The organism is Jannaschia sp. S6380 (assembly GCF_023015695.1).
Classification (GTDB): Bacteria; Pseudomonadota; Alphaproteobacteria; order Rhodobacterales; family Rhodobacteraceae; genus Jannaschia.
Genome location: NZ_JALKAS010000002.1, coordinates 113,351 through 167,320, shown reverse-complemented (window position 1 = coordinate 167,320; position 53,970 = coordinate 113,351). Strand labels below are relative to the sequence as shown.

Genomic DNA, 53,970 nt, shown 5'->3' with positions numbered 1-53,970 from the left:
CAACTCGTGCAGCGTCTCTCCGCCCGGCAGTGCGACGATCAGCGCGCCATCCTCGACCAGGGCGCGGCGGCACTGGATCAGCTGGCCCACGGGGTCGTCGGACCAGTGCAGGCACATCGCGTGCACGATGAGGTCATGCGCATCGGGCGCCAGCGGCAGCGTCTCGCCGTCGGGCACGATCCGCGCGCCGGGCACGACGTCGCGCCACAGTTCCGGATGCGCCGTCACCAGGGCGGGACGTCTAAAGGTTCTGTTAACGTCTTTCAGTCTTTCCTGCACCTCGCCCATCGCCGCCTCGTGCAGGAACCATGCGCTTCCGTCGGCGCGGGCGCGGTGCAGGGCAAGGGCGGACCGGTCGGTCAGGGGCGGTTGCGACATGCGGGGGATCTAGGCCATGGACACGGTGTTGCAAAGGGCCGGCGGGACGCTGCGCCGGGCGCTCTACCCGACCACCTGCATGATGTGCGACGCCCGGGTCGAGGCCGAGGGCGGGCTGTGCCCGACCTGTTGGGCCGACACGCCGTTCCTGTCCGGCGCCTGCTGCACCGGCTGCGGGATCGCCCTGCCCGGGCAGGATGACGGGCCCGCGCGCTGCGACGATTGCCTTGTCTTTGCGCGGCCCTGGGACGAGGCGCGCGCGACGCTGGCCTACGCGGGGACGGGGCGGCGGCTGGTCCTGGCGCTCAAGCATGGCGACCGGACGGAACTGGCGCGCGGCGCCGGGCGCTGGATGCATCGCCGCGCCCGCGACATCGTGACGCCCGAGACGATGTTCGTGCCGGTACCGATCCACCGCTGGCGGCTTCTCGCGCGGCGCTACAACCAGGCCGCGCTGCTGGCGCAACAGATCGCGCGCGAGGCCGGAGGCACGTTCGCGCCGCTCACGCTGACCCGCCACCGCCGCACACCCAGCCAGGACCACCGCGGCGTGGCCGACCGGTTCGCCAACGTGGCCGGCGCGATTTCGCTGTCGGGCCGCGTGTCGGTCGCGGGTCGCGATGTCGCGCTGGTCGACGACGTGATGACCTCGGGCGCCACGCTGGCCGCCTGCGCCGACGTCCTGCGCGCCGGCGGGGCGGCCCGGATCACGGCCCTGATCCTCGCGCGCGTTGCGAAGGATCGCTAGGCGCAATATGTCGGAGGCGACCGCCCGCCCGGAGATCCGCCGATGAAACCCGTCGATGTCTACACCCAGCCGCTCTGCGGGTTCTGCACCGCGGCCCTGCGCCTGCTGGCGACCAAGGGCGCGCAGGTGACCGAGATCGACACCGCCCGTCAGCCGGGCAAGCGCGCCGAGATGATCCAGCGGGCGAACGGCGCGCGGACCACGCCCCAGATCTTCGTGGGCGACACCCATGTGGGCGGCTGCGACGACCTGTTCGCGCTCGAGAACGCGGGCAAGCTCGACGCGCTTTTGCAAGGCTGATGCGGGTCGGCCTGCTGCAGCTGTCGTCGACCGACGACCCGGACGCGAACCTGACGGCGACCCGCGCGCTCCTGTCCGAGGCGGCGGCGGACGGCGCCGAGTTCGTGCTGACGCCGGAGGTGACGAACTGCGTGTCCGGCGACCGCGCCCATCAGCGCGCCGTCCTGCGGCCCGAAGCCGACGATCCGACGCTGGCCGCGCTTTGCGCGGACGCCGCCCGTCTGGGCGTCTGGATCCTGATCGGCAGCCTGGCCTTGCGCACCGCCGACGCCGACGGGCGTTTCGCGAACCGGTCCTTCCTGATCGACCCCGCCGGCCGCGTCGTGGCGCGCTATGACAAGATCCACATGTTCGACGTGGCCGTCAGCGAGACCGAGACCTATCGCGAATCCGCCGGTTATCGTCCCGGAAGCCGCGCGGTGCTGACGCAGACGCCCTGGGGCCGGGTGGGCATGACGATCTGTTACGACCTGCGCTTTCCCGCGCTCTACCGCCGCCTGGCGCAGGCGGGGGCCGACTTCCTGACCGTGCCGTCGGCTTTCTCGACCGTCACCGGGGCGGCGCATTGGCATCCATTGCTGCGCGCCCGCGCGATCGAGACGGGGTGTTTCGTCCTGGCGCCCGCGCAGACGGGGGATCATGCCGCCGCAACGCCCGCGGACGCAGGGCCCGGCACGGCGCCGCGGCGCACCTACGGGCATTCGCTCGTGGTGGCGCCTTGGGGCGAGGTGCTGCTGGACGCGGGCACCGAGCCGGGCGCGCACGTGTTGGCGATAGACCCGCAGGAGGTCGCGGCGGCGCGGGCCCGGATCCCCTCGCTGGGCGCCGACCGTCCCTGGGACGGACCATGAGCGACGACGCCGACAAGCTCGCCGTCGCGCTCTTCTCCGAGATGCTGACCGCCGATCAGCTCGTCCGGGCCCGTCTCAGCCGCGCCCTCCCGAAAGGGATGGCGCTGTCGCATTTCATCGTCCTCAACTATCTCGCCCAACACCGCGAGGAGCGGAGCCCGGCCGAGTTGGCCCGCATCTTCCACCTGACGCGGGGGGCGATGACGAACACGCTGGCGCGCCTGGAATGGGCGGGACACGTCCACGTGCGCCCCGACTGGGACGATGCGCGGCGCAAGCGCGTCGCCATCAGCCGCGCGGGCTTGGCCGCACGCGAATCCGCGCTGGCCGCGATCTTGCCCATCATGTCCGAAGCCGTCCGCGAGATCGGCGAGGCTCGGACGCGTGCCGCGATCCCCGTCCTGCGGGTCATGCGCCAGACCTTCGGCACCCGCGAGGACGAGACCTAGCCGGACCGATCCATGCCGTCAGTCACGGCGGCGCACCATCAGCTGCGTGCCTTCCATCCGCGTCTCCAGCCGCTTGATCTCGCCCACCAGGTCCGAGAGTTTGCGCTTACCGTAGGTGCGCGTATCGAAATCGGGCACTTCGGCCATGATCTGGCTGCCGAGCGCGCCCATGGCGTACCAGTCGTCATCCTGGTCCATCCGCTCCATCGCGCGCAGGATCAGCGGCAGCGCGTCCATCGGCTTGCGCTTGGTCGGGCCGTCCTTGCGGGCGGTCGGGACGTCGTCGGTCAGGTTCTCGATCATGATGAACCGGTTGCAGACGTTGCGCAGGCTTTCGGGCGCCTTGCCCTCGCCGATGCCGACGACCTCCAGCCCCTCCTCGCGGATGCGGCTGGCGAGACGGGTGAAGTCGCTGTCGGACGACACCAGCACGAACCCGTCGAACCGACCCGAATGCAGGATGTCCATCGCGTCGATCACCAGGCCGATGTCGCTGGCGTTCTTGCCCTTGGTGTTCGCCGTCTCCTGATGCGCGACGAGGCCCAGCTCCAGCACCTTGTCGGCCCAGTTCCGCAGATGCCCGCCGGACCAGTCGCCATAGACCCGGCGCAGCGCGGGCTCGCCCAGGCCGGTGATTTCCTTGAGGATGGCCTCGGCATACTTGGCGGGGATGTTGTCGGCGTCGATCAGGACGGCGAGGAGGGGGCGATCGCGTTGCGGCATGACCCGCTCCTAGCGCGGCCGGGGCGCGGGGTCCATCCGTCCGAAGTCCGTCGCCTCCGCCCCCTTCAGCCGCAACATCGCACGCGCGTCGTCAGGCGTGGCGGCGGCGTGGCCCAGCCCCTCGATCAGGGCGCGGACATGGGCGACCTGCTGCGCGTTGCTTTCGGCCAGCTTGCCGGGGCCGAGCCAGAGGCTGTCCTCCAGCCCGACGCGCACATGCCCGCCGAGTGCTATGGATTGCGCGGCGATCGTCATCTGGTTGCGCCCGGCGCCCAGCACCGACCATTCGTAATCGTCCCCGAACAGGCGGTCGGCGGTGCGGCGCATATGGGCCACGTCCTCGGGGTGGGCGCCGATCCCGCCCAGAAGGCCGAACACGGATTGCACGAAGAATGGCGGCGCGATCAGGCCGCGATCGGCGAAATGCGCCAGCGTGTAGAGATGGCCGATATCGTAGCACTCGACCTCGAACCGGGTGCCGTTCTCGGCGCAGGCGCGCAGGATGTGTTCGATATCGGCGAAGGTGTTGCGGAAGATGCGGTCGTCGGAGCCTTCCAGATAGGGCCGTTCCCAATCGTGCCGGAACGTGTCGTAGCGCGTCAGCATCGGGTAGAGGCCGAAATTCATCGACCCCATGTTCAGCGACGCGACCTCGGGCGCGAAATGCAGGGCGGGCTGCATCCGCTCCTCGACCAGCATCGTGGGCGCGCCGCCGGTGGTGATGTTGACCACCGCGTCGCAACCCTGCCGGATCCGGTCGAGGATCGGGGCGAAGGCGTCGGGCGACTGGTCGGGCTTGCCGGTCTCGGGGTCGCGCGCGTGGATGTGGACGAGCGCCGCGCCCGCCTCGGCCGCGCCGATGGCCGCGTCGGCGATCTGGTCCGGCGTCACCGGCAGGTGCGGCGACATGCTGGGCGTGTGGATCGCGCCTGTGACGGCGCAGGTGATCATGACCTTGCGGGGCATCGCGACCTCCGTATCTTCTGGCAGCGTGGGAGGTGGGCGATGGACATGCAACTGAAAGATGCCCGCGTGATCGTGACGGCGGGCGCGGACGGCATCGGGCTGGAGATCGTGCGCGCGTTCCTGGCGGAGGGCGCGCGGGTGGCGATCTGCGACGTGGATGCCGACGCGCTCGACGCCGTGGCGTGCGAGCTGCCCAACCTGCGGGCGGAGGTCTGCGACGTCGCCGATACCGACGCCGTCGAGGGCTTCGTCGCCCGCGCCATCCACCATCTGGGCGGTCTGGACGCGCTCGTGAACAATGCCGGGGTCGCCGGACCCACGGCGGGGGTCGAGGATGTCGATCCGGCCGATTGGGCGCGCACGCTGGATGTCTGCCTGACCGGGCAGTTCAACTGCACCCGCGCGGCGGTGACGACCCTGCGGGCCAGCGACAACGCCTCGATCACCAACATGTCCTCGGCGGCCGGGCGGCTCGGCTTCGCGCGGCGGACGCCTTATGCCGCGGCAAAATGGGGCGTGATCGGGTTCACCAAGTCGCTTGCGCTGGAGCTGGGGCCGGACGGGATCCGGGCCAACGCGATCCTGCCGGGCCTCGTCGCGGGCGACCGGCAGCGCCGGGTGATGGAGGCGCGGGCCCAAGCGCAGGGACGCGGCTTCGCCGACGTGGAGGCGGACGCCTTCGCGCATGCCTCGATCAAGGACTACGTCACGGCGCGGCAGCTGGCCGATCAGGTGCTGTTCCTGGCGTCCCCGCGCGGGTGCACGATCAGCGGTCAGGCCATCGCGGTGGACGGGGATCTGGGAATGCTGGGCTAGCCGTCCCGCGCGCAGGGCCGGGCGGTGCGGATGGCCAAGGCCAGGTCGGCCGCCCCCGCGCCCGCCAGATCGCCGTGGATCTGCAGGTGGCCGCCACGGATCGGGGTCTGGAGCCTCGGGGCGACCAGAACGGTGTCGCAGCGCAGGAGTTCGACGATTTCACCGACATGACGGGTGGTGAACGCCCCGAAGTCCCGCGCCGCCGCCTCCGTCAGGCGGATCGCCACGATGTCGGACCCGTCCCAGCCCTCCGCCACCCGCGCGCCCTCGATGGCCTCCGGGCCGAAGGACAGAACCTCGCCACCCGGGGCGCGAACGGTCAGCGCGTCCTGCGCCGCGGCGGGCGCGGTGATGAGGCCGAGGAGGAAAGCGAGCCGGATCAATAGACGACCACGCTGCGGATCGACTCGCCCGCATGCATCAGGTCGAACCCCTTGTTGATGTCCGAAAGCGGCATCGTGTGGGTAATCATCGGGTCGATCTCGATCTTGCCGTCCATGTACCAGTCGACGATCCGCGGGACGTCGGTGCGGCCGCGGGCGCCGCCGAAGGCCGTGCCGCGCCAGACGCGCCCGGTGACGAGCTGGAAGGGCCGCGTCGCGATCTCGGCCCCGGCGGGCGCGACGCCGATGATGACGCTCTCGCCCCAGCCCTTGTGCGCCGATTCCAGCGCCGTGCGCATGACCTCCACGTTGCCCGTCGCATCGAAAGTATAGTCCGCCCCGCCGCCCGTCAGGGCGACGAGATGCGCGACCAGGTCGCCGTCGACATCCTTCGGGTTGACGAAATCGGTCATTCCGAAGCGGGTGGCCATGTCCACCTTGGACGGATTTATGTCGACGCCCACGATCTGGTGGGCGCCCGCCAGCCGCAGCCCCTGGATCACGTTCAGGCCGATCCCGCCCAGCCCGAACACGATGGCGCGCGATCCGATCTCCACCTTGGCCGTGTTGATGACGGCGCCGATGCCAGTGGTCACGCCGCAGCCGATATAGCAGATCTTGTCGAACGGCGCGTCCGCGCGCACCTTGGCCAGCGCGATCTCGGGCAGGACGGTGTGGTTGGCGAAGGTCGAACAGCCCATGTAGTGCAGGATCGGATCGCCATCGAGCGTGCGGAACCGCGACGTGCCGTCCGGCATCAGGCCCTGGCCCTGCGTCGTGCGGATCGCCTGGCAGAGGTTGGTCTTGGGGTTCAGGCAATAATCGCAGGTCCGGCATTCGGGCGTGTAGAGCGGGATGACGTGATCGCCCTTCTTCAGCGTGGTCACGCCGGGGCCCACATCCACAACGACGCCTGCGCCCTCATGCCCCAGGATCGCGGGGAACAGGCCCTCGGGGTCGGCACCGGACAGGGTGAACTCGTCGGTGTGGCAGATGCCGGTCGCCCTGATCTCCACCAGGACCTCACCCGCCTTGGGGCCTTCGAGTTCGACATCCATGATCTCGAGCGGTTTCCCGGCCTGGACGGCGACGGCGGCCTTGGTGCGCATGTGATCCCTCCCGCGTTATTGCCTGACAGGCTGGGATATCGGCGGATGGATTGCAACGAACGAGTGGAGGCCCCGAGATGAAACGCGCAATTCCCTTTCTGATGCTTCTGGCCGCCTGCCAAGTGGAGGACGCCGCCCCCGATGATCCATGCCGGGCCCGGGAATACGCGGCACTGGTCGGCGCAAATATCGCCGCCGTGAGCCTGCCGGCGGATCTGAACCACCGCATCGTCCCGCCGGATTCGGCGGTCACGCTGGACTTCGTACCGGAGCGCCTGAACGTGCTGGTGGACCGGCAGGGCCGCATCTTCGGCCTGCGCTGCGGCTAGGCCGGGATCGGGCCGCCCGCCTCGGCCATCGCGAGGTGCAGGTCGGCCAGATCGGCATCGCGCCCGGCTGTCAGCGCGGCCATCACCATGCCGTCCTTGACGTAGCGGGCGAGGAACGGGCCGGACGGGTCGCCGTCGAACATGATGTCGTCCCAATCCTCGGCATGGCCGACATAGCGGTACTGCCGGGCGAGTGCGGTCCAGAAGAACGGGATGTCGTCCGTAGGCCCGGCCCGGCCCAGCATGGCGCGAGCGGCGCGGATGCCGTGTTGACGCGCGACGCGCCAATGTTCGATCCGAGCGGGGCCGAAGGGGGTCGGCGCGCGGGCGCAATCGCCTGCGACATGAACCCCCGGCCGGCCAGGGATCGACAGGTCGGAGGCGGTTTCGACCCCGCCACCCTTGCCGGTCGCTATGCCGTCGATATCGACCGTCGCGGGGCGCACCCCGATGGCGAGGAGGACGAGGTCGGCGTCGATGACCGTGCCGTCCGCAAGCGCCACGCCGGTGACCTTGGCGTCGCCCTTCACGCATTCGATCTCCGCGCCGGGGATGAAGATCACGCCGGCGTCTTCGTGTTCGGCCATGATAGTGCGGCCGACCTTTTCGCCGAGGATCCTGGCCAGCGGCACGTCCTCGCGCATCGCCACGGTCACGTCGAGGCCGCGCTTGCTGAGCGACAGGGCCGCCTCCAGCCCGATGAAGCCCCCGCCGATCAGGACGGCCTTCTTCGCCTGCCCCGCGGCATCGGCAATCCGCGCGGCCTCCTCGGCGGAGCGGAGGGTGTGGACGCCGGCAAGATCGGTGCCGGGCAGGTCCGGCACGTTGGCGATGCCGCCCGGCGCCAGCAGCAGCGCGTCGAAGGCATGGGTTCCGCCATCCGCCAGCGTCACGCGGCCCTCGGTCACGGCGGTCACACGGGCCGCGATCCGGGTGATGTCGCGAGTGGCGAGACCGGCGGCATCGGTGGTGGTCAGCTCGTCCACCGTCTTGCCGCCGGCCAGCACGGCCTTCGACAACATGGTCCGGTCGTAGGGCGCGCGGGTCTCGGGCGAGATCATCGCGATCGACCCCTCGAACCCTTCCTCGCGCAGGGTCAGCGCGCAGGCCTCGCCCGCCGCGCCCGATCCCGCGATGAGGATCCGGCGGGGGTCGAGACCCTTCGCTGCGTGATCGGGTATGACATGCGGGTCGGCGTCCTCGGGCACGTCGACCGACACACGCCCGTCCGTCACGGTCACGTCATAACGGCGCAGGTCGCCATGGCCCGGCGGCTGCGTCTGGCGACCGGTGCGGGCGTCGAAGCAGGCGTGGTGGAAGGCGCAGATGATCGTGTCGCCGCGCACCACGCCCTTCGACAGCGGCAAGCCCAGATGCGGGCAGGCATGGGCGAGCGCGGTCACCTCATCGCCCCGGCGGATCAACAGGATCGGCGTGTCGCCCGCCATCGCCTTGTGCGGCGAGCCTTCGGGAATGTCGTCCAGGGCGGCGGTGTCGAAACGGGGCATCGGCGGATCTCCTGGCTATTCACGGGAACAAGTCGCGCGACGGCTTGCATGTTCCGAACCCCTTCCCTATATCCCCGATCAACAGCGGCGCCCACGGGCTCCACCGGGAAAGATCGACGGGCCGCGGGCCCGTTTTTTTGTGCCCGATTCTGAAAGACTGGAAGTTCGATGTCCGACCTCATCGCCAAGACCGCGCTGGACAAGCGCCTGGCCGATATCGTCGCCCCCGTGGTCGAGGATATGGGGTTCGAGCTGGTGCGCTTGCGGCTGATGTCGGGCAAGACGGCGACGCTTCAAATCATGGCCGACAAGCCCGAGGGCGGGATCGAGGTCGACGACCTGGCACGGATCAGCACCGAGCTTTCGGCCGTGCTGGACGTCGAGGACCCGATCGAGAGCGAATACACGCTGGAGGCGTCGAGCCCCGGCATCGACCGCCCGCTGACGCGACTGAAGGATTTCGAGGCCTGGGCCGGGTACGAGGCGCGGGTCGAGACGACCGAGCTGATCGACGGCCAGCGGCGGTTCAAGGGCACCCTTCAGGGGGTCGAGGGCGACGAGGTGCTGATCGAGATCGAGCAGCACGGGCAGACGCCCACGATCGGGCTCAAGTTCGACTGGCTGTCGGATGCCAAGCTGATCCTGACGGACGACCTGATCCGCGAGGTTCTGAACGCGCGCAAGGACAAGGGTCAGATCGACGAGACCCAATTCGACGAAGTGACAACGCTCATGGACGGTGAGGAAGACAAGTAATGGCCATCACATCCGCAAACCAGCTGGAACTGCTGCAGACCGCCGAGGCGGTCGCCCGAGAGAAGATGATCGACCCCGCGCTGGTCATCGAGGCGATGGAGGAGAGCCTCGCCCGCGCGGCCAAGTCGCGCTACGGCAGCGAGATGGACATCCGCGTGTCGATCGACCGCAAGACCGGGCGCGCGACCTTTACCCGGGTGCGCACCGTGGTCGAGCCCGAGGAGCTGGAAAACGAGAAGGCCGAGTTCACGGTCGAGCAAGCCAAGCCCTATATCGACGACCCCAAGGTGGGCGACACCTTTGTCGAGGAGGTCCCCCCCGTCGACATGGGCCGCATCGCCGCGCAATCGGCCAAGCAGGTGATCCTGCAGAAGGTCCGCGAGGCCGAACGCGACCGCCAGTTCGAGGAGTTCAGGGACCGCGCCGGCCAGATCATCAACGGTCTCGTCAAGCGCGAGGAATACGGCAACATCATCGTCGATATCGGCGCGGGCGAGGCGGTGCTGCGCCGCAACGACAAGATCGGCCGCGAGAGCTATCGCCCCGGCGACCGCATCCGCGTCTACATCAAGGACGTGCGCCGCGAGGTCCGGGGGCCGCAGATCTTCCTGTCGCGCACCGCGCCCGAGTTCATGGAAGAGCTGTTCAAGATGGAGGTGCCGGAGATCTATGACGGCGTCATCGAGATCAAGGCCTGCGCCCGCGATCCCGGCAGCCGGGCCAAGATCGCCGTCATCAGCTACGATTCGTCCATCGACCCCGTGGGCGCCTGCGTCGGCATGCGCGGCAGCCGGGTGCAGGCCGTCGTCAACGAGCTGCAGGGCGAGAAGATCGACATCATTCCCTGGACGGACGACGCCGCGACGTTCCTGGTGAACGCGCTGCAGCCCGCCGAGGTCTCCAAGGTCGTGATCGACGAGGAAGCGGAGCGCATCGAGGTCGTGGTGCCCGAAGAGCAGCTTTCGCTTGCCATCGGACGGCGCGGCCAGAACGTGCGGCTGGCGTCGCAGCTGACCGGGCTCGACATCGACATCCTGACCGAGGAGGAGGAATCGAAGCGTCGCCAGGCCGAGTTCGAGGAACGCACCAAGCTGTTCATGGACACGCTCGACCTGGACGAGTTCTTCGCCCAGCTGCTGGTCTCCGAAGGGTTCACCAATCTCGAGGAGGTCGCCTATGTCGAGACCGACGAGCTTCTGGTGATCGACGGCGTGGACGAGGACACCGCCAACGAGTTGCAGGCCCGTGCCCGCGACTTCATCGAGGCGCAGAATGCCAAGTCGATGGAGGCCGCGCGCGCCGCCGGTCTGCAGGACGACCTGGCGAATTTCGAGGGCCTCTCGCCGCAGATGCTGGAGGCATTGACGGCCGACGGCGTCACCAGCCTGGAGGAGTTCGCGACCTGCGCCGACTGGGAGCTTGCCGGCGGCTGGACGGTCGAGAATGGCGAGCGCGTCAAGGATGACGGCCTTCTCGAGCCCTTCGACGTCTCTCTGGAGGAAGCCCAGGACATGATCATGACCGCCCGCGTCATGCTGGGTTGGGTCACGCCCGAGGATGTCGTCGGATCGTCCGAGGACGAGACCGAGGACCAGCCCGAGGAGGCCGGGGCGTGATCGCCCCGGACCGTTACCCTGACCCGCGGCGGCAGAGACAAGACACGCGACGAGCCTGAACGTCGCTGCATCGTGACCGGCGAGACCGGGCCCAGGCAGGGTCTGGTCCGCTTCGTCGTGGGCCCGGAGGACACGATCTTCCCGGATCTGGCGAACAAGCTGCCGGGGCGGGGAATCTACGTCTCCGCCACGCGCGGGGCCTTGGAAAAGGCCGTCGCGAAGCGCATGTTCTCCAAGGGCGCGAAAAGGCAGGTCCGGATCCCCGATGGATTGGTCGACCTGGTGGAGGCCGGCCTTCTCAAGCGCCTGCAGGACGCGATCGCCATCGCCCGGAAGGCCGGGCGCGCGATCGCGGGCTACGAGAAGGTCAAGATCATGCTCGACCGCGGCGAGGCGCAGGTTCTGCTGCAGGCCACCGACGGATCCGAGCGCGGGAAGGGAAAGCTGTCGACGCCGGAAGGCGGCAAGTGGATCGGCTTCCTGACCGCGGACGAGCTGGGCCAGGCTTTCGGACGGGACCGCGTGATACACGCCGCGGTCGCGTCTGGAACCTTGGCGCGGCGTATTGTAGAGGAAGCCGCAAGGCTTCAAGGCATCAGACAAGTTGATGGTGGCACTCCGGCCGCCAAGAAGGATATCGGGAACGCATGAGCGATCAGGACGGCAAGAAACCCCTCGGCCTCGGAGGCGGCGCCCGCAGCGGCACCGTCAAGCAGAGCTTCGCCCGCGGGCGCACCAATAACGTCGTGGTGGAGACCAAGCGCAAGCGCGTGGCGGTGCCCAAGCCGGCCGCGCAGTCGGCCGCCGTGGTCAACGCGCAGGGCGGCAAGAAATCCGGCACCACCGACGCCGAGATGGACCGTCGCCTGAAGGCGCTGCAGATGGCCAAGGCCCGCGAGGCCGAGGACGCCGAACGCCGCGCGCGCGAGGAGAAGGAGCGCGAGGACGAACGCGCCCGCCGTCGCGCCGAGATCGAGAACAAGGAGCGCGAGGAGCGCGAGCGCGCCGAATTGGCCCGCCAGCGCGCCGAGGAGGACGAACGCCGCCAGCGCGAAACGCGCGAGGGCAAGACCGCCCCGATCGAGCCGGCCGCCGCCCCCACCGCCGACAAGCCCGACCGTCAGCGCAACCTGGGCCCCGATGCGCGTCCGGGCCGCAATGACGGCCCGCGCAAGCGCGACGACGATTCCGGCAAGCCGCGCGGCGGCGAGCGGCGCGGCGGCAAGCTGACCGTGAACCAGGCCCTGGCCGGTGGCGAGGGTGGACGCCAGCGCTCGCTGGCCTCGATGCGCCGCAAGCAGGAGCGGCAGCGTCGTGGAGGCCCCAGCACGCCACAGGAGAAGGTGACCCGCACCGTCAAGCTGCCCGAGACGATCGTCGTCTCGGAACTGGCCAACCGCATGACCGAACGCGTCGCCGCCGTCGTCAAGGCGCTGATGCAGAACGGCATGATGGTGACGCAGAACCAGGTGATCGACGCCGACACGGCCGAGCTGATCATCGAGGAGTTCGGCCACAAGGTGCAGCGCGTCTCGGAAGCCGATGTCGAACAGGTCATCGACGTGGTCGAGGACAAGGCGGAGGACCTGGTCGAGCGAGCCCCCGTCATCACCATCATGGGCCATGTCGACCACGGCAAGACCTCGCTTCTGGACGCGATCCGAAAGACCAAGGTCGTCTCGGGCGAGGCCGGCGGCATCACCCAGCATATCGGCGCCTACCAGGTCGAGGCGGGCGGCAAGACGCTTTCGTTCCTCGACACGCCGGGCCACGCGGCCTTCACCTCGATGCGCGCGCGCGGCGCGCAGGTGACCGACATCGTCGTGCTGGTCGTGGCCGCCGACGACGCGGTCATGCCGCAGACGATCGAGGCCATCAACCACGCCAAGGCAGCCGGCGTTCCGATGATCATCGCGATCAACAAGATGGATGTGGCCGGTGCGGATTCGAACCGCGTCCGGACGGAACTGCTCCAGCACGAGGTGATCGTCGAGGAGATGTCGGGCGACGTGCAGGATGTCGAGGTTTCGGCCCACACCGGCAAGGGTCTTGACAAGCTGCTGGAGGCGATCGCGCTGCAGGCGGAGATCCTGGAGCTGAAGGCGAACCCGAAGCGAGCCGCCCAGGGCGCCGTGATCGAGGCGCAGCTGGACGTGGGCCGCGGCCCCGTCGCGACCGTCCTCGTGCAGAACGGCACGCTGCGCCGTGGCGACATCTTCGTCGTGGGCGAGCAGTGGGGCAAGGTCCGCGCGCTGGTCAACGACCAGGGCGCGCGCGTGAACGAAGCCGGGCCGTCGGTGCCGGTCGAGGTTCTGGGCCTGAACGGCACGCCCGAGGCGGGCGATGTCCTGAACGTCGTCGAGACCGAGGCCCAGGCCCGCGAGATCGCCGAGTATCGCGAGCAGGCCGCGAAGGACAAGCGCGCGGCGGCCGGTGCGGCCACGACGCTGGACCAGATGATGGCGAAGGCCAAGGAAGACCAGGGCGTCAGCGAACTGCCGATCCTGGTCAAGGCCGATGTGCAGGGCTCGGCCGAGGCGATCGTGCAGGCGATGGAGAAGATCGGCAACGAGGAGGTCCGCGTGCGGATCCTGCACTCGGGGGTCGGTGCCATCACCGAAAGTGACATCACCCTGGCCGAGGCATCGGACGCGCCGGTCATCGGCTTCAACGTCCGCGCCAACGCGCCGGCGCGGGCCGCTGCAAACCAGAAGGGCGTGGAGATCCGGTATTATTCGGTGATCTACGACCTGGTCGACGACATCAAGCAGGCCGCATCCGGCCTCCTGTCGGCGGAGATCAAGGAGACCTTCATCGGCTATGCCGAGATCCGCGAGGTCTTCAAGGTCACGGGCGTCGGTCAGGTTGCGGGCTGCCTCGTCACTGAGGGGATCGCGCGTCGTTCGGCGGGCGTGCGCCTGCTGCGCGACAACGTGGTGATCCACGAAGGGACGCTGAAGACGCTTAAGCGCTTCAAGGACGAGGTCAAGGAAGTGCAGTCCGGACAGGAATGCGGCATGGCCTTCGAGCGCTACGAGGATATCCGCGTCGGCGACGTCATCGAGATCTTCACCCGCGAGGAGGTCGAGCGGACGCTGGCCTGAGGCAGCGCGCTCGGCAGGAAATCGGAAGGGGGGCCCATCGCGGGCCCCTTCTTCATGGCGGGACTATTTCGGCGGGCGTGCGCTGAAGATCGGGTGGACCCGTTTGCGGCCGGGCTTGTCCTCGGTCGCGGCCAGGCGCGGACGCGGCGAAGGCGGCATCGGCGGCACGTCGTCGGCCGCCGCGTCGGGGACGGGCTTCGGTGACACCACCGGGGCGGCTGGCCTTGGGTCCTGCCGGCGGCGCGTCAGGCTCAGCAACTCGCGCGTCAGGTCGGCCGTATCCAGCGCGGCGCGGGTCTGCGCGGCCATCATCACTGCGAACAGGCCGATCAGGGCGATCCCGGCCCCCAGTGCCGCGGCGGCGACGCGCGCGATCGGCCCCGCCCCCGCCGCGGGGGCGCCGGCGCCGGGTGTCGCACCGGTCAGCGCGCCGGCCAGCGCCAGCAGCAGGCCGACCGCCACGACCGCCCATCCCGCATAGGCGAGGATCGCGGCGACCGTCCGTCCGACCCTGCCCGTCTTCCTGAACTCGGCCATCACCGTTCCCGCCTTTTCCGTCCTGGCCCCACTGTCTGCACCCCCGGGCCCATCGATCTCAACGAAAAAGACCGACCCCGGAGGGTCGGTCCTGATTTCCGCCGTTCCGGCCCCGCCTCAGGCTTCGCGCCGACCCTTGACCCGCGACCAGATGCGCTTGTTGGTCAGGTAGAGCAGGACCGACAGCACGGCCAGCATGATGACCGCCGTGAGGCCCATCTGCTTGCGCGCGGCCAGCTTGGGCTCCGCCGTCCACATCAGGAAGGCGGCGACGTCCTTGGCGGCATTCTCCAGATCGGCGGGCGCGCCGTCATCGAATTCGACGTAATCGTCGCCCAGCGGCGGTGCCATGCTGATCAGGCCGCCGGGAAAGGCCGTGTTCTCATAGAGGACGGTGCCCGCCACTTCCTGGGTCTCGCCGGTATAGCCGGTCAGGAGCGAGGCGATGTATTCCGCGCCGCCCATGCCCTTGAAGATCTGGCTGATGCCGAGGTTGTAGGGCCCGTGAAACCCGGCCCGCGCCTTGGCCATCAGCGAAAGGTCGGGCGCACCGACGGAATTGACCTCCGGGAAGTTGTCCGTGACCTCGGCGGTGAAATAGTCGTACTCGCCCAGTTCCTCGTCGAACTCGTACACCTCGTAAAGCTCGGCATAGGCCTTGACCTGATCCTCGGTGAAGCCCGGGCCGCCCTCGTCCGCGAGGGTGCGGATGGGCACGAACTTGAGCCCGTGACAGGCCGAACAGACCTCGGTGAAGACCTTCAGGCCACGCTGCAGCTGGTTCTGGTCGTAGGTGCCGAACGGCCCCTCGAACGAGAAGTCGTAGTCCTCGATATGGGTATCCTCGCCTCCGGCGGCCAGCGCCGCCGAAGCCGAGATTGCGATGGCCGCGAGGGCCTTGCCGATTGTCGACAGCATCTGTCCCTCTCTCCTTATTCGGCCGGGGTGCCGGCTTTTTCGCCGGGCAGCCGCATTCCGGTGGCATCGCCGGTGTCGCCGTAATGCTCGACGAAATCCGCCTCGATTGTCGTCGGCCGCGGCAGCGGCTTCTCGATCACGCCGAGCAGCGGCAGGATCACCAGGAAATAGGCGAACCAGTAGGCCGACGCGATGAGCGAGATCGACGCCCACGGCTCCTCGGCGGGCATGGAACCCAGCCACATCAGCAGGAAGAAGTCGATCACCAGCAGCCAGAACCACCACTTGAACATCGGGCGATACCGGCCCGAACGGACCGACGACGTGTCGAGCCAGGGCGCCAGCGCCATCACGATGATCGCGCCGAACATGGCCAGCACGCCGAAGAACTTGGCGTCGATGATCCCGCCCGTCAGGAAGTCCGCGGCGATCACCACCCAGACATCCGCGGTGAAGGCCCGCAGGATCGCGTAGAACGGCAGGAAGTACCATTCCGGCACGATGTGCGCGGGCGTCGCAAGCGCGTTCGCCTCGATGTAGTTGTCCGGGTGGCCCAGGTAGTTCGGCATGAAGCCGACGATGGCGAAGAACGCCAGCAGGATCACGGCCAGCGCGAACAGGTCCTTGATGACGAAATAGGGCCAGAAGGGCAGCGTGTCGCGGGCGGCCTCCTCCTTGGAGGTGCGGCGCACCTCGACCCCGGTGGGGTTGTTGTTTCCGGTCGAGTGGAACGACCAGATATGCACCACCGTCAGGCCGAGGATCAGGAACGGCATCAGATAATGCAGCGAGAAGAAGCGGTTCAGCGTCGCGTTGTCGACGGCCGGCCCGCCGAGCAGCCAGGCCTGCAGACCCTCGCCCACGAAGGGAATGGCGCCGAACAGGCCCGTGATGACCGTGGCCCCCCAGAACGACATCTGCCCCCAGGGCAGCACGTAGCCCATGAAGGCCGTGCCCATCATCAGCAGGTAGATGACGATGCCGATGATCCAGGTAATCTCGCGTGGGGCCTTGTAGGACCCGTAATAGAGGTTGCGGAAGATGTGGGCGTAGACCGCGACGAAGAACAGCGACGCGCCGTTCTGGTGGATGTAGCGCAGGGCCCAGCCACCGTTGACGTTGCGCATGATGTGCTCGACCGAGGCGAAGGCCATGTCGACATGCGGGGTGTAGTGCATGACCAGGACGATGCCGGTCACGATCTGCAGTACCAGCGTGAAGGTCAGCACGATGCCCCAGATCCACATCCAGTTGAGGTTCTTGGGCGTGGGGATCATCAGCGTGTCGTAGAGCAGCCCGAGGATCGGGATGCGCCGGTCGATCCAGCGTTCGGCCGATGTCTTGGGTTCGTAATGGTCGTGCGGAATGCCAGCCATCTCGGTGCCTCCTCAGCCCAGCTTGATCGTTGATTCGTCGGTGAAGGCGGCGACGGGCACGGGCAGGTTGCGCGGCGCGGGCCCTTTGCGAATGCGGCCGGCGGTGTCGTAATGCGACCCGTGGCAGGGGCAGAACCAGCCGTCGAACTCGCCCGCGTCGCCCAGCGGCACGCAACCCAGATGGGTGCATACGCCGATCATCACCAGCCATTCGCCGGTGGACGCGTCCCCGTCGGCGGCACCGAAGGCCGGCAGCGCGCGGTTGTCGTCGAAGGCCGGGGCGGCGCCGTCGATATTGGCGTTGTTGGCCAGCGGGTCGGGCAGGTCCTCGATGTCGACGCCGGTGGCGGCCTCGATCTCCTCGGGGGTGCGGCGGCGGATGAAGACGGGCTTGCCCAGCCACTTGACGGTCAGCTGCGTCCCCGGCTCCACGCCCGAGACGTCGACGTCGATCGAGGCCAGCGCCTGCACGTCGGCCGACGGGTTCATCTGATTGACCAGCGGCCAGACGGCGGCCCCGGTGACCACAACGCCGGTCGCCGCCGTGGCGTAGTAGAGGAAATCGCGGCGGGTGCCCGCGTGGTCGTCTGCGTGTGACACGAAGCCATCTCCCGATCTTTGATGTCGGCCCCGGAGCGGACCGGTAGTGAAACGCCGAAGCAGGGCGAAAGTCGACCTTTCGCCCGCGTCCCGCCCCCCTTAGCGCAAGCCGGGGGCGGAGTTCCAGCGGACAAACGCGCGCAGGTGGGATTCGTTGCTTCGCGCCACGGGCGCCCCAAATACCGTCCGTCAGCCGGGCCGCGTTGCCTGCATCGACGGGCGCGCGGCGAAACCGGCCTCCCACTCGGCCAGCGTGTCGCGACCCGCGCGCCAGTCGCGGTCACCGTGGCGCAGATCCAGGTAGCCCAGCGCGCATCCCACGGCGATCTGCGCCATGTTGAGCGGCCCGCGCAGAAGCGGCATCGACCGCTCGCCCAACGCGTCCAGCGACCGTGCGATCTTGGTCCATTGCGCCTCGAACCAGTCGGGCCACCACAGATCCTCGGGGCGCAGGCGCTTCTCGTAGGTGATGGCCACCGCCGCCTCCATGATGGCGTCGGCATTGGCCTCCAGCGACAGAACCTCCCACAGCCGCGCCTCGGGATAGAGCCGCGCGCCGGCGCGCATGTCCAGGAATCGGCAGATGACCCGGCTGTCATACAGCGTCGGTCCGTCGGGACGGATCAAGGCGGGGATCTTGCCGGAAGGATTGGCCGCGTTCAGCGCCGCCTCGCCGCCCATTGGGCTGGCGCTCACGTCGCGCAGCTCGACGTCATCCTGCTCGATCTCCAGCAGGACGACGCGGCATTTGCGCGCGAAGGGCGACGCGGGGGAGGTAAGAAGCTGCATGGGATCTCCGGGATCGGGCGTGTCGGTCACGACGAGCCTAGAGGTCCGGCCCCGGAACGCAATCGCCCCCGAAACCGGGCGCATGGGCGGGTTTCCGGGAATGCGACGCCCTGCACGCTTGCAGCGGGTCCCCCGCAGGCGCAGGTTCGCCGCCATGGTCCACGCCCCCGCCCTGCCCGCCGATCGCCTGCGTTCGGCCATCGCGCTGCGTCTGTGCGGGGCGTTCTTCGCCACCAGCCTGGGCATCTGCGTCCATGGCGCGGCCGCCCATGCCTCGACCGGGCAGATCGTGCTGATGCGGGCGGGGCTCTCGCTCCCCTGGCTCATCCTCTGGGCGGCGATGACGGCGCCGGTCGCAGCCTGGCTGCCGCGGGCGCCCGCCAAGCATCTGATGCGCGGTCTCGCAGGTGGGCTGACGATGATGCTGAACTTCTATGCGTTGGGACAGCTTCCCGTGGCCCATGCGCAGACGCTCAGCTATCTCGCCCCGGTCCTCAGCGTGCCGCTCGCGGTGATCCTGCTGGGCGAGCGGCTGTCGGTGCGCGCGGTGATCTCGGTCGCCCTGGGCTTCGTCGGGATGCTGGCGATGCTCTATACCTCGATCGCGCGACCCGACTGGGGCTGGTCGGAACTGTCGGGCATGATCGCCGGGATCGCCTCGGCCGGGATCATGGCCTGGGTCCGCGTCCATATCCGCGCGATGACGGCGACCGAGACGACGATCTCCATCGCGCTGTCCTTCGCGGTGGTGGCCACGGTGATCGGTGCGCTGGCCACGCTGATGACGGGGTGGACGCCGATGACCCCCGTGCTCTGGGCCTGGCTAGGCGGGGCCGGCCTTCTGGGCGCGGCCACGCATATCACCGCGACCGAGGCGTCGGCCCGCGCGCCCGTCGGTGTGCTGGCGCCGTTCGACTATGCCGGGCTGGTGTTCGCGGTGGCGCTCGACTTCGCCCTCTTCGCGCATCTGCCGGGGCCCTGGGGGTGGCTGGGCATCCTGCTGATCGCGGCGGGCGGGCTGGCGACGATCAGGCGGCCACGGCCCGAAGGTGCGTTCCTTCGACTGAAGTGATCCGCGCCGGGACGATCGTGCCCTCGGCCTCGTCCCGATCGAGGTTAACTTCGGCGAATTGCGCCGTCCGGCCCATGCGCGGGCTTTCCATCAGGACTTCGTGGTCCTGACCCACCTGCAACGCCAGATGCCGCGCAGCGGCGGCATCGCCCGCCGCCCGCAATCGCGCGGCGCGTTCGCGGATCAACTTGCCATCGACGGCGGGCATCTTGGCAGCCGGCGTGCCTTGGCGCGCGGAATAGGGAAAGACGTGCAGCCAGGTCAGGTCGCATTCTTCCACCAGTCGCAGGGACTCGGCGAAATGCGCCTCCGTCTCGGTCGGGAAGCCGGCGATGATGTCCGCGCCGAAGGTCATGTCCGGCCGCAGGCGTCGTGCTTCCCGGCAGAAGCGGATGGCGTCGGCGCGCAGATGCCGGCGCTTCATCCGCTTCAGGATCAGGTCCGCGCCGTGCTGCAGCGACAGGTGCAGATGCGGCATCAGCCGCTCCTCCTCGGCGATGGCGCGCATCAGCGCCTCGTCCGCCTCGATCGAGTCGATGGAGGAGATGCGCAGGCGCGGCACCGTCGTCAGCTTCAGGATGCGCCGCACGAGGTCGCCCAGACGTGGCCGCCCCGGAAGGTCGGCGCCCCAAGAGGTCAGGTCCACGCCGGTCAGTACCACCTCGGCGAACCCGCGATCCACCAGCCGCGCGATCTGTTCCACCACGACGCCGGCGGGGACAGAGCGTGAATTGCCGCGCCCGTAAGGGATGATGCAGAAGGTGCAGCGGTGGTCGCAGCCGTTCTGGACCTGGACATAGGCGCGGCTGCGGGTGCCGAAGCCGTCGATCAGGTGCCCGGCGGTCTCGGTGACGGACATGATGTCGTCGACCTGCACCGGTTCGCTGTCGCCGGTGGCGAGACCGGCCCAGGTGGCGGGCCGCATCTTCTCGGCATTGCCGAGGACGGTATCGACCTCGGCCATCGCGGCGAAGGCGTCGGGATCGGTCTGCGCGGCGCAGCCGGTGACGATCAGGCGCGCCCCGGGGTTCTCGCGACGCAAGCGGCGGATGTCCTGGCGGGCCTTGCGCACGGCTTCGGCCGTCACCACGCAGGTGTTGACGATGATCGCGTCGTCGAGCCCCGCCTGTCCGGCCAGTTCGCGCATCGCCTCCGCCTCGTAGGCGTTCAGCCGGCAGCCGTGATTGGACAGGATCGGCCCCGTCAGGCGCGGCGCATTCATCGTAGCACCCCGTCGAAGACATGCGCCGTCGGACCGGCCATCCACACCCCGTCGTCACGCCAGTCGACATGCAGCGTTCCGCCGTCGAGGTCGATGCGCACCCGGCGCCCGGTGATCCCCCGCCGCGCGGCGGCCACGGCCACGGCGCAGGAGGACGTCCCGCTGGCTTGGGTGATGCCGACGCCCCGTTCCCACACCCGCATCCGCAGGTGGTCGGGCGCAACGACATGCGCGACCTGCACGTTGGTGCGTTCGGGAAACAGCGCGTAATGCTCGTGCATCGGACCGAAGCTGGGCAGGTCGACGGCCTCGGCATCGGCGACGAAAAAGCTGCAATGGGGGTTGCCCATGCCGGTCGCGACCGGATCGCCATCGATGGGCAGGTGCAGGGTGCAAACCTCGCGTGCCAGGGGGATCGCGCGCCAGTCGAGAACCGGCGGCCCCATGTTCACCGCGGTCGTCCCGTCTTCGCGCGCTTCGGCCACAAGCACCCCGCGTTCCGTGCGTAGCGTCAGGCGATCGGCGCCCAGCCGGGCCATCTCCCAGGCGGCAATGCAGCGCGTGGCGTTGCCGCAGGCATCGGAGGTGCTGCCGTCGGCGTTCCAGAAGGCAAGCGCCAGATCGGCATCGCCGGCGTCGCGGATCACGGCGAGCTGGTCGAACCCCACGCCGCGATGCCGGTCGCCCACGGCCCGCGCGAGCCCGGCGTCGACGCGCGGGCCGGTCGCCCGCTCGTCCACCACGACGAAGTCGTTGCCCAGCCCGTGCATCTTCATGAACGGCAGGCCGTCTGTGCCGAAATCGGTCATGGCGGCCAGATACGCGCGGCGGGGAACTTTTGAAAGACCCCCGGCTTGACGACGGCAGGGCGCCTCGGTAGGAGCCGCCCGGAGTGAGCCGATAGCTCAGTTGGTAGAGCAACTGACTTTTAATCAGTAGGTCCAGGGTTCGAGCCCCTGTCGGCTCACCATATCTCCGCCCAGGTCCGGATCACCGAACGTCGTCCCCCACGTTGAACGCGCGCCCGTCGCAGCCTAGCGTGGCGGGGATTTTCGCGCATGAGGGGGCGATGGATCCGCATTGCGACAGACCCGGCCTGGGGCGGCATGTCCTGGTCGATTTCCACGAGGCCGCGCATTTGTGCGATGCCGCATCCTGCGTGCCGGTGTTGCGCCGCGCGGCGGAAGCGGCGGGCGCGACCGTGCTGGATGTCGCGCTGCGCGATTTCGGCCACCGGGCGGGCTACACCGGCGTGGCGCTGCTGGCCGAATCCCACATCTCGATCCACACTTGGCCCGAGCATGGGTTGGCCGTGCTGGACATCTTCATGTGCGGCGCCTGCGACCCGATGGCGGCGCTGCCGGTGCTGCGGGCACATTTCCGCCCCGGCCGCGAGACGGTGACCTGCCTGCGCCGCGGCGCGGCCGTCTCCGCGGGCGCGGCTTAGTAATCCGACACCAGAAGATGGCGCGGTGGCTCGTCCTCCTCGACCTCGGCGAAACGGCCGATCGGTTCGGCGAAGACGTTGTCGGTGCGGTCGTCGTTGACGGTCGAGACTTCGCCGATCAGACAGTCGCCCCCTTCGGCCCAGAACGCGTGCCAGATGCCCGGCATCAGCGTGACGCTCTCGCCCGGGGCCAGGCGCAGATGCCCACCCGCCGGCAGGGTGCGGTCCAGCCCGTCGCAGGGCACGGTGACGTCCGCGCGCCGGTCGATGCCGCCATCCGCGTCCGGGGCGAACAGCTCCAGCACCAGCGTGCCGCCGCCGCGGTTGATGATGTCCTCCGCCTTCACGTTGTGGCGGTGCATGGGCGAGAGCTGCCCCTCGCGCGAGATCATGATCTTCTCGGCATAGAGCATCCCGCGCCCCGCCCCCAGATCCGCGACGCTGCCGTTGCGGGTGGTGAAAAGAAACAGCCCCATCTCCGCCCACCGGCCTTGGCCGTAGTCGGTGATGTCCCAGCCCAGGCCCCGGTCCCGCAGACCCGTCGCGTCGGGCGCGCGCATGCGGTCGGGCGTCCAATAGGCGAAAGGCGGCAGGATATGGCCATGCGCGCGGATGAAGGCGTCGGCCTCCGACAGGATACGATTGATATCGGACCGTTTCATGTCACCTCTCCCCTTTCGACCATCGGCCCCGCCATGGGCATGGAGCGACGGGCGCAGGTCAACCCGCGCCGTTCGCGTCAGGCGCAGGTCTCGGCGCCCAGAAGCCCCGCAAAGCCGCTGGCGGGCGCGCAGTCGGGCACGGGCGGCTCGGCGACCAGGCGGCCGGTATCGTCGATCGACGGCAGCGGACGCCGCCCCGCGTCGTAGTCGCGCCAGAGCGTGCCGCGCAGACCCGTCTCCTGCAGCAGGCCCCGGCGCTTGGCCTCGAAGTAGAACCCCTTGGCATACCACATCATCGCCTCGTACTCGTCGCCATCCGACACCATCCAGGCCCCGCGCAGGTAGCGGATCGAGTATTTCAGCGCCGTATCCGCATCCAACAGCTGCCGCGGTGTGCCCGCGAAGTTCATGTTCCGCGCCGTGGCCGGCAGGATCTGCATCATGCCGTAATACGGCCCGTTGCGTGCGGCGGCGCGATAGTCGCTCTCGCGCTGGATGACGCGGTGCACGAGACTGCGCGGCACGTCGTAGTGATCGGCCCACTTGTTGACCAAAGCGCGCACCGCCGGCGTCTCGCCGGGATGGAGCGGCAGGGCCTCGCGCACGGCCGGATCTGGGTCGGTGGGCGCGGGGGCACAGGCGGCAAGCGCGATCAGAAGCGGCAGGATGAAACGGAACACGGGCACGGACCTCCTCGGACTTTCCGCGCGCCATATCGGATCGGCCCGCGATGCGGGAGTCCCCCCGTGCGCGCGTTGGCGAAGCTCCGCGCTTGAAAGGTCGCGCGCCATGCGTCACCCCCTTGGGGCATGAGAGACCTGTCCTACCGTCTTCAGGCCGCCGGCCTGCGCCTGCTGCTGGCCTGCATCTCGGTGCTGCCGCTGCGGTGGCGGCGGCGGGTCATGGCATGGGTGACCGAATGGGCCGTGCGTCTGACGCCCCTGCGCCGTCGGGCACGGGCCAACCTGCGCCTGGTCTGGCCGGACATGGCCGAGGACACGCGGCGGCGCATCCTGCGCGACGCCACCCGCAACATCGGCCGCACGCTGACCGGCATCTGGTACAACGCCGATTTCGCCCGCGAGGTCGCAGACCTGCCCGCCGGGGGGCCCGGCCTCGACACGCTGCGCGCGGCGCATGCCGAGGGTCGGGGCGCGATCGTCGTCTCGGGCCATTTCGGCCAGTGGGAGGCGATCCGCCACGTCCTTCGGCGCGAGGGGATGGAGACCGGCGCGATCTATCGCCCCAACAACAACCCCTATTACGAACCCATCTTCCGCGAGGGGATCGAACAGGGCGGCCAGCCGATCATCGCCAAGGGCCGGGCCGGCAACCGCGACCTGCTGCGCCACCTGCGGGCGGGCGGGTTCGTGGCCCTGCTGCCCGACCAGTTCGTCAAGGGCGCGCCGCTGATCCCGTTCCTGGGCCATCCGGCGCGTACGTCGCTGGCCGCCGCCGAACTGGCGCTGCGCTACGACCTGCCGCTGGTGCCTGCCTTCGCGCCCGAAGTGGACGGCCGCATACGGATCGTGTTCGAGGCGGCGATCCCCCATTCCGACGCCGAGACGATGATGCGCGACTTCAACGACCGCCTGTCGTCGTGGGTGACGCGCCATCCGTCGCAATGGCACTGGCTGCACCTGCGCTGGAAGGCCAAGGGTGGGCGAAAGGCCCGTGCGCGTGCCGATCAAGGATAGGATCCGATGTTCCTGAGCATCTTCGACATCTTCAAACCGGGCATCGGGCCGTCCTCCTCACACACGATGGGGCCGATGGTGGCGGCCGAACGGTTCCTCGACGCCTTGCGCGGCGGCGCCGAGCCCGAGCCCGGATCGGGCGCCGCGGCGCATCTGACCGCCACGCTGCACGGGTCGCTGGCCTGGACGGGCAAGGGCCACGCGACCGACCGGGCAGTGATGCTGGGGCTGCTGGGCCATTCCCCCGCCCGCGTCGACATGGATCGCGCCGAGGCCGACCTGGCCCGGCTGAGCGAGACCGGGACCCTGGCCCCCGAGGGTCTGCCGGACCTGCGTTTCGACCCCGAGGCGGATCTGGCCTTCGACTGGGGCCCGCCCCTGCCCGGCCATGCCAACGGGCTGGTGCTGCGCGCCTTCGACGCGGCGGGGCACCTGCATATGCAGGAGACGTATTATTCTGTCGGCGGCGGGTTCGTCGTGACCGAACGAGAGCTTTCTGATCCGCCCGACCTGCATGCCGCCAAGGCCGAGGCGGGCTTTCCCCATCCGTTCGGATCCGCCGCCGAGATGCTGGCGATGGCGCAGGCCACGGGGCAAAGCATCGCCCGGATGAAATGGCAGAACGAGGCCGTGCTGACGCCCGAGGGCGAGCTGGGCGCCCGGATCGACGCGATCTGGCGCGCCATGGACGGTTGCATCGACCGCGGGCTGGCGCAGGACGGCATCCTGCCGGGCGGGCTGTCGGTGCGGCGCCGCGCGCGGGCCATCCACGAACAGCTGCGCGCCGAGGCGGGCCTGAACCTGGCGCAGCCGCATGTCGTGAACGACTGGCTGTCGGTCTATGCCATGGCCGTAAACGAGGAGAACGCCGCCGGCGGCGCGGTCGTCACCTCGCCCACCAACGGTGCAGCGGGCGTCGTGCCCAGCGTGATCCGTTACTACCGCGACCATTGTGTCGGCGCCTCGCCCGAGGGCATCCGGACGTTCCTGCTGACGGCGGCGGCGATCGGCGGCCTCATCAAGCACAACGCCTCGATCTCGGGGGCCGAGGTCGGTTGCCAGGGCGAGGTGGGGTCGGCCTCGGCCATGGCGGCGGCGGGGTTCTGCGCCGCACTGGGCGGCACGCCCGAACAGGTCGAGAACGCCGCCGAGATCGCCTTGGAGCATCACCTGGGCATGACCTGCGATCCGGCCGCCGGTCTGGTGCAGGTGCCGTGCATCGAGCGCAACGGCCTGGGCGCGATCAAGGCGGTGTCGGCCGCGTCGCTGTCGCTGCGCGGCGACGGGACGCATTTCATGCCGCTCGACAATTGCATCGAGGCCATGCGCCAGACCGGGCGCGACATGTCCGAGAAGTACAAGGAGACGTCGCAGGGCGGGCTGGCCGTCAACCTGCCCGAGTGCTGAGGGCGCCGGGGCCCTGCCCCGGACCCCGAGGTATTTCCCGCCAGAGGAAGCGGGAGGTCAGCCGGCCAGGCGGATGATGTATTGCTGGCCCATCGTCTCCAGAGTGGCGGCATCGCCCAGCTTTTCCATGATGCGCGCAACGGCGTCGCGGACGGGCGTGCCCTCGCCGTCGTTCCAGTGATAGTCGTCACCCGCGATGACGCCGCCCGGGCGGACCTTCTTGCAGGCCAGCGCCAGATCCATCCCCACGAAGGGTTCGTTGTGATTGCCGTCGATATAGACCCAGTCGAGGCTGTGGTCCTCCATCTCCAGCAGTGCCTCCTGCGAGGTGGCGCGGTGCAGGACGACGCGGTCGTCGCCGGCGAATTTCGCGGCGACCATCTCGTGCATCTGCGGCATCCGCTCGGCGTTCTTCTTGCGCCCGAAGCCGGTGTTGTTGAACCGGGGGTCGTATTCCCAGGGGTCGATCAGGTGCAGGCGCGCAGGCGCGCAGACCTCCAGGATGGTTTCGCTGAACCGGCCTTCCCAGACCCCGACCTCGGCGCCCACGCCGCCCCTGGGCAACGTCTCCAGCATCCGGCGTCTCGTCTCGTCGCGTTTTCCTGCCATGATCTTCCCTTCAGGCGGATTGATCCGCCGCCGTGCCCGTCTTGAGTTCGTCCCAGAGTGCGCGATAGCGCGGCTCCCGCATCAGGTCCGCGAATTGCGCCCGGTGCCAGGCGACGCCCTGCTTGTGCAGCTGCCGCGTGGCGCGGTCGGCGCGCAGTCCGGCCAGTGCGTCAGCGAAGCCCGGCGCACCCTGCACCAGCGTGGCGTCGCGGCCGCCCGACATGTTCCACTTGTCCCAGTAGTCGCGCCCCAGATCCTCGCCGACATGGTTGGCCCGCCCGCGGTTCTTCTTGAGGATATACGCCTCGAGCGAGCGCAGCGGATAGTGGTGCATGTAGGCCGCGTCCTGGCTGGCACCCCAGGGCATCATCCAGGCCTGGCCCGCGTTCATGCGCGCGCTGATGTCGTCGCCCGCAGGCGTCTTCCAGACGATCCGGTCGCGCCATTCCTCGCGGATGCGGGGGCGGTGCAGGCCGAAATGGTACATCGCCTCGGGCCGGCGGAACATCGTCTTGACGTCGCGGAACCGGCGCCCGCCCCGGCGGGGCAGCGGCTCGCAGGCGGTGAACTGGGCCGTCAGCGGCGCGTCGGCGAAGGCCTCGACGCCGCCATTGCCGAAGACCTTCCAGGGAAAGCTCACCACGTCGGTCTCGGGGCCCAGGTCGCGCATCAGGCCCGGGACGGTGCCGTCACCTGCGCGGACATTGATGAACTCGTCGACATCGGCGATCAGGATCCAGGTCGCCTTGTGGCGCAGGACATGGTCCTTGGCCCATTTCAGCGCCGACTTGTGCGGGCCACGCCGCAGGACGGTGTTGACCTGATGCGTCAGCACGCCCCGCGCCTCCAGCCGATCCAGCAATGGATCGGTCGTATCGTCGCAATCGTTGGTGAAGACGAGGAAATCGGTGAAGCCGATGGCCTGATGATGTGCGACCCATTCGAGGATGTAGGGCGCCTCGTTCTTCATGGTCGAGACGATCAGGAACCGCTCCTCGGCCGGGCGGGGCGCCAAAGTTCCGGTCCAGGGCCGAACGATGCGCCAGAACTGTCCCAGCCGTTCCACCTCGGCCCCGCCCAGCCGGGCGGCCACGTCGCCCAAGGCGGCCCGCACCGGGCGGCCCAGTTCCGCGCCCCAATGCCATCCGCAGCCGGCGATCGAGCCGCCGGGGCGGACGATGCGGGCGGCCTGTTCCAGGTCGGCCAGGACGAAGTCGTACTGCTTGTTGCCGTCGAGGAAGATCCAGTCCAGCGATGCGTCCGGCATCACGGTCAGCGCCTCCGTCGAAGGGGCCCGCAGGACCATGGCCTGGGGAAAGGCCGCCCGGACCGCGTCGTGCTGCGCGTCGCGTTCCACCTGGGGGGCGACATAGGCATGGGGCCGCGCGTCCTGCTCGGGATCCTCGGCCCAGGGATCGATCAGCGTCAGGGCGGCAGGCTGCGCGATGTCGACCAGCGCGCGGGTCCAACGGCCCTCGTGGGTGCCGATCTCGGCGCCCCGCCCGCCCTTGGGCAGGCGCGCGACCATGGCGGTGGCGTTCTCGCGCACGGGTTTCACGCCTTCAGCATTCCTTCGAGGCGTTCCAGCTGCGCGCGGATCGCCGCCTCCGCCTCCGGGTGGCGGGCGAGTTTGCGCTTGGCCATGATCCGGCGCAGCGCGGTCAGGCTGTCCTCCTTGATCGCGCCCTCCAACCGGTCCGAGACGAGGCCCGACGCCGACAGCGCGGCGATCCAGTGGCGCAGCATCTCGGCGTCGGTGGGCTGCCGTTCGCACCAGACCTGTTCGAACAGCATCATGATGAAGTCGAGCACCGCGCGCGGCAGGTGGCGGCGATCCTGCTTGAAGGGCGAATGGAAGACATCCGTCACGATCTCGTAGCTGGGCCAGTAGTGCAGATGGCCCTCATCGCCCAGCTCGCGCATCAGCTCGTCCAGGGCGACGCGCAGCACGGCCTTCGATACCGAGTTCGCGCTGATGCAGCTGACCGGCCGAAACGTCGCGATCAGGGGCACGGGCGACAGCGTGCAGATGATCTTGGCGTCGGGCCGGTGCTTGCGGATCAGGTCGTGGATCGCGCGGATGTTGTCCTTGTTCTCCTCGACGGTCGTGACGCGGAACTTGTGGCGCGACGGGTCGTAGGCCTCCTGCGGGATGGACCGCCAGAAGACGCCGCCCGTCACCTTGTCGTACCAGACCTCGCTAAGGCCGAAGGTCAGGATAAACAGGTCCGTCTTCGAGAAGATCTCCAGCGTCTGCCGGCGGACCTCCTCGTCATAGCCATAGCTCTCGGCGTCGTAGCCATGCCAGAGCGCCTCCTCGAAGCGGCGCCCCTCGAAGGCCCATTCGAACTGCTGGCGGATGACGAAGCTGTTCACCATCCCCTCGCCGCATTTCACGACATAGGCGTTCGACCCCTCGTCGCGGGTCAGGATGTTGTAGTTCCGCCTCGCCAGCCAGTTGGAGATATTGGCCGCGAAACAGGACCCGAAGGCCGTGATCCGGGTCTCGGGCGTGACCGTGCGGGCCGACGGTTCCCATCCCTGCGTGACCCATTTCAGCGCCGCATCCGCCTCGGCCATGCGGGCGAAATCGGGGTTGAAGTTGGTGTGCTCGCCCCGGAACCAGGTGCGGAACACGCTTTCCTGCCGGGTGTGCTGAAAGTTGAAGGTGGTGGCCGACGGCTTGTTCATCTCTCAGACCTCCTTCGGGGCCATGTCGAAACGCGGGCTGTCGGCCGGAACGAACAGCACGTCCGACATGCGCGGCGCACGGGTCAGCCCGCTCAGGAAGCTGTGCACCTCGAAGCCCTGCGCCGCCATGAAGGCGATCATCTCCGAGAAGCGATAGCCGCCGTCGAAACGCTTCTTGATCGAGGTCTCGGCGATCACGAACTCGCATCGCTTCAACGTGCGCGTGGCACCGGCCAGCACGGCCAGCTCCTGCCCCTCGGTGTCGATCTTCAGGCCGAACGGCCCGGGCAGACCCTCGGTCAGGCTGTCCAGGCGAACGACGTCGACCTCGCGCCGGGTCAGCACCGCGTCCCCATCCAGCCGCCGGCTGCCCGACGTTCGGGCCAGGCGGCGGGGGTCGATCTCCATCTCGATCCGGCCCTTGCGCGCACCCAGCGCCACGACGTGGAAGCTGTAGTTCAGCCCGCCCCAGAGATCGGCCACCGCCGCGCGGCTCTCCTCCAGCGGGTCGACCAGGATGAATTCGCGATCGGGGAACGCGTCGTAGAGGAACGGTGTGCCGTTCAGCACACCGACATCGATGATCGTCGGCGCCTCGAACCCGTAGCCACGGAAGTAGCGGGCCTGCATCTTGTCGGGTATCGCCATCACCGTCTCCTCGTGGTCCGCGATCCGCGTCCCGGCGCGGTCCGCCCCTTTTTGCCGCGGGGGTAAAGCGGGTTTGCGTTCATATTATGGCTTGGGTCGCATGGTTTCGCCCGGCAGGAATGTGGGTGCCAGCTCGACGCGCCGGTCCTCGCCATCGAAGACATGGGTGCCGGTGATGATCCGCGCGGCGACCTGCCCGGCCTCGCGCCTGCGGCTGTCGACCGTGGCCAGCTTGCGCGGCAGCCCGTCGAGCAGGGTGAACGCGTTGAACCCCGCCAATCCCAGCGCGCCGCCCACGTCCAACCCCTTCTCCAACACATAGAGCAGCCCGCCCGCCCCGGTCAGGTCGTTGGTGTAGAACAGGAAATCCAGGTCCGGCGTGCGCGACAGCATGTCGGCCGTCATCTCGCGGCCCTTGGCGAAGCCGGACCAGCCGGAATAGGCCATCTGGTCGGCCACCGCGATCCCGGCCTCGTGCAACGCGCGCTCCAACCCCTCGATCCGCTTGCGGGCGCGGTGGTCGCCATCCATCTTGGTGCCCAGCAGGCCGACCCGCCGATATCCCCGCGCCGCGATCTCGGTCCCGACCTGATAGCCCGCGCGCCAGTGGCTGATGCCCACGGCGGCGTCGACCGGGTCGCCGTCAACATCCATCACCTCGACCACGGGCACGCCGGAATTGGCCAGCATCGCCCGGCTGGCGTCGGTATGTTCCAGCCCCGCGATGACCACACCGGACGGACGCCAGGACAGCATCTCGAAAAGCACCCGCTCCTCCTTGTCGGGGTCGTAGCTGGTGGTGCCGACGACGGGCTGCAACGCGGTATCTGCCAACACCTCGTCGACGCCAGCCAGCATCTCGGGAAAGACCAGGTTCGACAGGCTGGGCACGATCACCGCGACCAGGTTGACCCGGTTCGACGCCAGCGCCCCGGCGATCTTGTTGGGCACGTAGCCAAGCCGCCGCGCCGCCTCCAGGACGCGGGCGCGGGTCTTGTCGCTGACATCGCCGCGATTGCGCAGCACCCGGCTCACGGTCATCTCGCTGACGCCCGACGCCTCCGAGACGTCGCGCAGGGTCAGGTGCTGATGGCGGGTGTTGCGACGCGTCAAGTCGACCTCCGGCGGACAGTTCGCCCGCTGATACCGTGCCTTGCGCCCGGTGGACAAGCGGCGGCGGCCGGGTCTATCTGACGACAGCGGTCCCGTGGCTCAACTGGATAGAGCAATCCCCTCCTAAGGGATAGGTTGCAGGTTCGAGTCCTGCCGGGATCGCCACGGGTGCCGATGCCAGAAAAACCGGAAGCGCGCGCAAAAGAAACAATAAGTGCGCGCAAATCGATTTGGTAGCGGTTTGGCAGCTGTGTCAATCTCAGGGTAAACTATTGATTTATAGAGATTACGCCGGGAACGTCGCGATGCTGCTGAGGGTCTCCCAAAGTCCTCAGCCGCCTCTGATTTGACAGTTCGCGCTTTGTTCGATCTTGGTACGGCATAGGTTCCGGAACCTTTCATATCAGTCAGCCCGCCGACTTTTGGCCGGGCGAAGCGCGCAGAAGCACGGCTGCGCCATGAAAGGATTCCGCCATGTCTCGTTCGTACTCCACGATCCCATTCCACGATCTCAAATTCCTCGATGATGTCCCCTCGCTCCGAAGCGTCAAAGAGCGGTTTCGGAAGTTCCTGGAGAGGACCCGCAAGGCCGCCCAGGAGCGGGCCGTCGCCGAGGGGCGGATGACCGAGGACGATTGCCTCTACGACTACGAACTGGTCGCGGACGCGGACATGCGTCGGATCAAGCGGCGCGCGATGCGGGTACTGGAACGGGTTCATTCCTCGACCGGCATGTACCATCTGACAGAAGAGAACCGCGCGCGGCTGACGCCGCTGCGGGATGGTCTTCCCGTTTCCCAGGTCGCCACCGAGCATGAGGCAGACGAGATTGCCGCCGCGCTTCATGAAGAGATGCCGTGGATGGGGCCCGCCACAGAAGTGGTCTAGCATGGCCTACGAGCCTCCGCCAGAGATGGGCTGCCGGGCGCACGGTTCGCTCCGCTGATCCTGGTTGGCTCGCCGGGCATCGGGAAGAGTTACTGGGCAAGACGGCTCGCCCATCACCTGTCCGTCCCTACGACCAAGATCGACGCGACTGGTGAGCCCGCAACCTTTGCGCTTGTCGGCTCCCAACGCGGCTGGAGCAGCGCGCATCCCGGCAAAGTAATGAAGACGATTCTCCAAGAACGACACGGCGGACCGCTCGTCATTCTGGATGAGGTCGAGAAGGCGAGAGAAACATATTCCACGCGGGGTAGCCGGCATACCTTGACCGACGCACTCCTTCCGCTGCTGGAGCGGATGACGGCGGCGAGCTGGGAGTGCCCGTTCTTCCAAATCAAGTTCGACATGTCCTGGATCAACTGGGTCATGACCGCAAACAGCAGGCAAGGATTGCCGGAGCCACTTCAGAGCCGGTGCATAGTGCTGGATCTGCCCGATCTGACCTTAGAGCAGTTACGCGGCTTTGCCTGCAGCGAAGGCAGGCGACGTGGCTTGCCGGAACCGGCATTGGCGGCTGTGCTCGACATCTTCGAGGGCGATGCGGTCGCCAACGCCCGCCTCAGCCTGCGGATGGTCAGCCGGATGCTGGACCGGGCCGAGATGCTTGCCCAACTACCGATGTTAAATTGAGGAAATGACGATGGACACGCTTACCATCCCCTTCGACACCGGTCGCGTCGTGATCCTCGGAGACCTTCATCTGGACAGCTACGAACGGCTGGCCGTCGACCCGATCGCACTTCTGAGCCTTGAATACGCGCTGCAAACAGCAGACGCGCTCATCCTCGCGGGCGACCTGATCAACGGGCCTGCAAGGAACTGGGCGCGGGTCTTCGACTATCTGTCGCAGCATGTCCTGCCGGAGAAGGTCTGCGCGTTCCCGGGCAATCACGATTATTACACTGGCAGCCTTGGCGATGACCCCCTGCTGGAACGCGCGGCGGCGAAAGCCGGCGCGCAGTTCGTGCAGAAGCGGGTTCTGCAATACGGAACGACCCCCTTTCTGTGCTGCACGCTCTGGACCGACTTCGATCTGCTGGAGGATCAGCCGAGGGCGATGAGCGTCGCTCAGCAATTGATGCGAGACTATTCCAGGATTGCGAGACCTGCGCCGAGCAGTCTGGCACTGGATGACAACCACGGCGGATGGATTCCGCAGCCCTGGATCAAGGCGGAAGATGTCCTGCGTGTTCACCGGGATCATCGTGATTGGATCGTCAAGGCACTATCGGTGCCGCACGATGCGGGTAGCGCGGGGCAGACCGTCGTCGTGACGCATCACGGGCCGCACCCCGATGTCGCTGGCGCTATCGATGCTCTCACAGCGTCGTTTCATTCAGACCTGAGCAATCTGATCGCAGGCTATCAGCCGGACGCCTGGTTCTTCGGGCATTCCCACAGACGGCTCCGCGCCAAGGTCAGTCAAACGGACATCCGCAACGTCTCGATCGGCTACGCCGAGGAATTGGCGCGCGCGTCCACATCCTATCTGCGCGAGGCCTGCATCTGGGAGAGCCGTCATGGATCCGAATGATGCGGACCACGCGCTGCTCGACAAACTGAAGTCGGTCGGGCCTGTGTGGGTCGATGGTTTTGACGACGGAACGCTTGTCCGATGGGACGACATCGCCCCCGATCTGATGACGCTGATCCTGGAGGTGGCCCCAAAGATCGAACCGTTCCGGATCGGGAGCGCGGGATACGTCCTGCCGCTCGAATGGGTGCTTGCGGCAGAGGATGCATGGCGCCTCGTCAACACCCGGATGCGCCTGCAGTCGCTCGAATTGGCCGTCGTCGGGCCCAGCAAGTTTGACCTTAATGACCTGCTCCCCGAGGAGTCCGCGTTTATATGTTAGCTCTGTTCAGGGTTTGGTCCTCTCTTGACCGTTGGTGATACTCCCGCGGGGTGAGCCCGTCGAGGCTCGAGTGCGGGCGGTGATGGTTGTAGTCATCGCGCCATGCCGCAATTAATTGGCGGGCATGGTGCAGAGTTGGGAACAGGTGCTCGTTGAGACATTCGTCCCGCAGGCGGCCATTGAAGCTCTCGACCAGGCCGTTCTGCATCGGCTTGCCCGGCGCGATGTAGTGCCATTCGACCTGGCGTTCCTCCTGCCATTTGAGCATGGCGTTCGATGTCAGCTCGCTGCCATTGTCGCTGACCACCATGCAGGGGAAGCCGCGCATCTCGGCGATCCGGTCCAGTTCGCGGGCGACGCGGGTTCCCAATATCGACGTGTCCACGACCGTCGCCAGGCATTCCCAGTTGAAGTCATCGATCACGCAAAGAATGCGGAACCTGCGGCCGTCCGCCAGCGCGTCCGACACGAAGTCCAGCGACCAGCGCTGGTTCGGGCCCTGCGGGATCGCCATTGGGGGCTCTCGTGCCGATGGCGCGCCTGCGTCCGCCCCGTTTACGGACCGTCAACCCTTCCTCCCTGTAGAGCCGGTAGAGCTTCTTCCAGTTCACTTCCCAGCCCTCGCGCTTCAGCAGGATGTGCAGCCGCCGATAGCCGAAGCGGCGCCGCTCCGATGCCAGTTCCTTCATCCGGGCGCGTAGATCGTTGTCTTTCGGGCGCTTCGATCTGCGCCGAAAGACACGCGGGTCGATCCCAGCGAGCCTGCAGGCCCGCCGCTGCGAGTAGCTCTTCTCTGTCATGGCCCAGTCCACGGCCTTCCTCCTCGAACATTCGCCATTGTCGCTCGGACCAATGGCGCGACATGGCTCATCCTCAGAAGTTTTTTCCGAGCATCTCTTTCAGCGTCGCCACATCCATCATCTGCTCGGCCAGCATCTTCTTCAGCTTCGCGTTCTCGGCCTCCAGCGCCTTCAGCCGCTTCGCATCGGCGACTTCCATGCCACCATACTTACGGCGCCAGTTGTAGAAGGTCGCATCGCTGATCCCGTGCTTGCGGCACAAATCTGGCGCGCTCATGCCCGCCTGGTGCTCCTTCAGGATGCCAATGATCTGCGCTTCGCTAAACCGTGATCTCTTCATCGTCTGTCTCCTCGTTCGGAGAACAGGCTAACCTCAAAGCGGGGACATTTTAGGGGAGCAGGTCACAAGGGACTAAAAAAGATTTGAATCACTTGTCGGAAGTGCGATCTCGGCCCAGCGGTCAGCCATAAAAGGCAACCATGGAATAAAACCGAAAAATTTATCCGGGTTGTATCTTCCGATCGGTATGCCACCCGATCATTTCGATGAGGCACTTTTGATCCAGCTCAAGAATCTTGGAGAAAGACGTGGCGACCATGTCCACCAGAACTCCCAAGTATCTCTGCCAAAGGTTCGTGATCCATTTGATGATGAACTGCAAGACATAGAGTTCCTTGTCGATGAAATTGAAGCATTCGATACCGTTGCCGCGAGGCTCAAATAACATTTGTGTATTGGTTCGCTATGATTGGCAGCGAGGTCGGCGATCCGTAAAATCGAGCCTTACTGGATTTCGCGCACACAGCTAATGTCGGGAAAGCAAGCTGCGATTGCAGCACCTTGAACGTAACGCGAAGGTCGGCCCAGGGCCGTGAAAAAACTCGTGTAGAATGGTTAAAACAGCAACAGCCACTTGAGATAGGAAAACGACTACGAGCAATTCTGAAGCAAACATGAGGTATTGGCTTACAATAGTAGCTCGCCAGTGATTTGCTTGCGAAGCGCTACTCACGTAGCCTCTTTTGACGCACACGCCTTTTTGGGCAAAGGATGATCAGCCTGCTTTCAAAAGCCTACTTCTCGTTGAATTAGCGACCCGCATCGTCGAGAATTAGTTTCGGCGTACCGCGCATAACATGCACCCGGCCAGTGCTGTATGGATATTGATGTATGCAATCTCGTTGTTCGCCAGAATGCGCTCGATTTCGACGCCGACGTCCTCCCCTTTGGACAAGGTGTTCATCGCGTAGTCCATAAGCCCGTTCTCGTGAAAGGCGCGCAGGGCTACGAACCTGTTTCTTACTATTTCGGGCACGCTTTTCCCGCCGACGTGACGCGTGCAATCGCTCTTGCACAGGAACACAGCCGTTGGCTGGGCATAGACGCTGTCGGGCAGGTGGAGCCGGTAGGAAAAGAGCAAGGCACCATCCTCTTTACTCGCTTCCTTGAGGCAGTGGCGGCAGGGATACGTACCACCATCCTGAAAAAGCAGGATTCTGTTTCCCATCTCATCTTGCCGGTTTTGGCGGTGCCAATCTGCCACCGACGATGGCATTGCTTCGAACTGGTAGCGCATCGAAGTCCTCCGTTCTTTGCCGAGAATAGAGTTCAAGGGCGTCTCGTTCGACCCGGTTCCTGCTGTTTGTGGTGTTGCCACGACGGGCGGCAAGATTTTACCCTAGGGGGGCCTCGTTCAGTCGATTGATTGCGACTTTGCCGGCCTCGACAATCTGCGTCGCTTCTGCGTCGGACTGAGCCAGCCGGGCAAGTGTTATCGTCCCCACCAAAAGCGCCAGGGTTGCAACGCCATCATCTGCGGTCTTGTCCTCTGTACTGTTGAGCATGGCAGAGATCCGCTTGATCGCATCTGATGCTTCCGACCGAACACAATCTCCGAGCCGTGTCACCTCTGATCCGTTCGCGGCGAACGGGCAGCCTTGCCCGGGGTCTGCCACATGACCGGTTGAGAGATATTTTGCGATGTAGTCTGCGCGCTTTTCACCTGCGGTCCCCCCTTCCGCCTTGTACAAAAGCTCATCGGCAGACCGCTCAAACGCTGCGGCGACAAGGTCTTCCTTCGAAGCGAAGTGGCGATAGAACCCGCCCTGCGTAAGTCCCGCTGCTTGCATTACGTCCGATACGCTGGTGGCGCTGATGCCGTTCTCCCGAAACAGCCGCGCTGCCGCATCTATGATCCGTTCATGGCTCTTTTGTTTGTCGGCTTCCGACATTCTCGGCATGCACCTGCCTCCCGGGGATTGACATTATAGAGGTTGTATAACATCTATAGATTTAGAGTACAATCATACGCTAAAATATGAGGATGACAGAGACGCAGCGCGCCGATCTTCAAGAAAAAGCGTGCGGCCTTGGACCACCGTAGGGGGCGGTGTCAGGGGTCCTGACAGTTCCACACAAACGCGTCGGGCGTTTCCTGGGCATCCCAACATCCCCTCAACAGCGGTTCCAACTTCGACGTCAAAACTTCGAATTCATCCACCACAACCTGAGAGAAGAGACATGACAGACTTTCTAATTTTCTACGTGCGCACCTTTGCTGTCGCACTGCCGCTGATTGCACTCGCAATCATGATGATCGGCGTAAGCCGGGCAAACCTCACGGCCGGGCAGACCGGTGTGACGGTCACAGTGGCGGCGTTCCTGTTCGGGCTTTGGTTCGCCATCGTGGTGCCGCCCTCTGAATCCAACGTGCTGAACGTACCGCCGACCCTTCAGGACCCGCCAATCGTGCTTGCGTTCCTGTTCGGTGGCGCTGTGATTGTCTGGGGGCTCGCTTGGATCACACCGCTGGGACGACGCATTACGATGGCCACGCCGATGGCCGCGATCGCCGCCTTTCAAATCCCCCGCATCATGGGCGGCGTCTTTCTGATCGGGTGGCTCGGGGGAAGCATTCCGGCAGAATTCGCGCTGCCCGCAGGGCTAGGCGACATATGGGCCGGCATCGCGGGATGGCAGGCCAGCAAAGCCTTGGCGAACGACGCACCGAACGCCAGAAAACTGCTGATGCGGGCTAACATCATCGGGATATTGGACTTCGTCTTCGCCGTGGCGCTTGGGATCATGACCTCGGAAGGCTTCGCCCATCTGCTGTCCCATGATGCGCCGAACATCGTCAACGACCATCCGCTGGCGCTGTTCCCGGCGTTCTTTGTCCCGATCTTTCTTGGGTTCCACTTCCTTTCGATCAGCAAACTCCGGGCGGAGCGGCGGTCCGAACGGATGACTTTGGCCTCACAGGTATCCTGACCTGAGGAGGGCAGGACCATCAGGCCGAAAACGCAGGTGCGCGCAAACGCGGGCACCTGCCAGCCGGTGACATTCTTCAAGTTGAACAAGCAGGAGGCTCAGATGTCCTTCGACCATATTTTCGGACAATTCCACCAGCGCAAGCTTGTGGCCACGACATCGACCATCCTGCTTTTGGCGGGGATGGCCGCAGTCGGGCAGTTTGCATCCAACATCTATACGCCATCTTTGCCCAGCGTGGCCCATGACCTCGGGGTGTCGCATGGCGCAAGTCAGGCGACGCTCACGGTGTTCCTTTGCGCATTTGCCATTATGCAGCTTGTGATCGGTCCGCTGTCGGACCGATACGGGCGCAAGCCCATTTTGATGATTGGCCTGACCTTTTTTTGCTCGGAACCTTCCTGTGCAGTACTGCGGTCGACTACTCGAACCTGCTCATTGGCAGGATCGTGCAGGGATCTGGTGCCGCCGCGGGGATCGTGGTGTCCCGGGCCACAACGCGCGACAGTTTCGAAGGGGTCGAACTGGCCCGTGTCCTAGCGGCTGTCACGATTGCTTTCGCGCTGGTTCCCGGGCTCACGCCGCTGATAGGCGATGTGGTCGAACAGATGCTCGGATGGCGGGCAGCGTTCTCGATCACCGGCGCGCTGGGTCTGGCTCTTGTGGTGATCGTCGCGCGGGCGCTGCCGGAAACCTTGGCGACCCGTCGGCATGTGGCACCGCGCTCGGAAGTTGCGGAATACGCCGCCATCCTGCGCGATCCGGTCTTCTGGCCAAACGCATTGGCCGTCGCCTGCGCTTTTGCTTCGATGTCAGCTTTCTTTTCGGGCGCCCCGGCGGTTTTGATCGGGACCTTGGGGATTTCTCCGATTGAGTTTGGCCTCTATCCGCCCATCGCTGTTTCAGGCTTTGTCATCGGTGGGATCATAACAAGGAAAGTCGCCGCCACCGCTGAACCTCGGTCGATGTCTTTGCTCGGGGTGAGCATCATGCTGGCAGGGGCTGTCCTGCTTTTCGCGCCGCCTGCGTTTGGGATGTTGAACAAGTTCCTGATCAACGGCGCGATGGTGGTGCATGTCACGGGGTTGGGGATACTGTTGCCCGCATCCATCGCGGCCGCCCTTCAGCGGTTCCCGCAAAAGGCGGGTGCGGCGGCCGCGATGCAGGGTTTCCTGCAAATGTTGGGGGGTGCCCTCGGGGCGGCCAGCGCTGCTGGATTGGCAAGCATTCTGGCGGTCTGAACCGCCCCGGGTTTGCCGGAGGCTGAGTTTCGTTAGCTACGCAGCCTCGGCTTCGGTATCCGGAGCTGCGTAGAAGTTGGTTTCGGCTTCTGCGGGTGGGATGTTGCCGATGGGCTCGAGCAGACGGCGTTTGTTGAACCGGTCCACCCATTCGAGGGTTGCGTATTCCACGGCCTCAAAGCTGCGCCACGGGCCGCGTCGGTGTATGACCTCGGCTTTGAACAGGCCGTTGATTGTCTCGGCCAGTGCGTTGTCGTAGCTGTCGCCCACACTGCCGACGGATGGCTCGATGCCAGCCTCGCCGAGCCGCTCCGTATACTTGATGGACAGGTATCGGACGGTCTCAACCGGTCGTCGCAACGCTTCGATGATGGAGGGTTTGCGATGGTGGGACGGAAGAAGGCCTTGGGCCGGAGATTGAGGGCGCCGCTTCGGTCACCTGGCCGGCCCGGCGTGGCGAAGCGGGAGGATCGCCGGCTGTTCTGGCAGGCGATCGCAGTAAGTGGACGGGGCGATCGGCAGCACCTTGCAGATCGGCTCGACCCCGTGTGCGCTCCTATGCGCGTCAATGAAATTCACCATCATTTCGACCGGCGGTCGAGCTCCGCCATGGCAAAATACGCCGACGCCTTCCTGAGGATCTCGTTCGCCTGGCGCAGCTCCCGGTTCTCCCGCTCGAGCGCCTTCATCTTCTCAGCCAAGTCGCTTGGGATGCCAACGCGCCGCCCGCTGTCCACCTCGGCCGTCCTGACCCAGCTGTTCAATGTGTTCGCGGAGCATCCGATCTTCGCGGCCACCGAGGCGATCGCCTGCCAGCGCGATCCATGCTGACCCGGATTGTCGAGGACCATGCAAACGGCGCGCTCACGCACTTCAGGGGAAAACTTGCTCGTCGTCTTGCTCATGATGACTCCATCTACTCAAGAGTTGGAGCCACCGGCAAACCCGGGGCGGTTCAGACCGACGGATCCGACATTGAAGAGCATGGCGACCAGGCTTCTCGAGGTCGCGGGATACAATTTCGAACGAACCCGGCGCACGACATCTCAGCTGTTCGACCACCTCCGCGATCTGATGCAGAGAAATGGTCAGATCGTACTTAGGATCGATGAGGCTCACGATCTGATGACGAAGGCCGGGACAAGATTCTGCGAGCAACGAAGTCTCTGATGCAGGGCCCAAACTCGGTGATCGTCATCATGTCGGGGACGCAGGACCTGGAGGTCTTGCTCTCCCAGGATGATCAGGTCCGCCGTCGATTTTCCATCATCAAACCCGAGCCTCTGGATCTTGAGCGGGACGGCGCGTGGATCATGGGAGTGTTCGAGGAGATGTGTAAGCGTTCACCGGTAAAGCCTTTGGATGATCCGTCCATTGCATCCCGAGTCCTGCTCGCCAGTCGGTACAGGTTAGGGCATGCGATCGAGATGTTGGAAAACGGGATTGAAAGGGCCCTTTGGGATGGCGCCGAGTCAGTGGACCTTCATCATTTCGCCGATGCTTGGTCGATGCAGGAAGGTGGGGACACCGAGGACAATCCATTCCTTGTTGATGACTGGGTGCGCATCGATCCGGACAAGAAGATGCGCGATGCATGGGAAAAGCGCCGGAAAGCCAGGTAGAGACGCGCACGTTCGGCCCCAACGACTAGAGAAATACCCGGCAAATGGCGGGTTTTTCTTTGGAAATCTAAATGGCATGTAACCTCTGCCCTCAATGGCATTTTGGTTTTTAAACGCGGGTTCCAGTGCCACAATTTACTGAGGAAATTGCCGCCTTGGTTTTTCTCCAATGGCATTTATTGGATGCCTCCGACAGAATGAGGCTGCCCCGATCGTGAACGTCTTCCGGCCGCGGGACATGGTTGGGCCGTGCGCGATCCGGACGGTCCGACCCTCGCCCATTATCGCCGCGCTCGCCGTTGGCTGTTTCGTCCTTCTCCATCATCCGGAGTTCGACCGCTCGACGCGCCTGTCCGCGCAGGCCGATCCGGACGCTTTCCAACCGAGCGGGTCGACCGCGCAGTGGCGGCCGCGGACGGTCTCAGGTGCATCCTTCGAGACGGTGAGGTCCGTTCTTGGAAGGGCCTGTTGGGCGGCGTCGGCTGACGAGACCCTACCGGTACGACGCCAAGCGCCCCGTTGGCCCGGAACCATCCAAATTCGATTGCACATAACCAATAATCTAATTATATGGAGAGCATGGACAGGACCGCCGCCACTGCCCGCGCGCTCGCCGCACTCGGCCATGAGGCACGCCTCGACGTCTATCGTCTTCTGGTGCGGGCGGGCGAGGAAGGGCTGATCGTCGGCGACATCGCGAGCCATACGAAGCTGCCGCTCTCGACGCTGGCGCACCATCTCCGCACGCTGGTCGCGGCGGGGTTGGTCATGCAGGAACGGCGGGGTCGCGAGGTCGTCAACCGTGCCGACTTCGCCGCCATGGACGCGGCGCTCTCTTTTCTCACCGCCGAATGCTGCCAAGGCGTCGCCCTTGTCCGGGAGGACGCGGCATGACGGGCAACCCAGCCTTTTTTCGGCCTAAAGAAACTACTAAACTGGATATGTTGGCATGACTGACAGCGCCCATCCTCCTCTCGACCGCGGCTTGGCCTTCGCCCGCCGTCTCTGGTCCGATCATCGCGTCTGGCTCCTCACCGTCGCCATCCTCGCGGTCGTAGCGGTCCTCGATCCCGCACAGGGTGCGGACAGCATCGGATTCACCGCGCGCGCCCTGCTGGGGACGGCGCCCTACCTGCTGCTCTCCATCGGTGTGGCGGCCTATGCGGGCGCGACCGGGGCGGACGGCCTGATCGCGCGGGTCTTCACGGGCGCGCCGGTGGTGATGATCCTCGTCGCCGCGGCCTTCGGGGGGCTGTCGCCGTTCTGCTCCTGCGGGGTGATCCCGCTTATTGCGGCGCTTCTGGCTATGGGGGTGCCGCTTTCTGCCGTGATGGCCTTCTGGCTGGCCTCGCCGGTGATCGACCCGTCGATGTTCGTCCTGACCATCGGCGTGCTGGGGATGGAGTTCGCCGTTGCCAAGACGCTCGCCGCCATCGGGCTCGGCGTGGCGGGCGGCTACATCACCTTGGCCCTTACCCGCGGGGGCGCCTTCGCCGACCCGTTGCGCGAGGGGGTGGGCAACGGCGGATGCGGCGTTTCCAGCGTCCGCAACTTCACGCCCCCGGTCTGGGCGTTCTGGCGTGACGAGGACCGCCGCGCCAGGTTCGCGCGAAACGCCGCGAGCACAACGATGTTCCTGGCCAGGTGGCTGACGCTGGCCTTCGTGCTGGAGAGCCTGATGATCGCCCTCGTCCCTGCCGAACTCGTGGGGCGCGCGCTCGGCGGCGAGGGGATCGGCGCGATCCTGACGGCGACGCTGGTGGGCGTGCCGGCCTATCTCAACGGCTACGCGGCGCTGCCGCTGGTCTCGGGCCTGGTCGAGCAGGGCATGGCCCCCGGCGCGGGTTTGGCTTTCCTCGTCGCAGGTGGGGTGACCTCGCTGCCCGCCGCCATCGCGGTCTGGGCGCTCGCGAAACGACCGGTCTTCGTTCTCTATGTGACGCTCGCGCTGTCCGGGTCGCTGGCGAGCGGGCTGCTGTTCCAAGTGTGGATCGGGGGATGAGCCGGCCGGTCGACCGGGCAAGGTCGGGACGGCGACCCGGCAACGAACCCGGATCGTCGAACGGCTTGGCGGAACGCTTATCGCCGCAAGGCGCGCCGTCGGTCAGCCGGTCCATGGCCAATGCCCCCAGCCATAGGCCGGCCAGGGCCCGGAATCGTTTTGCGAAGATCGTTCGAGGCCGCCTCACCCGACGAATTCCGTCCGGGACGGCCCGGCGCGTGCCCGATGGACGTATTCGGAGAAGCGTGTCCGGTCATGATCCCGAGCGTGCCGTTCCCGCATCCCTTCGAGCGCCCGGCCTGGCCTGCTTCGCTCTCATCAGCGCGACTCCGACGACGGCGGTCGCGAACCCGGCAAGTTTGACCGCGCCGAGCGGCTCTCCGATGAACAGCGCGCTCATGGCCAAGGTGGCGGGCGGCATCAGCGGCATGAGCGCGGACGTTCGCATCGCGTCCGACCGGTCGAGGATCGCCCACATCAGACCCTAAGACGCGATGGACAGGCCGACGATCTGCCATCCGAAGGCGAGAAGGACGACCGGGTCGGGATCCAGCGGAAAGCCCTCCGCCACGGCGAAGGGTGTCAGCACGACGGCGGAGGCGGCGAACTGGACCAGCAGGAGGACCGCGAGCGGCTTGCGCTCCGCAGGGTCGTGCGGCCCGCGCTCCTCCAGAACATAGGACCACGCGATGGCCGTCACCGATACGATCGGGAGGGCGTAGGCCCAAGGCGGCGCGGATAGCAGCGCCACGTCCTCGGCAACTACGAGATAGACGCCAACGAGGCCGAGACCGAGACCGATCGCCTGACGAATGGCCAGACGTCGCCCGAAGAGCGCGAGGCCGAGCAGGGCAGTCCCCATCGGTTGAAGCGATGTCAGCAGCGCGCCGGTTCCCGAGGTCACGCCGAGATAGAGCGCGATGTAGAGCGCAGCCGGCCAGACGGCGTTCGACAAGATGCCGGAGATGGCGATCCGCCCCAGGAGACGCAGGTCGCGCGGGACCCTTTGCCGCCGCAGGGCGATCCATCCCAGCAGCAAACCCGCCGCCGCGATGTAGCGGACGAACAGGACCGTGAAGGGGGCCGATCCGGCCAAGGCGAACTCCGCGGTGACGTAGCCGCTGCTCCAGCAAAGGACGAAGGCGATCTCCAGGACGAGGAGAGGGATACGTGGGGCGGCATGCATGGTGACTACAATCCGATCTATGGGCTGACCAAGTGCGGTTGCTCAACCTGAGCGTCACCGTTAATGCCCCCAAACCAAATTCGGCATGGATATGTTCTCTACCGTCCTATAGCTGGACTATACCCCGGAAGAGCCAGCGACCATGCGCGAGTTGAACCTTTTACCCCTGTCCGCGCTGCGCGCCGTCGAGGCGGTCGGTCGCTTGGGTGGACTGCGCGCCGCGGCCGGCGAGATGGGGGTCAGCGAAGGAGCAGTCAGCCAGGCCATCATCAAGGCCGAGGCACGGCTTGGCCGAACGCTGTTCGAGCGCCGCCCCAAGGGTATGCGACCGACCGACGCCGGAGCGGAGGTCTGCCGGGCGCTCACCCGTGGCATGGCGGAGCTGTCGCGGGCGATCCGCCTCGCGCACCAGAACGATGCGGGTCTGGTGACGATTTCCGTCGCGCCCGTCTTCGCGAGCCGGTGGCTCGTGCCCCGGCTGGGTCGTCTCCGGGACGTCCACCCCGACATCCGCCTCCGGATCGACGCGAGCTTCGATCTGGTCGATCCCTGGACGGCCGATGTCGATCTATGCCTGCGGGCCGGAACCGGAGAATGGCCGGGGTTGGACTGTACCAGGCTCTGCGACCAGCCGGTCTTCCCCGTCTGCGCTCCGGCGCTTGCCGGCACGCTGCGGATCCCGGCCGACCTGAAGAGCGTCTCCATCCTTCACGACGACGGCGACCCCGAAGGGTGGCGCATCTGGCGCGACGCGCACGGTCTTGAGGAGGCTGCGGTCGAAGGGGGCACGGTCTTCTCGAATGCGGGCCTATGCCTCGACGCGGCGATCACCGGACAAGGTGTCTACCTCGCCTGGAAGGCGCTGGCATGCGATGCGCTTGCGTCCGGCAGTCTCGTCCAGCCGTTTCCTGATGCCGTCGCGACGGGGCGCGCCTACTGGCTCGTATGGCCACGGCAAGCCCGCCTCAAAGCGGCGGCCCGCAAGGTTGCCGAATGGATGGTCGCGGAGATGGTCCGCTAGGCCGAGCAATTCCCGAGGAATGTCCCGCCAAACAGGCTCGGTCCCAGCGGAACCGAACAACCCGCGCGACAAGCCCGCCAAACGTCCTACATGCCGTGAGATCCAGCCCGAGGAACAGCTTATGAGAACCGCCACGAACCCTTTGGCTTGTCTGATCGTATCAATTCTACTCGGGGCCTACGCCGCGACCGCCCAAGAGAGTTCTGCCGAGTCGAGATCGGACAACATGCGGCAGATCTCGGCGCACATGGGCGAGATGACCATGGAGTCCGCGATCGGCGCGGGCGACGTCGACGACGCGCTGCGCTTCGAGCCCTACCAGCAACTCGAGGAGATGTTCCTCCGCGACGACGTGGTCTTCCTGATGCGGCACGGCCCGACCGATTGGTCCAAGCTCGACACGAAGGACGTCGCACCCACCGACTGCGCCAACCAGCGCGTGATGATCGAGGAGGGCATGGCCGCGATGCGCGATCTCGGCATGCTGATGGCGGCGAACGACATCCTGCCTTCGCGGATCGTGACCAGTCGGTGGTGTCGCAACCAGCAAACCACGGAGAGCCTCCTCGCCGGCATCGCCCGGGTCGATCCGCAGGCCGCGCGCGACATGCCGGTCGAGACGGAGGCCGAACTCAACCTGCTGCTGTCCCTGCAGGGCGCGCGGGACACCACCGTTTTGCGCGAACGCGTGTCGGCCTGGGACGGCGACCCGGACAGGTCCGGCCCGCTGCTAATCGTCACGCATTACACCAACATCGAGGAGCTTACGCAGTTCAGGGTCCTGGAAGGCGAGATCCTGGTCCTCGACCCCGATCGGGACAACCAGGTCCTGGGCTACGTCCGCCTGAAGTCGGCCAAACCCGACGTCGGGCACTTCGCCGACGCCTTGGCCTCGCCATTGCTGGTGGAGGATAAGGCGCTCGACATGGTGGACCGGTATTACGGCGCGCTGAACACGGGCGATATCGCTTCGCTCGGCGAAGTGCTGTCGGCGGAATGGATCGCGCACGGCGTCTCACCCTCCGAACCCGACCGCGATGCGGCGGCGGTCGTCGACCGGCTTACCGAAGTGGCGGAGGGCCTGGTGAACGTGCGCTTCGAGGTCGAGGACGTCATCGTCGCCGAGGATATGGTGACCGTACGCGGAACGGTGCGCGGCCGTCACGAGGGCACGCTGTTCGGCGTGCCGGCGACAGGCCGGGACGTCTCCGTCGGCGCGATCGCAGTGCACCGGATCGAGGACGGCGCGATCGCGGAGAGCTGGCAGATGACCGACCGGGCGGCCCTGATGGACCAGATCACCCGGGTCGAGTGATCAATCCCGCGAATATCGTACCTGGAAAGGGACCTTCACGGTCCTGCAGCGGAGGGCGGTTCCGGGCCCGAACCGACCATTCGCAATAGCTGCAGGAGATGGAAATTCGAAGTCCCGCGCGCGCCGGGCAGCGACGTGCCCCGAACGCAACACCGACGCTGCGGCTGAGCAAGCACGCCCTCGCGAGTTGTGGCGCTTTGTCGCGGCGGGTATTTTGCCGGAACTTCCAACTCGGCAAAAGGTGCCCAATTGACACTTCGTTTTTTCGCGATGACAGCTCTCGCCTTAATCGTTTCGGCCTGTGCAACGACCGACGTCCAGCAACTGACGCAGACCAGCTTCAAGGTTTCGACGCGAGGAGCTCCAGCCTGCGGTTCGGCCGGGACCCGGAACGTGGCGTTCCGCACCGCTGCCGTGGAAGTCATTCGTCGCGGCCATGATCTATTCATCATCGAGGGCGACACGACCGGCTACGACGGCTGGTCCGGCGTCAGCGAACAAGGAATGGTCGTCCAGCTGATAGATGCCAATTCACCGGAAGCGAGCAACGCCCTCTCGGCCAGGCAAACACTCGGAGCTGATTGGCAGAATGTCGTTCGGGAAGGCGCGCCAACCACCTGTACGACGTAACCATTGGGCGCCGCGGTAGCTTCGGGACACTGCGGCGCTTAATACTCCTCTCCGAACATCCATCACAACTACGGCAACCGTGGCACATGACCTCTGCGCCAAATGGCACGAATAGGCGATCTTCGTTTGCCGGGCGTGCTGTTCCAGGACGGGCATCGATTGAGCCCATGGCATCCAACCGATACGTGCTACGGGTCGGCCGGGATCCCGGTGTCTCCCCAACGGTCCGCGCAGTTGCACTACATCGCACAGAGAGAGACGATGACCCCGCACATCTTCCATTCCGCCGACCTACATGAACGGGCGGGCGCGGCCGTCGACGCGAAGGGGACCGCGCGCGTGTCCTTGACGGGCGCGCAGCTTCGCCCTGCGGACCGGGTGCGATGAGCGATCCTTGCATCATCTGCGTCGCGATCACCGGGTCCCTGCCGCGGAAGGCGGACAATTCCGCCGTGCCGATCACCGTGGCCGAACAGATCGAGAGCACCCACGAAGCCTTCGAGGCCGGCGCCACGATCTGCCATGCCCATGTCCGCAACGATGACGAGAGCCCGTCGAGCGACCCCGAGAAGTTCGCCGCCCTGAAGGAGGGGCTCGCGCGGCATTGCCCCGGCATGATCGTCCAGTTCTCGACCGGCGGACGGTCCGGTGCCGGCAGGGAACGCGGCGCGATGCTGTCGCTTGGGCCGGACATGGCGTCGCTGTCGGTGGGGTCGAACAACTTCCCCCTCCGCGTCTACGAAAACCCGCCCGAACTGGTCGACTGGCTGGCGGCCGAGATGCGGACCCACGGCATCAAGCCCGAGGTGGAGGCCTTCGACCTTAGCCACATCTTCAAGGCGGCTCAGATGCACGCGGCGGGCCAGATCGAAGGCACGCCCTACGTGCAGTTCGTCATGGGCGTGAAGAACGCGATGCCCGCCGACCGGGCCGTCTTCGACTTCTACGTCCACACGGTCGAGCGGCTGTTCGGCCCTGCCGCGCAATGGTGCGCGGCCGGCATCGGCGCGGCGCAACTGACGCTCAACGAATGGTCCGTGGCCGCGGGCGGCCACGCGCGCACGGGGCTGGAAGACAACGTGCGCCTGTCGAAGACCGAACTGGCCCCTTCCAACGCGGCCCTCGTGCGTCGCGTGGTCCGGCTCTGCGACGAACACGACCGCCCCGTGGCGACCCCCGCTCAGGCCCGCCGCATCCTAGGGCTACGGCCGTGCGGCGACGAGCCCTCCGAAGGTACGTGACGGCGCTAGTGGCCGTCCCCCTCCAGGACGAAGCGCTTGTCGCAATAGCCGCATTCGACATGGCCGACCTTCGGGTCGATGGTCAGCCAGACGCGGGGATGGCCATCGCCACCGCCGCCGTCGCAGGCCACGCGCAGGGTGGTGATGGTCTCGACCTCGGGCGGGGGAAGGTCGTTCTGGCGGCTGGGATAGCGCGGGGTTCCGGTGGTCATCTGGGCCTCGGCATTCGGCTGGGTTGTCGCAGCGGCCCCGTCGCAATAGGTGGGGCGTCACCGGCTTATGCGCCAGCGGCCGGGGGACGCGCAACCGCCCGGAGGCATCCATGACCGACGCAGCCAACGCCCCGGAGGACGCGACCCGGGCCGCGACCGGGCACGCCATCGAGATCGCGGGCCTGCGCAAGACCTATGGCGGCGACGGCAAGACCCCCCCGAAGGAGGCCCTGAAGGGCATCGACCTGACCATCCCCACCGGGTCGATCTTCGGCCTGCTGGGCCCGAACGGCGCAGGCAAGTCGACGATGATCAACATCATGGCCGGCCTCGTCCGCAAGTCGGCCGGGCGCGTGCGCATCTGGGGTTTCGACCAGGACGTGAACCCCCGCCAGTCCCGCGCCGCCATCGGCGTCATGCCGCAGGAACTCAACCTCGACCCATTCTTCAGTCCCGCCGACGCGCTGGAGGTCCAGGCCGGCCTCTACGGCGTTCCGAAGGCGCAGCGCGACACCAGGGGCATCCTCGATCTCGTGGGCCTTTCGGACAAGGCCGACGCCTATGCGCGCACGCTCTCGGGGGGCATGCGGCGGCGGCTCTTGCTGGCCAAGGCGCTTGTGCATCACCCGCAGGTCCTCGTCCTCGACGAGCCCACGGCCGGCGTCGACATCGAGCTGCGCCAGATGCTCTGGCGCAACGTCCGCCGCCTGAACGCCGAGCGCGGCATGACCATCATCCTGACCACCCACTACCTCGAGGAGGCGCAGGAGATGTGCGACGAGATCGCCATCGTCAACCACGGCGAACTCGTCATCCGCGACCGGACCGAGAACCTCCTGAACCGCCTCGACGGCAAGACCCTCGTCATCACGCCCGAGGATCCCGTGGGCGACATCGACCTGCCCCCGGGCGTCGAGCGCGAGACGCGGCCCGACGGATCGCTGGCGCTGACCTACAGTCGCGGCAAGGTCTCGGCGGCAGAGCTCTTGGCCGCGGTGAACGCCGCCGGCGTCTCCATCCGCGACGTCCGGACGGAGGAGGCGGATCTCGAGGACGTCTTCGTCTACCTCACGCATGATGGCTGACCGGGGCCGCGCGCCGGGGTTGCCGCATCCCGCGTGACCGACCTCGCCGCCTATGCCACCCTGTTCCTGTCGGCCTTCGTCGCCGCGACGCTTATCCCCGCCGGGTCCGAAGTGGCGCTTCTGGCCCTTTTCGCCGCCGGCGACCGTTCCGTCGCGGCGCTGCTTCTCGTGGCCAGCACCGGCAACGTCCTCGGGTCCTGCGTCAGCTACGCGCTCGGCCGGGTTGCGACGCGCTTCGCCGACCGTCCGTGGTTTCCGGCAAGCCCCGCGGCCCTCGCCCGCGCCGAAACCCGCTATCGCCGCTGGGGCCGCTGGTCGCTTCTGCTGTCCTGGGTCCCGATCATCGGAGACCCGATCACGGTGGCGGCGGGCCTGATGCGCGAACCGGTCTGGAGCTTCGTGGCCCTCGTCGCCATCGCCAAGACGGGGCGTTACGTCGCCGTGCTGGCCGCGCTCGGCGGATGAATCCCGATCACCGCCGCCGCATCAGGTCCTTCGCTGCCAGAACGGCCCCGCCCGTGATCAGGATGCAGGCCGCGCCCACGACCCAGCTCGCCTCCGCCTGTCCCGCGCCGATCAGAACCAGCGTCGACAGGAGCGGCGCGGCATAGCTGGCCGCGCCCAGCACCGGCAGGTCGCCGCGCTTCACCCCGACATCCCACAGAAAGAACGCGAGCCCCACCGGCCCGAGCCCCAGCCCCAGGATCGCCAGCCATTCCGTCCCACGGGGCGCGACCGTCGGCTCCAGCGCCAGGTGGGCGATGGTCGCCAAAAGGGATGTGGCCAGGCAGAAACCGGTCACCGCATCCGTCCGCACCCGCTGGAGTCGGCGCGACAGGACCGAGTAACCCGCCCAGACGAAGGCCGCCGCCAGCGCGATGGCATATCCCGCCGCGTGATCCGCAGACAGATCGGGCACCCGCCCGCCCGTCACGATCAGCCCCGCCCCCAGCAGGCCCAGAACGGCGCCCGCGACATGATGCGCGCGCAGCCGCTCGCCGGTCGCCATCGTCGCGAAGAGCACGATCAGCAGCGGCCAGAGATAGGCGATCAGGCTCGCCTCGACCGGCGGCGCCGCCCGCAGTGCAAGCACATAGAGCAGGTGATAGCCGAACAGCCCGCCGACCCCCACCGCCCAGACCGGCCAGGGTTGCCGCCAGGCACGCCATCCGCGCCGGCGGACCCCCGCGAGGAGGCCAAGCCCGCCGCCGATGGCGAAGCACATCGCCAGAAGTTGCAGCGGAGGCACGTCGCCCGTCAGCGCGGTGAACAGCGCGAGGAGGGCCCAGAGCATGACGGCGCCGAATCCGGCAAGGGTGGCGAGCGGTCGCGACATGACCGCATGCGATGACGGCTTGATCGGGCGGACGCAAGCTGTAGCGTCGGCTGACGGGCGGAGGGGACATGGCGAAACGGATCATCATCATCGGCGGCGCCATCATGGGATCGTCCCTGGCCTGGTGGCTGACCGAGATGGGGCATCCGCCCGGCGACATCACCGTGGTCGAACGCGACCCGAGCTACGCCGCCTGCGGCACCGCCTTCACCAATTCCTGCATCCGCCAGCAATTCGGCAACCCGCTCAACGTCGCGATCAGCCGGTTCGGCGTGGAATACCTCAAGGCGTTCCAGGCGCACATGGCCGACGACCGCGTGCCACCGGTGCATTTCCACCCGTTCGGATACCTGTACCTCGCCGCCGACGACGCCATGGTCGATCGCCTGACGCAGGCGCATGCCATCCAGATCGCGGCCGGCGCCGCCACCCGCCTGATGACGCCCGAGCAGATGGCGGCGGAATGGCCGTTCTACGACCTAGACGGCGTCCGCCTCGGCTCGCACGGGGCGCGGGACGAGGGGTATTTCGACGGGACCACCATGTTCGACTGGTGGCGCCGGATCGCCCGCGAACGCGGCGTGACCTATCTGGACGGGACCGTGACCGCGATCGACACGACGGGCGGGCAGGCGCGCGGCGTGACGCTCGCCTGCGGCACCTGCCTCGGCGCCGATATCGTCGTCGACGCCGCCGGTACGCGCGGGGCGCAGGTGGCGCGGATGGCCGGGCTAGATCTGCCGGTCGAGCCGCGCAAGCGCTACACCTGGATATTCGAGGCGAAGCATCCGCTGCCGACGGACCTGCCGCTGACCATCGACCCATCCGGCATCCACGTCCGCACCGACGGCACATTTTACATGGCCGGCGCCACGCCCGCCCACGATCCGGCCGTCGACCCCGAGGATTTCGCCGGCGACTGGGCCATCTGGGAAGACACCGTCTGGCCCGCCCTCGCCGCACGCATCCCCGCCTTCGAACAGATCCGCGTCACCCGGTCCTGGGTCGGGCATTACGACCTCAACGTGTTCGACGCCAATGCTATCGTTGGCCCGCATCCCGACCTGCCGGGCTTCCTGATCCTCAACGGCTTCTCCGGCCACGGGCTGCAGCAATCGCCCGCCATGGGCCGCGGCCTCGCCGAATGGATCACGCATGGCACCTACCGGACGCTGGACCTTGCGCCCTTCGGCCCCGACCGCATCTTGCGCGGCGAACCCTTCCCCGAACTCGCCGTGATATAGACGGCATTCACCATCCATTTGCCGCAAATCCGGCCGAATCATTGGTCAGACATGCCGGCATGAAACAGTTCGCCGCTTTCCTGATCGCCGCCTGTATCGGCCTGACCTCAGCGCCCGTCGCTTCCGCCGCAACGCTCGGGGTCTATACGCATGACTACGGCAACCGGAACGGACGCATCGATCCGCCGGGCGACGACCGCGTGCGCGGCAATCATGTCGAGGTCCAGGAAAACCGGCCCAACTCCTTCTCCGACTCGATCAGCTTCGCCGACCTTGCGGGCGCCACCATCGACAGTCTCGAACTGACGCTGACCTACGACCGCGCCGGCCCCGCCGGCTTCCCGTTCGAGGAATGGCTGGTCGACGTGCAGGGGTCGAACCAGAACTCCTTCGCCGACGACTTCACCGACACGCTGGTCGACACGGCGTCACCGCTGACGCTGACGCTGACGGCGGCGACCGACACCGGATCGGTCGATGCCTTCGCCACGTCGCTGGCGAACATGTCGGTGGGCTTCACCTTCGACGAGATCGGCTTCGTCGGCCTGGACACGTTCCGCCTCTTCTCTGCGCGGCTGACCGTGAACGGCACTGCGGCCGTGGTGCCGCTGCCCGCGCCGGGCCTGCTGCTCCTGGCCGCGCTGGGCGGGCTGGGGCTGATGCGCCGCCGGCGCCGCCTGGCGGACGCCGTCGCCTGACACCTCAGACATAGCGGTTGACGATGTTCTCTAGCCGCTCCTGACGGCCAGACACAGGGGCGGGGTTCAGGCCCTGTTCCTCGACCCGTTCGGCGATCGCCGCCAGGTCCAGGTCCAGCAGGTCCGACCCGTCCCAGCCCGCATACCGCGCCGCCCGCGCCGCCTCCAGCGCCCCGTCCTCCAGCATCCGCGCCGCCGCCTTCAGCCCGCGCGCGCAGACATCCATCGCGCCCACATGCGCCGCGATCAAATCGACCGGGTCCAGCGATTGCCGCCTGAGCTTCGCGTCGAAATTCGTGCCCCCGGTCGTGAACCCCCCGGCGCGCAGCACCTCGTAGTAGGCCCGCGCCACCTCGGGCACGTCGTTGGGGAACTGGTCCGTGTCCCAGCCCGACTGGTAATCGTTCCGGTTCATGTCGATCGACCCGAAGATGCCCAGCGACGCGGCCAGCGCCAGTTCGTGCTCGAAGGAATGCCCGGCCAGGATCGCGTGCCCCTGCTCGACATTCACGCACACCTCTCCCTCCAGACCGAAATCCTTCAGGAACCCATACACCGTGGCCACGTCGTAATCGTATTGGTGCTTGGTCGGCTCCTGCGGCTTCGGCTCGATCAGGATCGCACCCTCGAAACCGATCTTGCGGGCGTATTCGACCGCCATGCACAGGAACCGCCCGGCCTGCTGCCGCTCGCGTGCGAGGTCGGTGTTGAGCAGCGTTTCGTACCCCTCGCGCCCGCCCCACAGGACATAGTTTGCCCCCCCCAGCCGGTGCGTCGCGTCGATGCAGGTCTTCACCGTCGCCGCGGCGAAGGCGAACACGTCCGGGTCCGGGTTCGTTGCCGCCCCGGCCATGTAGCGGCGGTGCGAGAACAGGTTCGCCGTCCCCCACAGAAGCCTCGGCCCCCCCGCCTCCATCTTCGCGCCGATGTAATCGACCATCTCCTCCAGGTTCGCGGTGTTCCCGGCGAACCCGTCTCCCTCGGGCCGGATATCGGCGTCGTGGAAACAAAAGAACGGCTGCCCAAGGATGGCGAACATCTCGAACGCGGCATCGGCCTTCAGCTTCGCCGCCGCCATCGTGTCGCCGCCTGCCCGGTCGGGAAACCACGGCCGGTCGAAGGTCTGCCCGCCGAACGGGTCGCCGCCGGGCCAGGCGAAGCCATGCCACCACGCGACCGAGAACCGCAGGTGATCCTCCAGCCGCTTGCCCACGACGACCTCGTCCGGGTCGTAGTGGCGGAAGCTCAGGTCGTCCTCGGCCTCGGGGGCGAAGCGGATCGGGGAAATATCGGCGAAGAAGTCGGTCATGCTAGGTCCTTGAGCGCACGGTAGGCTTGGCGGTAGCGGTCATGCGCTTCGGCCATGGCCGGTTGAAGCCGGGTGTCCGGCACGATCTCGCGGGCGATGGCGGGGGGCGTCGCGATCTCGGCGCCCGCGCCG

General features: G+C 66.9%; 59 protein-coding genes, 2 tRNA genes, 3 pseudogenes and 1 other annotated feature (2 of these 65 only partly in view). Of the genes and pseudogenes, 33 read left to right on the top strand and 31 right to left on the bottom strand.

The genetic code is table 11. From position 1 onward, the window contains the following. On the bottom strand, positions 1-378 hold the beginning of the coding sequence (locus MWU52_RS13865) for a methyltransferase domain-containing protein (protein WP_246953227.1). It extends 435 nt beyond the left edge of the window; only the first 378 of its 813 coding nucleotides appear in the window; its start codon is at positions 376-378; the stop codon falls past the left edge of the window. Between the two features lie 16 nt (positions 379-394). Between MWU52_RS13865 and MWU52_RS13860 the strand changes: the two genes are divergently transcribed. Genes MWU52_RS13860 through MWU52_RS13845 form a run of 4 tightly spaced genes read left to right on the top strand, consistent with a single transcriptional unit; the run spans position 395 to position 2,726 of the window. After that, entirely contained in the window at positions 395-1,126 is a 732-nt protein-coding gene (locus MWU52_RS13860; protein ID WP_246953225.1) for a ComF family protein, read from the top strand. A 42-nt stretch (positions 1,127-1,168) separates the two neighbouring features. Next, entirely contained in the window at positions 1,169-1,426 is a 258-nt protein-coding gene (gene grxC / locus MWU52_RS13855) for a glutaredoxin 3 (RefSeq protein WP_246953223.1), read from the top strand. Beyond that, a complete protein-coding gene (locus tag MWU52_RS13850; RefSeq protein ID WP_246953221.1) occupies positions 1,426-2,277 on the top strand; it encodes a carbon-nitrogen hydrolase family protein in 852 nt (283 codons plus the stop codon). The genes grxC and MWU52_RS13850 overlap by 1 nt, the downstream gene beginning before the upstream one ends. Continuing rightward, complete coding sequence (locus tag MWU52_RS13845) at positions 2,274-2,726, top strand: MarR family transcriptional regulator (protein WP_246953219.1); 453 nt, start codon at positions 2,274-2,276, stop codon at positions 2,724-2,726. The genes MWU52_RS13850 and MWU52_RS13845 overlap by 4 nt, the downstream gene beginning before the upstream one ends. Before the next feature lie 18 nt (positions 2,727-2,744). Here MWU52_RS13845 and MWU52_RS13840 read toward each other — a convergent pair whose 3' ends face one another. Beyond that, complete coding sequence (locus MWU52_RS13840) at positions 2,745-3,449, bottom strand: NYN domain-containing protein (protein WP_246953218.1); 705 nt, start codon at positions 3,447-3,449, stop codon at positions 2,745-2,747. Between the two features lie 9 nt (positions 3,450-3,458). Next, positions 3,459-4,415 (bottom strand): 3-keto-5-aminohexanoate cleavage protein, encoded by a 957-nt coding sequence (locus MWU52_RS13835; RefSeq protein WP_246953216.1) that lies wholly within the window; start codon positions 4,413-4,415, stop codon positions 3,459-3,461. A gap of 39 nt (positions 4,416-4,454) precedes the next feature. On the opposite strand from MWU52_RS13835, the gene MWU52_RS13830 reads away from it, so the two are divergent. Further along, on the top strand, positions 4,455-5,231 hold the full coding sequence (locus tag MWU52_RS13830; RefSeq protein ID WP_246953214.1) for an SDR family oxidoreductase: 777 nt from the start codon (positions 4,455-4,457) through the stop codon (positions 5,229-5,231). Here the strand turns inward: MWU52_RS13830 and MWU52_RS13825 are convergent. Together MWU52_RS13825 and MWU52_RS13820 are read right to left on the bottom strand one after the other, a co-directional pair. Continuing rightward, complete coding sequence (locus MWU52_RS13825; protein ID WP_246953212.1) at positions 5,228-5,614, bottom strand: hypothetical protein; 387 nt, start codon at positions 5,612-5,614, stop codon at positions 5,228-5,230. The two genes, MWU52_RS13830 and MWU52_RS13825, sit on opposite strands and share 4 nt — an antisense overlap. Continuing rightward, complete coding sequence (locus MWU52_RS13820; RefSeq protein WP_246953210.1) at positions 5,611-6,723, bottom strand: S-(hydroxymethyl)glutathione dehydrogenase/class III alcohol dehydrogenase; 1,113 nt, start codon at positions 6,721-6,723, stop codon at positions 5,611-5,613. The genes MWU52_RS13825 and MWU52_RS13820 overlap by 4 nt, the downstream gene beginning before the upstream one ends. Before the next feature lie 77 nt (positions 6,724-6,800). Between MWU52_RS13820 and MWU52_RS13815 the strand changes: the two genes are divergently transcribed. Further along, a complete protein-coding gene (locus tag MWU52_RS13815) occupies positions 6,801-7,052 on the top strand; it encodes an I78 family peptidase inhibitor (RefSeq protein WP_246953208.1) in 252 nt (83 codons plus the stop codon). Here the strand turns inward: MWU52_RS13815 and MWU52_RS13810 are convergent. Next, complete coding sequence (locus MWU52_RS13810) at positions 7,049-8,560, bottom strand: FAD-dependent oxidoreductase (RefSeq protein WP_246953205.1); 1,512 nt, start codon at positions 8,558-8,560, stop codon at positions 7,049-7,051. The two genes, MWU52_RS13815 and MWU52_RS13810, sit on opposite strands and share 4 nt — an antisense overlap. A gap of 168 nt (positions 8,561-8,728) precedes the next feature. Here MWU52_RS13810 and rimP point away from each other — a divergent pair, with 168 nt between their 5' ends. From rimP to infB, 4 genes are read left to right on the top strand one after another with little or no spacing between them, the layout of a single operon-like run. Next, positions 8,729-9,316 (top strand): ribosome maturation factor RimP, encoded by a 588-nt coding sequence (gene rimP / locus MWU52_RS13805; RefSeq protein WP_246953204.1) that lies wholly within the window; start codon positions 8,729-8,731, stop codon positions 9,314-9,316. Then, complete coding sequence (nusA, locus tag MWU52_RS13800) at positions 9,316-10,932, top strand: transcription termination factor NusA (RefSeq protein WP_246953202.1); 1,617 nt, start codon at positions 9,316-9,318, stop codon at positions 10,930-10,932. Before rimP ends, nusA begins: the two co-directional genes overlap by 1 nt. Before the next feature lie 18 nt (positions 10,933-10,950). Further along, positions 10,951-11,583, top strand: a complete 633-nt coding sequence (locus MWU52_RS13795; protein WP_246954594.1) for an RNA-binding protein — start codon at positions 10,951-10,953, stop codon at positions 11,581-11,583. After that, complete coding sequence (infB, locus tag MWU52_RS13790; RefSeq protein WP_246953200.1) at positions 11,580-14,036, top strand: translation initiation factor IF-2; 2,457 nt, start codon at positions 11,580-11,582, stop codon at positions 14,034-14,036. Before MWU52_RS13795 ends, infB begins: the two co-directional genes overlap by 4 nt. A gap of 63 nt (positions 14,037-14,099) precedes the next feature. On the opposite strand, the gene MWU52_RS13785 is transcribed toward infB, so the two are convergent. The 5 genes from MWU52_RS13785 to MWU52_RS13765 all read right to left on the bottom strand — a co-directional run bounded on the left by MWU52_RS13785 (position 14,100) and on the right by MWU52_RS13765 (position 18,256). Beyond that, entirely contained in the window at positions 14,100-14,573 is a 474-nt protein-coding gene (locus MWU52_RS13785) for a hypothetical protein (protein ID WP_246953199.1), read from the bottom strand. Between the two features lie 117 nt (positions 14,574-14,690). Next, entirely contained in the window at positions 14,691-15,491 is an 801-nt protein-coding gene (locus tag MWU52_RS13780; protein ID WP_246953197.1) for a cytochrome c1, read from the bottom strand. 14 nt (positions 15,492-15,505) lie between these two features. Continuing rightward, a complete protein-coding gene (locus tag MWU52_RS13775; protein ID WP_246953195.1) occupies positions 15,506-16,867 on the bottom strand; it encodes a cytochrome b N-terminal domain-containing protein in 1,362 nt (453 codons plus the stop codon). Positions 16,868-16,879: 12 nt separating this feature from the next. After that, the gene (gene petA / locus MWU52_RS13770) at positions 16,880-17,467 is read right to left on the bottom strand and encodes a ubiquinol-cytochrome c reductase iron-sulfur subunit (RefSeq protein WP_246953193.1); all 588 of its coding nucleotides are present in this window, start codon (positions 17,465-17,467) and stop codon (positions 16,880-16,882) included. Positions 17,468-17,656: 189 nt separating this feature from the next. Then, positions 17,657-18,256: a glutathione S-transferase gene (locus MWU52_RS13765; RefSeq protein ID WP_246953191.1), complete on the bottom strand. Its 600-nt coding sequence runs from the start codon at positions 18,254-18,256 to the stop codon at positions 17,657-17,659. A 154-nt stretch (positions 18,257-18,410) separates the two neighbouring features. Between MWU52_RS13765 and MWU52_RS13760 the strand changes: the two genes are divergently transcribed. Continuing rightward, positions 18,411-19,328: a DMT family transporter gene (locus tag MWU52_RS13760; RefSeq protein WP_246953189.1), complete on the top strand. Its 918-nt coding sequence runs from the start codon at positions 18,411-18,413 to the stop codon at positions 19,326-19,328. Here MWU52_RS13760 and mtaB read toward each other — a convergent pair. Both mtaB and dapF read right to left on the bottom strand, forming a co-directional pair. Then, entirely contained in the window at positions 19,285-20,550 is a 1,266-nt protein-coding gene (gene mtaB, locus MWU52_RS13755; protein WP_246953187.1) for a tRNA (N(6)-L-threonylcarbamoyladenosine(37)-C(2))-methylthiotransferase MtaB, read from the bottom strand. The two genes, MWU52_RS13760 and mtaB, sit on opposite strands and share 44 nt — an antisense overlap. Further along, entirely contained in the window at positions 20,547-21,359 is an 813-nt protein-coding gene (dapF, locus tag MWU52_RS13750) for a diaminopimelate epimerase (RefSeq protein WP_246953185.1), read from the bottom strand. Before dapF ends, mtaB begins: the two co-directional genes overlap by 4 nt. A gap of 85 nt (positions 21,360-21,444) precedes the next feature. Between dapF and MWU52_RS13745 the strand changes: the two genes are divergently transcribed. Both MWU52_RS13745 and speD read left to right on the top strand, forming a co-directional pair. Next, positions 21,445-21,520, top strand: a tRNA-Lys gene (locus MWU52_RS13745). A gap of 69 nt (positions 21,521-21,589) precedes the next feature. Next, positions 21,590-21,997 (top strand): adenosylmethionine decarboxylase, encoded by a 408-nt coding sequence (speD, locus tag MWU52_RS13740; RefSeq protein WP_246953183.1) that lies wholly within the window; start codon positions 21,590-21,592, stop codon positions 21,995-21,997. Here speD and MWU52_RS13735 read toward each other — a convergent pair. Further along, complete coding sequence (locus MWU52_RS13735; protein ID WP_246953181.1) at positions 21,994-22,659, bottom strand: D-lyxose/D-mannose family sugar isomerase; 666 nt, start codon at positions 22,657-22,659, stop codon at positions 21,994-21,996. The genes speD and MWU52_RS13735 overlap by 4 nt on opposite strands. A gap of 77 nt (positions 22,660-22,736) precedes the next feature. Beyond that, positions 22,737-23,339, bottom strand: a complete 603-nt coding sequence (locus MWU52_RS13730) for a lytic transglycosylase domain-containing protein (protein WP_348645522.1) — start codon at positions 23,337-23,339, stop codon at positions 22,737-22,739. Positions 23,340-23,468: 129 nt separating this feature from the next. Between MWU52_RS13730 and MWU52_RS13725 the strand changes: the two genes are divergently transcribed. Both MWU52_RS13725 and MWU52_RS13720 read left to right on the top strand, forming a co-directional pair. Further along, on the top strand, positions 23,469-24,356 hold the full coding sequence (locus MWU52_RS13725; protein ID WP_246953180.1) for a lysophospholipid acyltransferase family protein: 888 nt from the start codon (positions 23,469-23,471) through the stop codon (positions 24,354-24,356). A gap of 6 nt (positions 24,357-24,362) precedes the next feature. Beyond that, entirely contained in the window at positions 24,363-25,763 is a 1,401-nt protein-coding gene (locus MWU52_RS13720; protein WP_246953178.1) for an L-serine ammonia-lyase, read from the top strand. A gap of 57 nt (positions 25,764-25,820) precedes the next feature. On the opposite strand, the gene MWU52_RS13715 is transcribed toward MWU52_RS13720, so the two are convergent. From MWU52_RS13715 to MWU52_RS13695, 5 genes are all read right to left on the bottom strand, one after another. Beyond that, positions 25,821-26,372, bottom strand: a complete 552-nt coding sequence (locus tag MWU52_RS13715) for a class I SAM-dependent methyltransferase (RefSeq protein ID WP_246953176.1) — start codon at positions 26,370-26,372, stop codon at positions 25,821-25,823. Positions 26,373-26,382: 10 nt separating this feature from the next. Further along, positions 26,383-27,930, bottom strand: coding sequence for a glycosyltransferase family 2 protein (locus tag MWU52_RS13710; protein WP_246953174.1), 1,548 nt, complete (start codon positions 27,928-27,930; stop codon positions 26,383-26,385). After that, positions 27,927-29,063, bottom strand: coding sequence for a GSCFA domain-containing protein (locus tag MWU52_RS13705; protein ID WP_246953172.1), 1,137 nt, complete (start codon positions 29,061-29,063; stop codon positions 27,927-27,929). The genes MWU52_RS13710 and MWU52_RS13705 overlap by 4 nt, the downstream gene beginning before the upstream one ends. Before the next feature lie 3 nt (positions 29,064-29,066). Next, on the bottom strand, positions 29,067-29,711 hold the full coding sequence (locus MWU52_RS13700) for an FkbM family methyltransferase (protein ID WP_246953170.1): 645 nt from the start codon (positions 29,709-29,711) through the stop codon (positions 29,067-29,069). 84 nt (positions 29,712-29,795) lie between these two features. Beyond that, positions 29,796-30,824, bottom strand: coding sequence for a LacI family DNA-binding transcriptional regulator (locus MWU52_RS13695; RefSeq protein ID WP_246953168.1), 1,029 nt, complete (start codon positions 30,822-30,824; stop codon positions 29,796-29,798). An 88-nt stretch (positions 30,825-30,912) separates the two neighbouring features. On the opposite strand from MWU52_RS13695, the gene MWU52_RS13690 reads away from it, so the two are divergent. The 5 genes from MWU52_RS13690 to MWU52_RS13670 all read left to right on the top strand — a co-directional run bounded on the left by MWU52_RS13690 (position 30,913) and on the right by MWU52_RS13670 (position 33,625). Continuing rightward, positions 30,913-30,989, top strand: a tRNA-Arg gene (locus tag MWU52_RS13690). Between the two features lie 456 nt (positions 30,990-31,445). Then, positions 31,446-31,712 carry a hypothetical protein gene (locus tag MWU52_RS13685; RefSeq protein ID WP_246953166.1) on the top strand — a complete coding sequence of 89 codons (267 nt, stop codon included), beginning with the start codon at positions 31,446-31,448 and terminating at the stop codon, positions 31,710-31,712. Between the two features lie 30 nt (positions 31,713-31,742). After that, positions 31,743-32,399, top strand: coding sequence for an AAA family ATPase (locus MWU52_RS13680; RefSeq protein WP_348645531.1), 657 nt, complete (start codon positions 31,743-31,745; stop codon positions 32,397-32,399). A 10-nt stretch (positions 32,400-32,409) separates the two neighbouring features. Then, on the top strand, positions 32,410-33,303 hold the full coding sequence (locus tag MWU52_RS13675) for a metallophosphoesterase (protein ID WP_246953164.1): 894 nt from the start codon (positions 32,410-32,412) through the stop codon (positions 33,301-33,303). After that, complete coding sequence (locus MWU52_RS13670; RefSeq protein ID WP_246953162.1) at positions 33,290-33,625, top strand: hypothetical protein; 336 nt, start codon at positions 33,290-33,292, stop codon at positions 33,623-33,625. The genes MWU52_RS13675 and MWU52_RS13670 overlap by 14 nt, the downstream gene beginning before the upstream one ends. Here the strand turns inward: MWU52_RS13670 and MWU52_RS13665 are convergent. The 3 genes and pseudogenes from MWU52_RS13665 to MWU52_RS13655 form a co-directional block, all read right to left on the bottom strand. Further along, positions 33,615-34,765 (bottom strand): annotated as a pseudogene (locus MWU52_RS13665) (IS3 family transposase). The gene MWU52_RS13670 and the pseudogene MWU52_RS13665 overlap by 11 nt on opposite strands. Positions 34,766-35,537: 772 nt before the next feature. After that, positions 35,538-36,002, bottom strand: a complete 465-nt coding sequence (locus MWU52_RS13660) for a DUF1203 domain-containing protein (protein ID WP_246953160.1) — start codon at positions 36,000-36,002, stop codon at positions 35,538-35,540. Positions 36,003-36,099: 97 nt separating this feature from the next. Then, complete coding sequence (locus tag MWU52_RS13655) at positions 36,100-36,657, bottom strand: TetR family transcriptional regulator (protein ID WP_246953158.1); 558 nt, start codon at positions 36,655-36,657, stop codon at positions 36,100-36,102. Positions 36,658-36,946: 289 nt separating this feature from the next. Between MWU52_RS13655 and MWU52_RS13650 the strand changes: the two genes are divergently transcribed. Beyond that, positions 36,947-37,696: a hypothetical protein gene (locus MWU52_RS13650; protein ID WP_246953156.1), complete on the top strand. Its 750-nt coding sequence runs from the start codon at positions 36,947-36,949 to the stop codon at positions 37,694-37,696. A 386-nt stretch (positions 37,697-38,082) separates the two neighbouring features. Continuing rightward, positions 38,083-38,937 carry an MFS transporter gene (locus MWU52_RS13645; protein ID WP_246953153.1) on the top strand — a complete coding sequence of 285 codons (855 nt, stop codon included), beginning with the start codon at positions 38,083-38,085 and terminating at the stop codon, positions 38,935-38,937. A gap of 36 nt (positions 38,938-38,973) precedes the next feature. On the opposite strand, the pseudogene MWU52_RS13640 reads toward MWU52_RS13645, so the two are convergent. Together MWU52_RS13640 and MWU52_RS13635 are read right to left on the bottom strand one after the other, a co-directional pair. Beyond that, positions 38,974-39,273 (bottom strand): annotated as a pseudogene (locus tag MWU52_RS13640) (integrase core domain-containing protein); the annotation flags it as partial. Positions 39,274-39,435: 162 nt separating this feature from the next. Continuing rightward, positions 39,436-39,842, bottom strand: a pseudogene (locus tag MWU52_RS13635) (transposase); the annotation flags it as partial. Continuing rightward, positions 39,445-39,561, bottom strand: a sequence feature (AL1L pseudoknot). Its footprint overlaps the pseudogene before it by 117 nt. Positions 39,843-40,124: 282 nt before the next feature. Between MWU52_RS13635 and MWU52_RS13630 the strand changes: the two are divergent. From MWU52_RS13630 to MWU52_RS13620, 3 genes are all read left to right on the top strand, one after another. After that, on the top strand, positions 40,125-40,559 hold the full coding sequence (locus tag MWU52_RS13630) for a hypothetical protein (RefSeq protein WP_246953152.1): 435 nt from the start codon (positions 40,125-40,127) through the stop codon (positions 40,557-40,559). Between the two features lie 579 nt (positions 40,560-41,138). Then, positions 41,139-41,453 (top strand): metalloregulator ArsR/SmtB family transcription factor, encoded by a 315-nt coding sequence (locus tag MWU52_RS13625; protein WP_246953150.1) that lies wholly within the window; start codon positions 41,139-41,141, stop codon positions 41,451-41,453. A gap of 55 nt (positions 41,454-41,508) precedes the next feature. After that, positions 41,509-42,561 (top strand): permease, encoded by a 1,053-nt coding sequence (locus MWU52_RS13620; protein WP_246953147.1) that lies wholly within the window; start codon positions 41,509-41,511, stop codon positions 42,559-42,561. A gap of 253 nt (positions 42,562-42,814) precedes the next feature. On the opposite strand, the gene MWU52_RS13615 is transcribed toward MWU52_RS13620, so the two are convergent. Beyond that, a complete protein-coding gene (locus tag MWU52_RS13615) occupies positions 42,815-43,039 on the bottom strand; it encodes a hypothetical protein (RefSeq protein ID WP_246953145.1) in 225 nt (74 codons plus the stop codon). Positions 43,040-43,045: 6 nt separating this feature from the next. After that, on the bottom strand, positions 43,046-43,747 hold the full coding sequence (locus MWU52_RS13610; RefSeq protein WP_246953143.1) for a DMT family transporter: 702 nt from the start codon (positions 43,745-43,747) through the stop codon (positions 43,046-43,048). Between the two features lie 142 nt (positions 43,748-43,889). Here MWU52_RS13610 and MWU52_RS13605 point away from each other — a divergent pair, with 142 nt between their 5' ends. From MWU52_RS13605 to MWU52_RS13590, 4 genes are all read left to right on the top strand, one after another. Then, entirely contained in the window at positions 43,890-44,768 is an 879-nt protein-coding gene (locus MWU52_RS13605) for a LysR substrate-binding domain-containing protein (protein ID WP_246953142.1), read from the top strand. A 256-nt stretch (positions 44,769-45,024) separates the two neighbouring features. After that, the gene (locus MWU52_RS13600) at positions 45,025-46,083 is read left to right on the top strand and encodes an ester cyclase (RefSeq protein ID WP_246953140.1); all 1,059 of its coding nucleotides are present in this window, start codon (positions 45,025-45,027) and stop codon (positions 46,081-46,083) included. A 249-nt stretch (positions 46,084-46,332) separates the two neighbouring features. After that, positions 46,333-46,713, top strand: coding sequence for a hypothetical protein (locus tag MWU52_RS13595; RefSeq protein WP_246953138.1), 381 nt, complete (start codon positions 46,333-46,335; stop codon positions 46,711-46,713). Between the two features lie 383 nt (positions 46,714-47,096). Beyond that, positions 47,097-47,954 (top strand): 3-keto-5-aminohexanoate cleavage protein, encoded by an 858-nt coding sequence (locus tag MWU52_RS13590; RefSeq protein ID WP_246953136.1) that lies wholly within the window; start codon positions 47,097-47,099, stop codon positions 47,952-47,954. Between the two features lie 5 nt (positions 47,955-47,959). On the opposite strand, the gene MWU52_RS13585 is transcribed toward MWU52_RS13590, so the two are convergent. Then, positions 47,960-48,166 carry a zinc-finger domain-containing protein gene (locus MWU52_RS13585; protein ID WP_246953134.1) on the bottom strand — a complete coding sequence of 69 codons (207 nt, stop codon included), beginning with the start codon at positions 48,164-48,166 and terminating at the stop codon, positions 47,960-47,962. Between the two features lie 110 nt (positions 48,167-48,276). Here MWU52_RS13585 and MWU52_RS13580 point away from each other — a divergent pair, with 110 nt between their 5' ends. Together MWU52_RS13580 and MWU52_RS13575 are read left to right on the top strand one after the other, a co-directional pair. Further along, positions 48,277-49,251, top strand: coding sequence for an ABC transporter ATP-binding protein (locus MWU52_RS13580; RefSeq protein ID WP_246953132.1), 975 nt, complete (start codon positions 48,277-48,279; stop codon positions 49,249-49,251). 33 nt (positions 49,252-49,284) lie between these two features. Continuing rightward, the gene (locus MWU52_RS13575) at positions 49,285-49,716 is read left to right on the top strand and encodes a YqaA family protein (protein WP_246953130.1); all 432 of its coding nucleotides are present in this window, start codon (positions 49,285-49,287) and stop codon (positions 49,714-49,716) included. A gap of 7 nt (positions 49,717-49,723) precedes the next feature. Here MWU52_RS13575 and MWU52_RS13570 read toward each other — a convergent pair whose 3' ends face one another. Continuing rightward, a complete protein-coding gene (locus MWU52_RS13570; RefSeq protein WP_246953127.1) occupies positions 49,724-50,587 on the bottom strand; it encodes an EamA family transporter in 864 nt (287 codons plus the stop codon). 68 nt (positions 50,588-50,655) lie between these two features. Here MWU52_RS13570 and MWU52_RS13565 point away from each other — a divergent pair, with 68 nt between their 5' ends. Both MWU52_RS13565 and MWU52_RS13560 read left to right on the top strand, forming a co-directional pair. Next, positions 50,656-51,831 carry an FAD-binding oxidoreductase gene (locus MWU52_RS13565; RefSeq protein ID WP_246953125.1) on the top strand — a complete coding sequence of 392 codons (1,176 nt, stop codon included), beginning with the start codon at positions 50,656-50,658 and terminating at the stop codon, positions 51,829-51,831. Positions 51,832-51,890: 59 nt separating this feature from the next. Continuing rightward, a complete protein-coding gene (locus MWU52_RS13560; RefSeq protein WP_246953123.1) occupies positions 51,891-52,529 on the top strand; it encodes a VPLPA-CTERM sorting domain-containing protein in 639 nt (212 codons plus the stop codon). A gap of 4 nt (positions 52,530-52,533) precedes the next feature. On the opposite strand, the gene xylA is transcribed toward MWU52_RS13560, so the two are convergent. Both xylA and xylB read right to left on the bottom strand, forming a co-directional pair. After that, entirely contained in the window at positions 52,534-53,838 is a 1,305-nt protein-coding gene (xylA, locus tag MWU52_RS13555) for a xylose isomerase (protein ID WP_246953121.1), read from the bottom strand. After that, positions 53,835-53,970, bottom strand: the end of a protein-coding gene (gene xylB, locus MWU52_RS13550; RefSeq protein ID WP_246954589.1) for a xylulokinase. It continues 1,301 nt past the right edge of the window; only the last 136 of its 1,437 coding nucleotides appear in the window; its start codon lies off the right edge, out of view; it ends in the stop codon at positions 53,835-53,837. The genes xylA and xylB overlap by 4 nt, the downstream gene beginning before the upstream one ends.

Coding starts and splice junctions, on each gene's coding strand:
- MWU52_RS13860 (WP_246953225.1), top strand. CDS start 395: ATGGACACGGTGTTGCAAAGGGCCGGCGGGACGCTGCGCCGGGCGCTC.
- grxC (WP_246953223.1), top strand. CDS start 1,169: ATGAAACCCGTCGATGTCTACACCCAGCCGCTCTGCGGGTTCTGCACC.
- MWU52_RS13850 (WP_246953221.1), top strand. CDS start 1,426: ATGCGGGTCGGCCTGCTGCAGCTGTCGTCGACCGACGACCCGGACGCG.
- MWU52_RS13845 (WP_246953219.1), top strand. CDS start 2,274: ATGAGCGACGACGCCGACAAGCTCGCCGTCGCGCTCTTCTCCGAGATG.
- MWU52_RS13840 (WP_246953218.1), bottom strand. CDS start 3,449: ATGCCGCAACGCGATCGCCCCCTCCTCGCCGTCCTGATCGACGCCGAC.
- MWU52_RS13835 (WP_246953216.1), bottom strand. CDS start 4,415: ATGCCCCGCAAGGTCATGATCACCTGCGCCGTCACAGGCGCGATCCAC.
- MWU52_RS13830 (WP_246953214.1), top strand. CDS start 4,455: ATGGACATGCAACTGAAAGATGCCCGCGTGATCGTGACGGCGGGCGCG.
- MWU52_RS13820 (WP_246953210.1), bottom strand. CDS start 6,723: ATGCGCACCAAGGCCGCCGTCGCCGTCCAGGCCGGGAAACCGCTCGAG.
- MWU52_RS13815 (WP_246953208.1), top strand. CDS start 6,801: ATGAAACGCGCAATTCCCTTTCTGATGCTTCTGGCCGCCTGCCAAGTG.
- MWU52_RS13810 (WP_246953205.1), bottom strand. CDS start 8,560: ATGCCCCGTTTCGACACCGCCGCCCTGGACGACATTCCCGAAGGCTCG.
- rimP (WP_246953204.1), top strand. CDS start 8,729: ATGTCCGACCTCATCGCCAAGACCGCGCTGGACAAGCGCCTGGCCGAT.
- nusA (WP_246953202.1), top strand. CDS start 9,316: ATGGCCATCACATCCGCAAACCAGCTGGAACTGCTGCAGACCGCCGAG.
- infB (WP_246953200.1), top strand. CDS start 11,580: ATGAGCGATCAGGACGGCAAGAAACCCCTCGGCCTCGGAGGCGGCGCC.
- MWU52_RS13785 (WP_246953199.1), bottom strand. CDS start 14,573: ATGGCCGAGTTCAGGAAGACGGGCAGGGTCGGACGGACGGTCGCCGCG.
- MWU52_RS13780 (WP_246953197.1), bottom strand. CDS start 15,491: ATGCTGTCGACAATCGGCAAGGCCCTCGCGGCCATCGCAATCTCGGCT.
- MWU52_RS13775 (WP_246953195.1), bottom strand. CDS start 16,867: ATGGCTGGCATTCCGCACGACCATTACGAACCCAAGACATCGGCCGAA.
- MWU52_RS13765 (WP_246953191.1), bottom strand. CDS start 18,256: ATGCAGCTTCTTACCTCCCCCGCGTCGCCCTTCGCGCGCAAATGCCGC.
- MWU52_RS13760 (WP_246953189.1), top strand. CDS start 18,411: ATGGTCCACGCCCCCGCCCTGCCCGCCGATCGCCTGCGTTCGGCCATC.
- mtaB (WP_246953187.1), bottom strand. CDS start 20,550: ATGAATGCGCCGCGCCTGACGGGGCCGATCCTGTCCAATCACGGCTGC.
- dapF (WP_246953185.1), bottom strand. CDS start 21,359: ATGACCGATTTCGGCACAGACGGCCTGCCGTTCATGAAGATGCACGGG.
- MWU52_RS13735 (WP_246953181.1), bottom strand. CDS start 22,659: ATGAAACGGTCCGATATCAATCGTATCCTGTCGGAGGCCGACGCCTTC.
- MWU52_RS13725 (WP_246953180.1), top strand. CDS start 23,469: ATGAGAGACCTGTCCTACCGTCTTCAGGCCGCCGGCCTGCGCCTGCTG.
- MWU52_RS13720 (WP_246953178.1), top strand. CDS start 24,363: ATGTTCCTGAGCATCTTCGACATCTTCAAACCGGGCATCGGGCCGTCC.
- MWU52_RS13715 (WP_246953176.1), bottom strand. CDS start 26,372: ATGGCAGGAAAACGCGACGAGACGAGACGCCGGATGCTGGAGACGTTG.
- MWU52_RS13705 (WP_246953172.1), bottom strand. CDS start 29,063: ATGAACAAGCCGTCGGCCACCACCTTCAACTTTCAGCACACCCGGCAG.
- MWU52_RS13700 (WP_246953170.1), bottom strand. CDS start 29,711: ATGGCGATACCCGACAAGATGCAGGCCCGCTACTTCCGTGGCTACGGG.
- MWU52_RS13685 (WP_246953166.1), top strand. CDS start 31,446: ATGACCGAGGACGATTGCCTCTACGACTACGAACTGGTCGCGGACGCG.
- MWU52_RS13675 (WP_246953164.1), top strand. CDS start 32,410: ATGGACACGCTTACCATCCCCTTCGACACCGGTCGCGTCGTGATCCTC.
- MWU52_RS13670 (WP_246953162.1), top strand. CDS start 33,290: ATGGATCCGAATGATGCGGACCACGCGCTGCTCGACAAACTGAAGTCG.
- MWU52_RS13660 (WP_246953160.1), bottom strand. CDS start 36,002: ATGCGCTACCAGTTCGAAGCAATGCCATCGTCGGTGGCAGATTGGCAC.
- MWU52_RS13655 (WP_246953158.1), bottom strand. CDS start 36,657: ATGTCGGAAGCCGACAAACAAAAGAGCCATGAACGGATCATAGATGCG.
- MWU52_RS13650 (WP_246953156.1), top strand. CDS start 36,947: ATGACAGACTTTCTAATTTTCTACGTGCGCACCTTTGCTGTCGCACTG.
- MWU52_RS13625 (WP_246953150.1), top strand. CDS start 41,139: ATGGACAGGACCGCCGCCACTGCCCGCGCGCTCGCCGCACTCGGCCAT.
- MWU52_RS13620 (WP_246953147.1), top strand. CDS start 41,509: ATGACTGACAGCGCCCATCCTCCTCTCGACCGCGGCTTGGCCTTCGCC.
- MWU52_RS13615 (WP_246953145.1), bottom strand. CDS start 43,039: ATGTGGGCGATCCTCGACCGGTCGGACGCGATGCGAACGTCCGCGCTC.
- MWU52_RS13610 (WP_246953143.1), bottom strand. CDS start 43,747: ATGCATGCCGCCCCACGTATCCCTCTCCTCGTCCTGGAGATCGCCTTC.
- MWU52_RS13605 (WP_246953142.1), top strand. CDS start 43,890: ATGCGCGAGTTGAACCTTTTACCCCTGTCCGCGCTGCGCGCCGTCGAG.
- MWU52_RS13600 (WP_246953140.1), top strand. CDS start 45,025: ATGACCATGGAGTCCGCGATCGGCGCGGGCGACGTCGACGACGCGCTG.
- MWU52_RS13590 (WP_246953136.1), top strand. CDS start 47,097: ATGAGCGATCCTTGCATCATCTGCGTCGCGATCACCGGGTCCCTGCCG.
- MWU52_RS13585 (WP_246953134.1), bottom strand. CDS start 48,166: ATGACCACCGGAACCCCGCGCTATCCCAGCCGCCAGAACGACCTTCCC.
- MWU52_RS13580 (WP_246953132.1), top strand. CDS start 48,277: ATGACCGACGCAGCCAACGCCCCGGAGGACGCGACCCGGGCCGCGACC.
- MWU52_RS13570 (WP_246953127.1), bottom strand. CDS start 50,587: ATGTCGCGACCGCTCGCCACCCTTGCCGGATTCGGCGCCGTCATGCTC.
- MWU52_RS13565 (WP_246953125.1), top strand. CDS start 50,656: ATGGCGAAACGGATCATCATCATCGGCGGCGCCATCATGGGATCGTCC.
- MWU52_RS13560 (WP_246953123.1), top strand. CDS start 51,891: ATGAAACAGTTCGCCGCTTTCCTGATCGCCGCCTGTATCGGCCTGACC.
- xylA (WP_246953121.1), bottom strand. CDS start 53,838: ATGACCGACTTCTTCGCCGATATTTCCCCGATCCGCTTCGCCCCCGAG.